A 43077-nucleotide genomic window follows, 5' to 3' on the forward strand; every position below is an offset into this window, starting at 1 on the left:
GACGCGAGACGCGAGACGCGAGACGCGAGACGCGAGACGCGAGACGCGAGACGCGAGACGCGAGACGCGAGACGCGAGACGCGAGACGCGAGACGCGCTTACGCCGCTGGGGCGGGCCTTCGGCCCGCCCCAGCGGCGTCGTATGCGTGCGGTCCGCGCGGGTCAGCGCCAGCGGCCCGGCTTGCGGCGGTCTCTGGCGTTCCAGCAGCCGGTGTGCCAGTGGCGGCGGTCGTCGCCGTCGCCGTGGTCGGACCAGGCGACCACGTGCGGGGTGCCTGGGGGGATCTCCATGTCGCAGCCGGGGCAGCGGTAGGCCTTCTCGGCGTTCGCGCCGGGAATGCGGCGGACCTGGACGGGACCGTCCGGGCCGTCGACGCGGCTGGCGTCCTGGGCACCGGAAGTCGGCCGCCTGGACTCGCTCTGGCGACGGTTCTTGCGCGGCATGGCTCGGGCGGTCTAGGACCGGGTGCCGTCGGGCTCGGGCGCCGCTTCGGCCGCGGCCTCGCGCGCGACCCGTTCGTTCAGTCGCCGGATGTGCTTGTTCATCCCTCGGATGAGGAAGATCGTCACGACGACGAGGAACACGGTGACGAACAGGCCGAACGGCCCGGCCATCGCCTGGTCGCGTTCCGGCCCGAACTCTTGTGCCAGGATCTCGATACCCACGGTGCAACCGTATCCGGTCGGCCCTAGCCCTCGTTCAGCGCCGGGAGCCTCCAGTCGACCGGCTCACCGCCCTGCTCGACCAGCAGCGCGTTGGCGCGGCTGAACGGCTTGGAGCCGAAGAACCCGCGGCGGGCGCTCAGCGGCGACGGGTGCGCCGACTCGATCGAGGGGATCGGGCCGAGGAGGTCCTTGAGCTTGCGCGCGTCGGCACCCCACAGGATCGCCACGGAAGCGCCGCCGCGTTCGGCGAGCGCGCGGATGGCCTGTTCGGTGACGGTCTCCCAGCCCTTGCCGCGGTGCGAGGCCGGGGTGCCGGGGGCCACGGAGAGGGACCGGTTGAGCAGGAGCACGCCTTGGGAGGACCAGGGGGTGAGGTCGCCGTTGGCCGGGAGCGGGAAGCCGAGGTCGTCGCGGTACTCGTTGAAGATGTTGACCAGGCTCTTGGGCAGGGGGCGCACGTCGGGTGCGACGGCGAAGGACAGGCCGATGGCGTGCCCGGGGGTGGGGTAGGGGTCCTGTCCGACGATGATGACCTTGACGTCGTCGAAGGGTTGCTGGAAAGCGCGGAGGATGTGCTCGGCGGCGGGCAGGTAGGTGCGCCCGGCGGCGACCTCGGCGCGCAGGAACTCGCCCATCTTGGCGACGTCGTCGGCCACGGGGGCGAGGGCCTTGGCCCAGCCGGGTTCCATCAGTTCATCGAGTGTCTTCTGCATGCCTCAGATGCTAGGACCCTGCACCGACACGAAGTAGCCCGCATCGCGCAGCGCCGCAACGATTTCGGTCGCGTGTTCGGAACCGCGGGTCTCGATGGAGAGGTCCACGGAGACCTCGCCGACCGACAATCGCGGGTCGGAGCGCTGGTGGTGGACGTCGACGATGTTGCCGCCGTAGGCGCCCACGAGCTGGAGCACCGAGGCGAGGGCGCCGGGGCGGTCGGCGCAGCGCAGGTTCGCGTGCATGAATCGCCCCGAAGCCCCGAGGCCGTGTTCGATGAGCCGCATGAGCAGCAGCGGGTCGATGTTGCCGCCGGAGAGGACCGCGACGGCGGGCCCTTCGAAGGCCACCGAGTAGTTCAGGAGCGCGGCGTAGGCGGTGGCTCCGGCGGGTTCGACCACGAGCTTGTTGCGTTCGAGGAGGGACAGGAGCGCACGGCTGATGTCCTCTTCGGTGACCGTGACGATCTCGTCGACGAGGGAGGCCACGTGCGCGAAGGGCACGTCGCCGGGGCGGCCGACGGCGATCCCGTCGGCGATGGTCTGCATCTTGTCGAGCTTCAGCGGCCGCCCGGCGGCGAGGGACTGCTGGTAGGAGGCCGCGCCTTCGGCCTGGACGCCGACGATGCGGATCGAGGGCTTGAGCTGCTTGGCGGCCGCGGCGATCCCGGCGATGAGCCCGCCGCCGCCGACCGAGGTGATGATCGTGGCGGTCTCGGGGAGCTGGTCGAGGATCTCCAGGGCGATGGTGCCTTGACCTGCGACGATGTCGCGGTGGTCGAAGGGGTGGATGAGGATCGCGCCGGTCTCGGCGGCGAAGCGGTGCGCCGATTCGAGCGCGTCGTCCACGGTGTGGCCGCCGAGGATGACCTCGGCGCCGTAGCCCTTGGTGGCCGCGACCTTCGGCAGCGGCGCCGATTCGGGCATGAAGACTGTGGAGCGGATGCCGAGGGTCGAGGCGGCGAGCGCGACCCCTTGGGCGTGGTTCCCGGCCGAGGCGGCCACGACGCCGTTGGCGCGTTCGGCCTCGCTCAGGCGCGAGACCCTCATGTAGGCGCCGCGGATCTTGAACGATCCGGCCCGTTGGAGGTTCTCGCATTTGAGGTGGACGCCGTCGAGCACGGGGTCGCGCGAGGGTTCGAGGGGGGTGCGGCGCACGACCCCGTCGAGTTCGGCCGCGGCTTCGCGGACGTCGGAAAGTGTCACCAGCTCCGTCACGCCTCGATCGTAGTGCCCGGTGCCCAGGGGCCGCCCGGGCGCACTCGTGCGCATTCGCGGGGGCTGAGTGGAGGCATGTCGCGCAATGGGATGAAAGCGGTTACTGTCGACCGTTTCGTCGACCTTGAACCCCGCTGGGCGGCACGAATTCGACTCCGAAACCGCAGGTGGCACCTAGTGTGAACCGGCGTTCACCTCATGCGACAGGGGGTGACCCCCGTTACCCAGTGGGACCGGAAGGATTAAGCTACGAACAGTCATCTCTTTACCGTGGCGAAGCCTTCGAGTCATGAATCGGCAACGACCCCTCCGCTTTCGCCGCAGCACCCGCCCGTCCCCTGAGCCCCCTGGAGTCAACGGTGACTGCTGTCACGCTGAAGAACGTCTCGAAGGTGTTCCCCGGCGAAACCCTGGCCGTGGACTCCCTGAGCATGGAAGTCAACCACGGCGAGTTCCTCGTGCTGCTCGGTCCGTCCGGCTGCGGGAAGTCCACCGTCCTGCGCATGGTCGCCGGGCTGGAGACCCCCTCGGACGGCGAGATCCTCCTCGACGGGGAGTACGCGAACGACCTGCCCCCGCGCGACCGCAACGCGGCCATGATCTTCCAGACCTTCGCGCTCTACCCGCACATGTCGGTGGGCGACAACATCGGGTTCCCGCTCAAGCTCGGCAAGAACAACAACGCCCAGTCCGTGCCCGAGGCCGTGGGCGACATGGCCGGGGCCCTCGGGATCTCCGACCTGGTCGACCGCAAGCCCAGCCAGCTCTCCGGCGGCCAGCAGCAGCGTGTGGCCATGGGCCGCGCCCTGGTGAGGCGCCCCAAGCTGTTCCTCATGGACGAGCCGCTGTCGAACCTCGACGTGGGCCTGCGCGCCGAGCTGCGCACCGAGATCTCCTCGCTGGTGCGCCGCCACGACGCCACCACCCTGTACGTCACCCACGACCAGACCGAGGCGCTCACGATGGCCGACCGCGTGGCCGTGATGCGCAAGGGCGTGCTCCAGGACGTGGGCACCCCCGACGAGGTCTACGAGCGGCCCGCGACCATGTACGTGGCGGCGTTCCTGGGCACCCCGAGGATGAACCTCCTCGAAGCGCGCGTCAACGTCTACCTCGATCGCTATGTGGCCCTTGACTTCGGCGAGCAGGAGCTGCGGCTGCCGTGGCACGACCTGCGCGGGAGGGCGGTCGCCCGGTACCACGGGGAGAACATCGTGGTCGGGATGCGGGCCGAGGCGCTCGCGCCGGTCGCCGACGGGCACCCCGGGCAGTCGATCCAGGGCCGCGTGCGGTTCTACGAGCACCACGGCCACGAGACGCTCGTGTTCCTCGACATCGGGGCCACCGCGGTGGTGCCCGACGGGATCGGCGACAAGCCCGACCTCGCGCGCGGCGGCTCCAAGCCGCGACGGCGCCTCGGCGGCCTGTTCTCCGGGTTCGGCCAGTCCCCCGTCGAACAGCGCGACACCGACACCGGGCCCATCCGCAAGCCCGCCGACCTGGTGTTCCGGCTCCCTCCGCACATCCCGGTCTCGGCCGGGCAGCCGATCACCGTGGCCGTCCACATGGACGCGCTGCACTACTTCGACAAGTACGGCAAGCGCATCGACGTCGGCTGGACGCAAAGGGCCTGACGAAGCGAAGCGCCGCGGGCCCCGAAGGACCCGCGGCGCCCGCTTCGCTTCCTAGCCGAGGAACTTCTCGGTGTCGACGATCTTGACCGAGAGCTCGGCGCCCTTCGGGGTCTTGTAGGAGACCGTGTCGCCCACCTTCGAACCCAGGATCGCCGCGCCCAGCGCCGAATCGGGGCTGTAGACGGTGAGGTCGGTGGTCGCGCCGATCTCGCGCGAGCCGAGGAGGAACTTCTCGGTGTCGTCGGGGTCGCCGTCGAAGGCGATGGTGACGACGGTGCCGATCTGGATCTCGTCGGAGTCCCTCGCCTCGCCGACCTTCGCGTTGCGCAGCAGGTCTTCGAGCTGGCGGATGCGGCCCTCCTGCTTGCCCTGCTCGTCGCGGGCCGCGTGGTAGCCACCGTTCTCCTTGAGGTCGCCCTCCTCGCGGCGGGCGTTGATCTCGGCGGCCATCACCGGACGGTGCGCGATGAGCTCGTCCAGCTCGCCCTTGAGGCGGTCGTAGGCCTCCTGGGTCAGCCAAGTGCCTTTATTAGCGTCGGTAGCCATGTTGTTCCAAATCCTCCGAATAGTGCGATCCGTGTTGTGAGGTCCTGCCTCGGTGCGAATGCGTGTGGGCGCGCCCCGGTCCCGGATAGCGAAAGGCCCGCCGACCGAAACGCGGTGCGACGGGCCGAGAGTCGATGTTCAGTCGGCCTGCCAACACCTCAGGACTTCGCCGGTATTGGGCTCGCCCTCCACCATGAGGGTGTAGGTCATCTCCAGGTGGGTGCGCTCGTCGACGGGGACGGCGACCTCGGCGTAGCCGATCTCGGCCCCGGCCAGGTCCCGCGAGCGCACGGCGCACGTGGCGCCCTCACCGGCGGGCTTGTACACCTCGAACGTGATGTCGACCTGCCCGGCGACCGAGTCGTCGTAGGCGAGCAGGCGCTCGGAGACCTCGCTCTTGCCGGAGTTGACGGTGAGCTGCCAGGCGGCGACCAGGCCCGCGGCGATCACGCCCGCCGTGAGCACGGCGGTGACCGCCGGGCGGTGGCGGCGCGGGGCGCGGCGGCGACCGTAGCGACCATCGGGAAAGGACACGCCGACCGTCTCCGGGGCGCGTTCATCCGTGGCCTGCGTCTCAGTCAAAGTGTCGCTTTCCGTTCGCGAGCAGCGGATTCACCACTGCGAGCCCGCGGTTCCGGGAAGAACCGGGAAGTAATGATTATCGAGTATCGTTGCACAGAATGCCAGAGCCGACAACCATCGCGGTGCGCGAGTCGGCCAGGCCCCCGGTCCCGCCGCAATCCGCCAGTGAGGTCGACCCACGTGACGAACCCAGACAACCTGCGCCTGATGTGCGTCCACGCGCATCCCGACGACGAGTCCAGCAAAGGCGCGGGCATGATGGCCCGCTATGTGCGCGAGGGCATCGAGGTCCTCGTCGTCACCTGCACCGGCGGTGAACGCGGCGACGTGCTCAACCCCAAGATGGACCGCCCCGAGATCCAGGAGAACCTCCCGCGCGTGCGCAGCGAGGAGATGGCCCGCGCCCGCGAGATCCTCGGCGTCGACCAGCACTGGCTCGGCTTCATCGACTCAGGGCTGCCCGACGGGTGGCTGCCCGAGTCGGGGATCGCCCTGCCCGAGGACGCGTTCTACGAGGTGCCCACCGAAGAGGCCGCCGCGCCGCTGGTGGAGATCATGCGCTCCTTCCGCCCGCACGTGGTGACCACGTACGACGAGGAGGGCGGCTACCCGCACCCCGACCACGTCAAGACCCACGAGGTCTCCGTCGCGGCCTTCGACGCCGCGGGCGACCCCGAGCGCTACCCCGGGCTCGGCGAGCCGTGGCAGCCGCTCAAGCTCTACTACAACCACGGCTTCGGCAAGGCCCGCATCGAGGCGCTGCACTACGCGATGATCGACGCCGGGCTCGAATCGCCGTACAAGGAGTGGATGGACGCGGGAGACTGGACGCGCGACAAGAGCGAGCGCGTCACCACCCGCGTCGAGTGCGCCGAGTACTTCGAGATCCGCGACCAGGCCCTCAAGGCCCACGCGACCCAGGTCGACCCCGACGGGTTCTGGTTCGCCGTGCCGCGCGAGATCCAAGAGAAGGCCTGGCCCACCGAGGACTACGAACTCGTGGAGTCGCGCGTCGAGACGCGGCTGCCCGAGGACGACTTGTTCGCCGGGCTCCGGTAACGCGAGTCCCAAGGGCCACAACCGACTCAAGCAGCACTCGTTCCACTCGCGACGGCCTCGGCGACGCCGGATCGTCTCAGTTCGCGCACCCTGAGTGAGGCGCGAACTGTCGGGCTCCCGACACCACCGTGTATTTCTCCGGAAAGTGCGGGAACCTTGCTGCAAGCGCGCTCCCGCGGGATACCGTGCCGGGATGACCGGGCCGCTCCCGACCCGGGGCACACGCGGAGGCGGGCGCTGAACGGAGGTGGACCACATGGTGAGTCGCGAAACTCAGGCGGCGCGGACGAAGTCGTTCGTCGGCAGTCTCCTCGTCGCCACGCCCACGTTGCAGGATCCCAACTTCGACCGCACGGTCGTCATCGGCGTCGGCCACGAATCGGACGGAGTGCTCGGCGTGGTCCTCAACCGCGCCACCGAACGGCAGGTGGGCCACTACCTCGACCAGTGGGCCGAGCTCGCCGGCGACCCGGCCGTGCTCTTCGAGGGCGGTCCGGTGCAGCCGGACGCCGCGATCGGGCTGGGCTGGCGCAAGGCGGACGCGCCGTTCTCCGAAGCGTTCCGGCCCGTCCTCGGGCGCCTGGGCACGCTCGACCTCTCGCGGGACCCCGACGAGGTCGCGCCGCTCCTGGAAGGCATGCGGGTGTTCACCGGGTACGCCGGATGGTCGCCGGGCCAATTGGAGTCGGAGATCGAGGCGGGCGCGTGGATGGTCTTCGACGCCCTTCCCGCAGACCCGTTCTCGGCCACCCCTGAGGAGCTGTGGGGCATGGTGTGGAAGCGGCAGGGCGGGATGCTCTCGGCCGTGGCGCACTACCCGGCCGACCCGATCTTGAACTGAAGTCCTCACGCGCCCGGCCGCCAGGCCATGAGGATGATCACGGCCGTGTAGAACACGAGGTTGAGACCGGAGAGCGCGAGCAGTCGACCGCGGTGCTGTTCGAGCATCTCGCCGTCCATGACCCCGTGCGCGTCCTGGAGTTCCTTGCCGGTGCGGGCCAGTACCCCTGGGATGACGGCAGTGCCGTTGACCACGGCCACCACGTAGAGGGTGGTGGCGATGACGACCCACGCGTCGGCGAACGAGTAGCGCTCGCTCGTGACCGTGGTGAGGACCCCGAACAGGGCCGCCACCAGCGTGAGCGCGTTGAAGGCCATGCAGCGGCGGCCCGCCTGGTGGACCCGGTCGCCATCCCGCTCGCGCAGGGCGCGCTCGCCGAGCCAGGGCATGAGCATGGCCGGGCCGACGGTGATCACCGCCAGCAGCACGTGCAGGACCGACAACAGAGTGTGCATACGGCGAGTTTACGGACAAACAGGACGATGATCCCGGGAATCGGGTTACGCGGTCAGCAGTGACTCGGCGGCCAGGGTGCGAGCGTAGAGGACGCGGCGGCCCACGCGGTGGCGCGAGACCAGCCCGGCCCGGTGCAGGAGCCCGAGCTGCTGGGAGACCCCGCCGGGGGTCAGGTCGCAGCGCCGGGCCAGGTCGATCGTCGCCGCGGGTTCGGCCAGCGCGGCCAGGAGCGCGGCGCGGGTCGGGCCGAGAACTCCGGCGAGACCGGCCGCGGCGGCGGGGCGGCTCGGGGACTGCCACAAGAGGCCAAGGCCACGGGGCGGGTAGCGGACGGTGGGCTGCCAGGGCGCGGCGACTACGGAGAAGACGCGTTCGCCACCGAAGACGGTGGGCACCAGCAGGAGTCCGCGGCCGCCGAGGACTTCGGCGACCTCGGCGAGGGGGTTGTCGATGCGGAGCGTCCCGGCCGGGTCCCAGGTGATCTGCGGGGCCAGGTCGGCGAAGAGCCGCTGCGCGCCGCCGTCGGCGAGCAGCCGGGAGCGGTGCAGCAGGTCCTGTTCGCAGAGGGTGCGGATGCGCGGCCACCAGGGCGCGAGCGCGGCGTCCCAGTAGCGGGCGATCTGGTCGGCGAGCTGGGCCATCCCGGCGTCGAGGTCGGCGCGGAACGCTTCGATCGCGGGCGTGGAGGGGAGCATGTCGAGGCCGGACCGGATGCGTTCGGGGGCGAGGCGGCGGGCGAGGGCCACTTCGGTGGCGAGGTCGGGGGTGGAGGTGGTGGGCGGCGGGGCCAGGAACGCGGGCAGGCCGCCGGTCGGGACCGGGACGAGGTCGTAGAGGAGTCGCAGGTCGAGGCCGTGCAGCCGGGCCGCGGCGCTGCGGGCCCAGCGGCGGTGGAGCACGTGCTCGCCGGGGGCCTTGAGGACCCGGATGCTGGCGGTGACCTCCCACAGAGGCGAGAGCGCGAAGCGGGTGTTGGCGAGATCGGCCACGGACAGCTGCAACTCGATCATGTCTTGAATTTAGCTCGGGCTGAATTCATTGTCGCCTGGATCGGGTGGGTCGGAAGCTCGGCGGATGACCACTCTCGCTTCCGTCGCCCGGTCGGACCGGCTGCGCGACAACCCGGACCTGCGGAACCTGTTCACGGCGGCCGCGGCCGCCAAGCTCGGCACCCATGTGGCCTACGTGGCGGTGCCGCTCATCGCCGTCCAGTCACTCGGCGCGGGTGCCGCGGAGGTCGGGGCGCTCGCGGCGCTGGCCACTGCCGCGCACCTGCTGTTCGGGCTGCCCGCCGGGGCCTGGATCGACCGCAGTCGCAAGCGGCCCTTGATGGTCGCCGCGGATCTGGCTCGGGCGGCGCTGCTGGTGAGCGTCCCGGTCGCGTGGTGGTTCGGGGCGTTGACGATGTGGCAGCTGTACGCGGTGGTGTTCCTCGCCGGGGTCGGGACCACGGTGTTCGACATCGCGCAGCAGTCGCTGCTCCCGGCGGTGGTCGACCGCGAGCGGATCACCGGCGCGAACGCGCGGCTCGTGGCGCTGGACTCGGGGCTGACGGTCGGCGGCCGGGGCCTGGCCGGGTTCTTGGTCTCGCTCGTCGGCGCGCCGTTCGCGGTGCTGGTCAACGCGGCGGGCTACGTGTGGTCGGCGGTGTTCGTGCGGCGAGTCGGGGCCGAACCGGCCCCGACCGGGACGCCCGGATCACTCGCGGCCGAGATCCGCGGGGGCCTGCGGCACGTGTGGGGCCGACCGGCGCTGCGGGCGCTGGCGATCGCGGGCGCGGTGAACAACTTCTCGATCCAGATGTTCCTGGCGATGCTGCCGCTGGTGTGGATCGCCTCGGGGCTTCCGGCGTACGGGCTCGGGCTCATGCTGTCGGCCGGTGGCGTGGGCATCCTTGCGGGAGCGACCTTGGCGCGGCGGTTGCGCTCGCGGCTGGGCACCGCGAACACGCTGTGGGCGGCGGGAGCGATCGCCGGTCCCCCGGCGCTGTGCCTCACGGCGGTCGGACTGGACTGGGGCACCTGGCTCGCGGCGGCCGCTTGGGTGCTGGTGGGCGCGGTGGTCGGCATGGCGAACGTGATCGGCGTCAGCCTGCGTCAGCAGGTCACCCCGGACGAGCTGCTCGGCCGCATGACCGCGGTGTTCCAATTCGTGTTCATGGGCGCAGTGGCCCTCGGAGCGGTGGCAGCAGCGCTGATCGGCGAGTTCGCCTCCCCACGAACGGCGATCGCGGTCGGAGCGATCGGCATGGCACTCCAATGGCTCATCCTGTTCGCGGCCAGGCGCTCGCTGAGCGAGCACGCGTAGCCGCGCTCGCGCGGTGGCGCGTGCCACCGCTCGACGAGCACGCGCGACGCGAGCCACTCCGCCTGTCGCGATCCGGCACGCTCGCACGCAAAACGCCGCGGGCCCCCTTTCGGGGGCCCGCGGCGTTGTTCGGTTTTGTCGTGGTGGAGCTGCAGGGAATCGAACCCTGGTCCTCCGCGGCCTCTGTGAGGCTTCTCCGGGTGCAGTCCGCTGTGCCTTTTATCGAGCCCCGCCGATCACGCGGACGAGTCGGTGGGACGGGCTCTAATCGCCGAAGATCTCAGACGACGTCCCAGCGATCAAGACGTCGGCCCAGCATCCTTAAATGATGCCGCGAACCCAGAGCGGATGCGCCCCTGGAGCGGCAACTACACCAGTCGCTTAGGCAGCGAGGGCGTAGTCAGTGCTTTTTGCGTTGGCACTTATTGGTTTCCAGCGTTGGTTTACGAGACGGCGCTGGCTTCCTCGACCCGCTTCCCTCACTTCAACATACGGAGTCGAAACCGATCAGCCCCTTGATGCGTCCCCGCCGGGGCCGAGGCCCGCGACGCGTCTGCGCGTTGAGTGAGTCTTTCACCCTGTTCAGTTGTGCTCGGTAATGCTACCCCGACACAACGACCGGGGGCCAGGCGATATTCCCTACCCGGCGCTGCCGCCGCGCTTGGCCGCGCGGCCCATGGCCTTCTCGATCTCGCGGTCGGACTCACGCTTGGCGATGGCCTGGCGCTTGTCGTAGTTCTTGCGGCCGCGCGCGAGCCCGAGCTCCATCTTGGCGTAGCCGTTCTGGAAGTACACCGAGAGCGGGACCAGCGTCAGGCCGGCCTCGTCGAGCTTGATCGCGAGCTTGGCGATCTCGCCGCGGTGCAGCAGGAGCTTGCGGATGCGCCGGGGCGGGTGGTTCGTCCACGTCCCGTAGTCGTACTCGGGGATGTGGAGGTTGTGGACGCGGGCCTCGCCGTTGTGGATCTCGGCGTAGGCGTCGACGATGTTGGCCTTGCCCTGGCGCAACGCCTTGACCTCGGTCCCCGAGAGGACCATGCCGGCCTCGTAGGTGTCCAGGATCTCGTAGTCGTGCCGGGCCTTGCGGTTGGTGGTCACGACCGAGCGCTCGGACCCCGAGTGCTTGACCTTCTCCTGCTGCTTCTTGGACACGGCCCAAGCTTAACGATCGAACACGCGTATGCGGAAGGCAATTTCGCCCGGCGCGAACTCACCGGCACAGGCAGGACGGGAGGTACCCGATCGGGTTGACGCGTTCGCCGTTGACGCGGACCTCGAAGTGGAGGTGCGGGCCGGTGCTGTCGCCGGTGCTGCCGACCGCGCCGATCGCCTCGTCGCGGTCGACGTGCTCGCCGTTGGAGACCCAGATGCTCGACTGGTGCGCGTAGCAGGAGGTGATGCCGCCGCCGTGGTTGATGCAGGTCAGCTGGCCGTAGCCGGAGTTCCAGCCGGCGTAGACCACGGTGCCGGAGTCGGCGGCGTAGATCGTCGAGCCCGAACCGGCCGCGAAGTCGGTGCCGCCGTGGAGGCGGGAGGTCCCGTATATCGGGTGGCGGCGCCAGCCGTAGTCGGAGGACTTCCAGCCGTCGACCGGGAGCACGAACCCCGAGCCGGAGCTGCCCGAGGACGAGCCGCCGGAGTTCCCGGAGTTGCCGCCCGAATTGCCGCCGGAGTTGCGGTTGTCGGCGGCGGCGCGGCGCAGTTCCTCGGCGAGGCGGTCGGACTCGGCTTCGAGGTCGTCGTACTGGGACTGGGCCTGGTCCTCGGCGCTGCGGGCGACTTCGAGGGCGGCGGCCTGGTCGGTGACGAGCTGCTGCACGGTGAGCTGCGCGGCCTGGGCCTCGGCGTAGCGGACCTCGGCGTCGGCGAGGGCCTGGGCGGCGGCGGCCTCGGCGGCGACCGCCTCGTCCTCGGCGACCGCGGCGGCGTTCTCGGCGTTGCCGGCCTCGCGGCGGGCGAGGGTGACCTCTTCGACCGCGGCGTTCTTGCCGTTCATGAGGAATTCGAGATAGGTGAGGCCGTCGACGGCCTGCTGCGGGTCGCCCGAGGCGAGGATCGCGTCCACGGTGAGCAGTTCGACCCCTTGGGCGGTGGCCGAGAACAGGGAGGCGCGGGCCTCGCGGGCCTCGTCCACGGCCTCGCGCGCGGCCTCGTACTCGGCTTCGGCGACCGCGAGGGCCTCGCGGGCGGCCTCGGCTTCCCTTTCGGCCTGGGCGGCCTGGGCGTCGGCGGCGGCCACACGGCCCTCGGCCACGTTCACCTCGTGCTCGGCGCCGGGGAGGAGGGCCTCGGTCTCGGCCAGCACTTGACCGGCGGCGCGGACCTCTGCCGAGGCGTCCTCGAGCTGGGCGGCCATCTCGGCCTTCTCGCGCTCGACCGCGTCCAGTTCGGATTGCGAAGCCCCGTAACCGGGACTGCTCGCGGTGCCTGCCAGGAGCAGGACCGCGAGCAGCCATCCGATTCGCCTCATAGGCCCCGAATTTAGTCCATCTGCGACGGATATTCGAGGAGTTCGCAACTTGCGCCACGAACGGGTGAGAAGAACCTTCGCTAGACCTTGATGTTGAACCGCAAGGTGATCCACGCGGTGATCGCGCTGATGACCGCCGAGATCCCGATGAGGATCGGCAACATCATCAGGACCGCCTGGGTACTGATCGGCGGCATCAGACTGAACAGACCCTCGAACTGGCCCTCGATGAGCAGGAACTTCCCGGCGATGATCACGCCGAAGGCGAGGATCGAGCCGATCACGGCGGCGAAGACCGCTTCGAGGACGAACGGGGCCTGCACGAACCAGTTCGGGGCCCCGACCAGCTTCATGATCGCCACTTCGCGGCGCCGCGAGTAGGCGGCGACCTGGATCGTGTTGGCCACCAGCAGGAGCGTCGCCGCACCCTGGACCGAGGCGATGACCAGCGTCAGCTTCTGGAGACCGCCCAGGATGTCGAAGACCTGCTGGAGGATCTCGCGCTGGTTGGTCACCTGGTAGACGCCGTCGCGCTCGGCGAACTCGGCGATGAGCTTCTTGGCGTCGTTGATGTCGTTCATCTCGACGCGCCACGCCGACGGCAGGACCTGCGCGTCGACGGAGTTGACCAGCTCGGGAGTGTCCTTGAACGTGTCCTTGAAGCGGTCGAAGGCCTCTTCCTTGGACTCGTAGACCGCCCGTTTGACGTAAGGGCTGGCCTTGAGGTCCTCGCCGATCTGGTCCGAGACGGCCTGGTCGACGTCGCGGTCGAGGTAGACCACCACTTCGAGGTTCGTCTGGTAGTACTCCTCGATCACGTCGACCTGGTTGTACAGCAGCAGGCCCGCGCCGAGCATCGTCAGCGAGACGGCCATGGTGATGATCATGGCGACGGTCATGGAGATGTTGCGCCACAGTCCGAGGAAGACCTCGGACATCACGTACTTCGCGCGCATGTGCTCTAGTTCTGCCTTCCGCTTAGCCGTAGACGCCGCGAGCCTGGTCGCGGACGATCTGGCCGTTCTCGATCTCGATGACGCGACGGCGCATCTGGTTCACGATGTTGGAGTCGTGGGTGACCATGAGGATGGTGGTACCCGTTCGGCTGATGCGGTCGAGGAGCCGCATGATCTCGATCGAGGTGTCGGGGTCGAGGTTACCGGTGGGCTCGTCGGCCAGCAGGAGCAGCGGGCGGTTGACGAACGCGCGGGCCACCGCGACGCGCTGCTGCTCGCCGCCGGAGAGCTCGTGCGGGTAGCGGTGCTCCTTGCCGCCCAGGCCCACGAGTTCGAGGACCTCGGGGACGACCCTGCGGGCGACCGAGCGCGGCTTGCCGATGACTTCGAGCGCGAACGCCACGTTCTCGGCGGCGGTGCGGTTCGGCAGCAGCCGGAAGTCCTGGAACACGCAGCCGATGCTGCGCCGGTAGGCCGGGACCTTCCAGCGGCGCAGCCGCGTCACGTCGGTGTCGCCGACGGAGATCTTGCCCTTGTCCGGGACTTCTTCGCGAAGCAGGAGCTTGATCATCGTGGACTTCCCCGCACCGGTCGGCCCGATGAAGAAGACGAACTCTCCCTTGTCGATGAAGACGTTCACGTCCTCCACCGACGGGCGGTTCGACCGGGGGTAGTGCTTGGTTACACCCTCAAGCTGAATCACGAGCCGGAGTCTATCCGCCGAATGCCGGGGCCGTTCCAGCGGCTCCAGTACAAGCGTGGCATATTCCACGGTTTCGGACCCATATGTCACGCCCGTTCGGGGGTAACGACGCGATTTCGCCCGAACGGGGGAAGCGGTCATGGTCAGGCGGCCCATGCGAGACGGCGAAGCGTCACAGGGCGGCCACGCACGGAAGCGCGACGAGCCGCCGCAGCGCCGCCCGCGGCCGCCGGAGCCCGGCGACCGCGTCGTCGAGCCGTGTCCCGCCGCCGCGGCGCTGCACGGATACCGCGCCACCGGATCGTGAGGATCTCGCGGGGGTTACGCCTGCTTCTCGCCGCTCTTGCGCCAGCGGATGCCCGCTTCCAGGAAGCCGTCGATGTTGCCGTCGTAGACGCCCTTGACGTCGGCGGTCTCGAAGCTGGTGCGCAGGTCCTTGACCATCTGGTAGGGGTGCTCGACGTAGGAGCGCATCTGGTCGCCCCACGAGGCCGTGGCCGAGCCGCGCAGCTCGTCGACCTTCGCGCGCTCCTCGTCGCGCTTGCGCTGGAGGAGCTTGGCCTTGAGGACGCCCATAGCGGTGGCCTTGTTCTGGAGCTGCGAGCGCTCGTTCTGGCACGAGACCACGATCCCGGTCGGAAGGTGGGTCAGGCGCACCGCCGAGTCGGTGGTGTTGACGCCCTGGCCGCCGGGGCCCGACGAACGGTAGACGTCCACGCGGATCTCGTCCTCGGGAATGTCCTCGATCTCGTCGGTCTGCTCCAGCGCGGGCACGACCTCGACCGCGGCGAAGCCGGTCTGGCGGCGGCCCTGGTTGTCGTACTTCGAGATGCGCACGACGCGGTGCGTGCCCTGCTCGACCGAGAGGTGCCCGTAGGCGTAAGGGCCGTTGACGGCGAACGTGGCCGAGCGGATGCCGGCCTCCTCTGCGTAGGAGATGTCGTACACCTCGGTGCCGAAGCCGTGGGCCTCGGACCAGCGCAGATACATGCGCATGAGCTGCTCGGCGAAGTCGCAGGCGTCGGCGCCGCCGGCGCCCGAGCGCACGGTCAGGACGCAGTCGCGCTCGTCGTACTCGCCCGAGAGCAGGGTGCGGACTTCGAGCTCGTCGACCGCCTTGCGGATCGAGTCGAGCTCGGCGGCGGCCTCGGCGGCCGCGCCCGGGTCGGACTCGTCGTCGGCGAGCTCGAAGAGCACCTCGACGTCGTCCATGCGCTCGTGGAGCGCGGCGAGCTTCTTGAGCTCGGCCTGCACATAGGAGAGCCGCGACGTGATCTTCTGGGCGTGATCGGAGTCGTCCCACAGCCCGGGGTCGGCGGCGGCGGCTTCAAGCTCGGACAACTCGCGCCGCAGCGCGGGGAGATCGAGCACGGCCTCGACGCTGCCGAGCGTCGCTTTCAGTTCACGGAGATCGGCGGAAACATCGACACTGGTCACAACAGATCAGGGTACGCCTGTATTCGCGCTCATACGAAACGGGACGCTGGACCTGTAAGGTCCGGCGTCCCGCTCCGTGCTTGATCGTCGTAACCCGGCTCGTCCGGGCGTTTCGTCTATCGCTTCTTCAGCCAGCTGAGGGCCGAGCGGTGGTATCCGATGGCGAATTCCATCGCGATCGCCGCGTTCGGGTCCTCGTCCGCGTAGTCCTTCGCGGCGGCACGGGCCTCTGCCAAGGCCTCCTGGTGCTGCTCGGTCGCGTCGGCGAACATCTCCTCGGCGGTGTCCTTGGAGAGGTAGTCGAGGAAGGCGGTGCGCAGCGCGACCGGGTCGCGCAGCTGGCCGATCCGGGCCGGCTCGTTGAGCCAGCGGGTGAACGCCCGCTTGCCATTGGCGCTGATCGTGTACGGCACCGAGGCTCGGGGCCCGGGCTTGCCGACGCGGACGAGTCCGCCTTCGGCCAGCGCCGGGAGTTCGCGGTAGACCTGCGAGCGCGTCATGGTCCAGTACGGACCGAGGCGACGGGTCGCCTCTGCCATGAGTTGTCCGCCGGTCATCGGTCCTTCGTGTAGCAAGCCCAGCAATGCTGCTGAGGTCGCGTTGAGTTCTTTTCCTGCCATGCCCGACAGGATGCCATGTGGAGCCGGTGATGACAAGTGGACAGCTCCAATGTGTCGATAGAGCGCGGCAATCGTCTATGGCATTGCGAGCTCGGGTTTCACTGTGAGCGTTGCGGATCGGTCGGAGCTGTGCTCGGGATTGCAACGCCTGTTCAGAGAATTCCAATCGTGTGATCCCCATCGCCCCCTTCGGAGCAGAGGACGGAGGGTTGTCTGTCGATCACGGATCATTATCGACTGTCGTGATCGATTTCAGTTGTCGGGCATGGGTGAGCCGATGAGATCGGATCCGGGGAGCTGTTGTTCGTCAGTGCCCTCTGTGGAGTTTCCGTTGGGGCCTTCCGGTTCGGACAAATCGCCCGAATCGCCCTCGGTGGCGGGGTCTTCCGTCTCGGGCGCTTGCACTGTGGTGGTCTCCTCGCCCGGGGAGGTGCTCTCGCCGTCGTCGGGTTCGGTTGTGGGCGAGGGCGACTGGGAGACTTCGGCGGTAGTGGCCTCTTCGGACGGATCGGCCATGTCGTCCTCCTTCGGGGTGTCCGTGCCCGTGAGGGCGATGACGACCGAGATCGCGGCGGCGATGAGGACGAGGGCGCACGCGACGCCGAGGACGATGAGGCCGCGGCTGCGGCGCGGGGGCGGGGCGTCGGATTCGGCGGCGAGCATCGCGCCGAGCTCGCTCTGGTCGAATTCGGCCGCGTGCGGGGTGACCGGGTCGTAGGTGAAGGTGGCCGTCGCGTCCCGTTCGCGCAGTTCGGGTTCGATGGGCGCGGTGGCTTGGCGCGAGAGGCGCGGGGCGAGGCGGCGCAGTTCGGCCGCGACGGCGTCGAGGTCGCCGCGGGCGCGCGGGTCGAGCGCGAGGAGCATCTCCACGACCTGCCACAGGTCGCGGTCGACCGCGGCGGGCTTGACGGGGATGCGGGCGAGGTGGCGTTCGACCACGTCGGTGATCGAGCCGCCCCGGTAGGCGCTGTGGCCGGTGAGGGCCTCGTAGAGGACCAGGCCGAGCGCGTAGTTGTCGACGCCGGTGCTGGCCGAGTCGCCGGAGGCCACTTCGGGGGCGATGTACTCGGGGGTGCCGTGGGAGGGCACGGTCTTGGAGGCGGCGGCGCGGGCGATGCCGAAGTCGATGAACTTAACGCCTTCGGTACCCGAGAGCATGAGGTTGCCGGGTTTGACGTCGGAGTGGCGGTAGCCGGCGCGGTGGATCGCGGCGAGGGTCTCGGCGGCGCTGGCGCAGCGCAGGGCGGCCTCGGCGGCGGGCAGGGGCCCGTGGACGCGGAGGTGTTCGCGCAAGTCGAGGCCGTCGATGTACTCCAGGATCACCGCGCACACGTCGTCAGTGACGATGAAGTCCTTGACCGAGACCACGCCGGGGTGGTCGATGGTGCGCAGGATGCCGGCCTCGGCGCCGAAGCTGTCGAAGATCTCGGTCTCGCCGCGCAGTTCGGGCCGCAGGACCTTGACGGCCACGCGCTCGCCGGTGACCTGGTCGAGCCCGCGCCATACGACGCCGACCGCGCCGCGGGCGATTTCCTGTTCGAGGACGTATCGGTCGGCCAGGACGTTCTGCATGGCTGCTCCCGAGATGGGTGGAAGGGCGGGTGGTCGCGAAGTCGGCCGAATCAACTGTAAAGGCGGCGTCCTCGCAGCTCAGCGGCGGGTTGGGAGGGTGGCACGAACTGGGGACACAGGTCGGGGGGCCGAGGGCGCTTCGACGGTCGCGTGCTGTGAGTGGCGGGCCACTACACTTGCGCCCATGTCCCTCGAACGGCCAAGCTTTGAACAGACAGGCGAAACCCGGTGCCGGGTCGGCGGTGGTCGCCGGTGACCGAACTTCGTTGGCGCTACGGCGCCGCCACCGACGTGGGCAAAGTCCGCGATCTCAATGAGGACTCCCATCTCGCGTCGCGGCGGCTGCTCGCGGTGGCCGACGGCGTGGGCGGCGCGGCCGCCGGCGAGGTCGCCAGCGGTGTCACGATCGCGGAGGTGACGCGGCTGGCCCGCCGCTCCCCCGTGGAGGCCCCCACCGAGCTCGGCGAGGTGGTCGAGTCCGCTCGCGACCGCATCCGGGCGGCGGTGGCCGAGAACCCCGAGTCCGAGGGCATGGCGACCACGCTCACGGGCCTGTGGCTCGGCGACGACGCGGTCGACATCGTCCACATCGGAGACTCGCGGGCGTACCAGGTGCGCGGCGAGGACTTCGTCCAAGTGACCGTTGACGACTCGTACGTGCAGCACCTCGTCGACGAAGGCGCGATCACTCCCGAGGAGGCCCACGACCACCCCTACAAGTCGGTGGTCACTCGGGTGCTCCAGGCCAATCCGGCCCCCGCGCACTTCGAGACCCGGCCCGCGCAGCTGGGCGACCGGTACATGCTGTGCTCGGACGGGTTGAGCGACGTGGTCGACGACGGGGTCATCGAGAACGTGCTGCGCGACTTCGCCGATCCCCAAGCGGCCGCTGACGAGTTGGTGCGCCTCGCGCTCGAAGGCGGGGGCCCCGACAACGTGACGGTGGTCGTGGGCGACGTGTCCGAGCAGCGCGGGCCCAGGCGGTGGCCGTGGATCGTGGGCGCGGCGGCGGCCCTGGTGATCGCGGCGGCACTCGTGCTGGCCCTGGTGCTCTGGAACTGATTCCCCCTCTTTACTCGTCCCCCATCGACTTTTCCTCTCAGACGGCGATGCCGTTGAAGGCCGCTTCGGTGCGGGCGGTGTAGTCGAAGAACGCGGCGTCGTCGGCGGTCACGTTCGCCAAGTGGCCGTGGAGTTCGTAGCCGATGATGCCCACCAGGCGGTTCCACGCGAGGATGAGCCTGGCGGTCTCCTCGACGCTGAACTCCATGCCCTCCAACATGACCCGCATCTCCGGTGTGATCGCCGAGGCGTCGCAGGCCGGGCCCGGCGGGGGGCTGAGGTCGCCTGAGCGTTTCGCGTCGGCGGTGATGCGCGCCAAGGTGAGCGGCATCCGCCCGGCCACTTCGGCGGTGATGTGCGGCGCGGCGTAGCCGGGGACCGGGGTGCCGAACAGCAGCGCGTACTCGTGGCGGTTGGCCAGCGACCACTCGCGGGTGGCCCGCCAGACCGCGAGCCACCGCTCGATCGGGGCCCGGCCGGGGTCGTCGGCGCCTTCGGCGGCCTCGCCGATCTCGGTGTAGGACTCCACCAGCAGAGCCGTGAGCAGGTCGTCCCGGCTCGCGAAGTAGCGGTAGATCGCCGAGGAGGCCATGCCGAGCTCACGCGCGACCGAACGCAGGGACAGGCCCGCGGCCCCAGCCTCGCCGAGCTGGCGGCGGGCCGTCGAAAGGATCTCCCTGGTCAGCTCGATGCGGGCGCGGGCTCGGGCGGTGCGCGGTGCGTTCATCGAGACAGTTTAACAAAAACGAGAGCACTGCTCTTGCTTCGACGAGGCGAGTGTGTAATCATTGTTCTCAACAGAGAGCACTGCTCTCGCAATGTACCCCTGAGGAGATCCCATGTCACCTGCCCAAGCCGCTCCCGACCCTCGTGCCCGTATGGGCGCCATCGCATTCGCGCTCGCCGGCGTGCTGTTCGTCGTCTACGAGGCCGCCGCCCCGCGCGCCGACCAGACCACCCTCGTAGGGGCCGAGTCCTGGACCACCGTCGGCTGGTCGGTCGCCCACATCGCCGCGATCGTGGCGCTCATCCTGATCCCGCTCGGCTACGGCGCGCTCCGAGGGTTCTTCGAAGGCACGCGAAACGAGAAGACCGCGTTCCTGGCCGCCACCACCGGCTACATCGGATCGGGCCTGACGATCTCGTACTACGGCGCCGAGGTCTACGGCCTCAAGGCGATCGGGGAGCGGGCCGTGGCCGACGGGGACGCGTCCATGACTGAGGTGGGCGAGGCGTTCCGCATGGACCCGACCGCGATGACCGTGTTCGCGATCGGCTTGGCGCTCATCGCGATCGCCGCGGTCCTCGCCGCCGTCGCGGTGTGGCGCTCGGGAACCCTGAACCGCTGGAGCGCCGTCCCGCTCGCGGTGCTCCTGGTGACGATGCTGCCGCAGTACTTCCTGCCGCACTCGGCCCGGATCGCCTGGGGCGCACTGGTCACCGTGGCCGCGCTGTGGCTCGCGGCCGAACTGTGGAAGGCCGCGAAGCCTTCGGTCCAGGAAGCCGAACTTCAGAACGCTTGAGACGCAACGCGACGGCCCCGCGATCACTCGATCGCGGGGCCGTCGCGTTCGTTCGTCCAGGTGGTGTTTGCGAGCTCGCGGCGAGTCGGTATCGGAGTCCATTCGTTCGCTCGGGAGACGGAAGGCCTTCCCGATACCGGTGTTGTATCGGGAAGGCCGACAACGAAGCGAGCGGGCGAATGGGCCCGATAGCGGCCGGCGGGGGCTCGCAAACACCGCCTAGGCGGAGAGGGCGATCCCGTCGAGGATGTCGTGCTCGGAGATGAGCACCGACTCGATCCCGCTGCGCTCCATGATGGTCCGCAGTACCAGAGCGCCGCCCACGATCACGTCGGCACGGCCCGGGTGCATCACCGGGATCGCCAGCCGCGAGGCGTGGTCGGCGGCCGCGAGGTCAGCGGCGACCTCGGCGACCTCGGCGTAGGTCAGGCGGGTGCCGTCGATCGCGTCCGGGTCGTAGGCCTTGAGGCCCAAGGCGATCGCCGCGATCGTGGTGGCCGTGCCCGCCACCGCGACGAGCTCGGAGGCTTCGCGGCCGGAGTCGGCGACCTTGAGCGCCTTGTCGGCGACCGCGGTGATGTCGGCGACCGCTGCATCCAATTCGGACTGACGTGGTGGGTCGCTGCGGAGGTGGCGCTCGGTCATGCGCACGCAGCCGACGTCCACCGAGATCGCGGCCAGGACCTCGCCCGCGGTGCCGCGCACGAACTCGGTCGAGCCGCCGCCGATGTCGACCAGGAGGCGCTGGCCGTCGAGCTCGGGCAGCGTCGCGGCCGCGCCGGTGAAGGACAGGCGGGCCTCCTCGTCGCCGGAGATGACCTCGGGGGCCTGGCCGAGGACCGATGCGACCATCGCGGAGAACTCGGTGGCGTTGGCCGCGTCGCGGCTCGCCGAAGTGGCGACCATGCGGATCGCCTCGGCGCCCAGCTCGCGGATCTGGGCGGTGTAGTCGGCCAGCGCGGCGCGGGTGCGTTCGAGGGCGGCCTCGGAAAGGCGGCCGGTCTGGTCCACGCCTTCGCCCAGGCGCACGACCTCCATGCGGCGCACCAGGTCGTGGAGGCGGCCTTCGGCGTCGAGGTCGGCGATGAGCAGGCGGATCGAGTTGGTGCCGCAGTCGATTCCGGCCACGCGTCGGGTGCTCATCGGGCCTGCTCCCGGGCGCTCGCGCAGCTGCCGTTCGCCCACCATTCGGGGAGGGCGTCGATGGCCTCGTCGCCGAAGGGGTCCACGCCGGGGCCTGCGGCGAGGGCGTGGCCCACGAGGGCGTGGAGGCATTTGACGCGGTCGGGCAGGCCTCCGGCGGAGACGCCGTCGATCTCGGGGACCTCGCCGAGCTTGGCGCGGCGGGCGAGGTAGTCCTCGTGGGCGCGGCGGTGCTGCGCGGCGAGTTCGGGGTCGGCGGCGAGACGCTCGTTCATGTCCTTCATGACCCCGCCGCCTTCGAGCCTGCCGATGGCCGAAGCGGCCTTGGGGCAGGTGAGGTAGTAGGTGGTCGGGAAGGGGCTGCCGTCGGGCAGGCGCGGCTCGGTCTCGATCACGGCGGGCTGGCCGCACGGGCAGCGCCAGGCCACGGCGTGCGCGCCGCGGATGGGGCGGCCGAGCTGGGCGGCGACGGCGGCCGCGTCGGCCTCGGTCACCGGTTCGGGGCTCTGGGGCCAGGCTTCGGGCTTCACAGGGCGGCCCTCTTCGGCTTCACGCGTCTACTCCTCGGTGTCCTGGTCGAGCTGGTCGGCGTCTTCAAAGGTAGCGGCCAGCTCGTCGTACCAGGGGAGGTCGACCTGCTCGGCGTCGTCCGCGCCACCGGTGTGCCTGGGGTCGTCCTCGTCGATGACGATCACGAGGTCCTCGCCGGGGGCCACGAGGAGGAGGCTGGAGCGGATCTGGGCCTCGACGTAGGCCGGGTCGTCCCACTTGAGGCGCTCGGCTTCGAGGGCCTCGATGCGCTCGGACTGCTCGGACTGCTCGGCTTCGAGGCGGTTGATCTCGACGCGCTGCTCGACATAGGTGCGCAGGGGGTAGGCGTAGGCGAGGGCCAGCGCGGAGAGGACGAGGGCGAGGACGGCGGCGCGGCGGGAGACCTTGCGGGCCGGGCGGTAGCGCACGCGTTTGACCTCGGCGCGGGCGGCGGTGCCGGTGGTGCGGCGGGCCGTGCGGGTGCGGCCGGGTCCGGTGGATCGCCCTCCGGGGCGGCTTGGTCGGCGGCTCGCGTTCACTGGGTCAGCCTAGTCGATCGGGGCGCGGCGAGGCCCCCGCGCCGGAGCACGGGGGCCTCGGAAGCGTGCTTTTACTTCCCGAACTTCGGGAAGGCCGAAGCACCGGCGTAGCGCGCGGCGTCGCCGAGGTCTTCCTCGATGCGCAGGAGCTGGTTGTACTTGGCGACGCGGTCCGAGCGGGCCGGGGCGCCGGACTTGATCTGGCCGCAGGCCAGGGCCACGGCGAGGTCGGCGATGGTGGTGTCCTCGGTCTCGCCGGAGCGGTGGCTCATCATGCAGCCGAAGCCGGCGCGGTGGGCCAGGTCGACGGCGTCGATGGTCTCGGTCAGCGTGCCGATCTGGTTGACCTTGACCAGCAGGCCGTTGGCGGCCTTCTCGTCGATGCCGCGGCGCAGGCGCTCGGGGTTGGTCACGAACAGGTCGTCGCCGACGATCTGGAGGCGCGAGCCGACGGCCTCGGTGAGCGCGGACCAGCCGGCCCAGTCGTCCTCGGCGAGGGGGTCCTCGATGGAGACGAACGGGAAGGCGGCTATGAGCTCCTCGTAGTAGGCGCTCATCTCCTCGCCGGTCTTCTTCTGGCCCTCGAAGAGGTAGGCGCCGTCGGTGAAGAACTCGGTGGCGGCCGCGTCCATCGCGAAGGCGATGTCGGTGCCGAGCTTGAAGCCGGCCTTCTCGATCGCCACGGAGATGAGGTCGAGCGCGGCGCGGTTGGAGTCGAGGTTGGGGGCGAAGCCGCCCTCGTCGCCGAGCCCGGTGGACAGGCCGCGCTCCTTGAGCACGGACTTGAGCGAGTGATAGGCCTCCGCGCCCCAGCGCAGGGCCTCCTTGAAGGTGGGCGCGCCGATCGGGGCGATCATGAACTCCTGGATGTCGACGTTGGAGTCCGCGTGGGAGCCGCCGTTGAGGATGTTCAGCATCGGCACCGGCAGCAGGTGCGCGTTCGGGCCGCCGATGTAGCGGTAGAGCGGCAGCTCGGCGGAGTCGGCGGCGGCCTTCGCGGCGGCGAGGGAGGCACCGAGGATCGCGTTCGCGCCGAAGGTGGACTTGTCCGGGGTGCCGTCGGCGTCGAGGAGGGCCTGGTCGACCAGGCGCTGCTCGGAGGCTTCGAGGCCGATCAGGGCGTCGCGGATCGGGCCGTTGACGTTGTCGACGGCCTTCTCGACGCCCTTGCCGAGGTAGCGGCCCTTGTCGCCGTCACGCAGCTCGATGGCCTCGAAGGCGCCGGTGGAGGCACCGGACGGGACGGCCGCCCGCTGCAGTGTGTCGTCGTCGAGCAGGATCTCCACTTCGACGGTGGGGTTGCCGCGGGAGTCGAGGATCTCCCTGGCCCGGATGTCTTCAATTGCAGCCACTGTCACTCCTGAGATAGCCGAATCTGACGATCGGCCCGATTACGGGGCCGTGTCCGAAGGATTTCGGCCGACCCGACACTGCGCCGGCCACAGCTCCCTAGGCTACGCCCCGCCCCATGTGGGGGTGCCCGCGAGCCGTGAAAATGGAATGGCGCCTACCCCGGCGGCTCGTGTTACATGATCGCTGGCCGGGGCGCTATATGGTGGAGCCCTACCGCAGATCAGACACCTGTGCTAGGCGTGCCCCCCGGAAGCCGCGATCCCGGCCTTCCCTGCGCCCCAGCACTATGGAAGTGGAGCCCCATGATCCCGAAGAACCCCCTGGTGCGTTGCCTGCGCCCGGGCGCCGTGCTCGCCTCGGCGGCGCTGCTGGCGCTCTCCGGCTGCAACGGAGGTGGCGGCGGGGAGGAGCCCGCCTCGAAGGACCAGGCCGCGCTCACTGAGCTCAGCGACCGGCTGGTGGCCGCCGAGAGCCACGCGTACACCGCGAAGTACCTGGTGGAGGGCTCGGACGACGAGGTGCTCGTGGCCGTCGACCCCGAGGCCGGGACCGCGGCCGTGGTGGTCGGCGACCGGCCGCAGCTGTGGCAGGGCGAGGGCGACGCGGAGCTGTCGGTGTGGCTGCGCCAGCAGCTCGAAGGCGTGCTCCCCGCCGAGTCGGAGGTGGCCTCGTGGCTCGCGGCCACGGCCGCCGACCCGTCGGCGACTTCGGTGTTCTCCGACACCACGCTCGCCGGAGAGCTGGCCGACTGCGTGGACGTCCAGGGCGCCGAGAGCTCCCCGGTCGGGTCGTACGAGGTGTGCGTGACCACGGTCGGCGTCATCGCCAGCATCACCGCGAAGGTCGACGACACCGCGTACACGACCAAGCTCGTCAACTACCACGACGGCGTCGACACGACCTGGCTCGACGAGATCACCGGCCGCGCGAGCACCGACAACCAGTGATTTCACCGCCGGCCCACAGGCCGGCGCGCTACAGTCGCTCGGCGGGCCGGGCCCGGCGCGAACGGGGGTTCACCTGAAAAGGTGTCAGCGCCGACCCGACCCGCCACACGCTTCCCCCGCAAACCCGTAGGCCAAATCACAACCCGGATCCCGCTTGCACCACCCCGGGACCATGTGTGTAAAGTTGTCGTCGTTGCCGCGGCACGCCGCAGCCACAACAACACAGGCTCCCGTCGTCCAGAGGCCTAGGACGCCGCCCTCTCAAGGCGGAAACGGCGGTTCGAATCCGCTCGGGAGTACAAGTAGATACGCAGCTCAGGGGCCAACTCCGGTTGGCCCCTGAGCTTATCATCTGTCCCTGAGGTAGCACGGGGGTAGCAGGCTTGCCCGCCATTTCCGGTCAGCGGACAGCGATCTCCCCCAGAATCTGGCCCTCCGGCTCGATCCCGTCAAGGATGCCAAGCAGCTCCCTTGCCCAAACTGGGTGCTGCACTCCTCGCAAGCCTCCTCTTCGAGCTGGGGCCGCCCTCCGTGAACGGCCCATCCCTGCAATTCCGGCGTTGGTCCTTCTTCTAAGCGATCACCGCTAGGGAAGCACCGCGGAGCAGGTGGGCCCACCCTGCTCGGATCACATAGGCCTTGTCGGCCGAGCCCCACCGTTGCCAGGGCTTGGGCTGCCCCACGCGGGACCTTGATCCGCTTGAGGACAGCGGGATGGCGAGTCGCTGCGGTGTTCGCCAGTGAGGATCATGGTGAGCACGATCTGGGCAGCGCCGACGGCTTGGGCTCGGGTATTGTCATTCCAAGACGATTACCCCTATCCATAGGTTGTAACAATATGCACATCCTCTCGGACAGTGTTCTTGCACATTTCATTCGCGAACTTCACGAAAAGGCGAAGTCGGACGAGGTTTCGGAAGACATATTCCAAGTAATGGAGCATATCGGTGAGTGGTCCCCGTATCGGGGAGGTCGAAAACTTCTGCAACTCCTGGCAGACGCGATCGAAACTGCCCGAATCAATAACGATAAGTTCCTGGTAGAAGCGCTCACCGATGCACTCAATTATGCCAACGGGAAAGCTCTTGAGTACGACCTTGAAATAAAGTATGACCTAAACCCATACAGAGATAAAGGCAATTTCGATATTGCAAGGATTATCGAACACATAGCTATGTACCCTGGAGTGCTCCTCAAAGAGGAGCTATACGAGTTCCTAAATGAAAATACACACGCTAGCCCTGAAGACACTCGACGTTTTATTTCCGAGCGCACTGCCAAGAACTTGAATTTTGTTCGCGCCAGACGAGCCGGGTATTACGGCGCCTTTCGCATGCGAACTCATGATTTTGCTTGGGTACAGGATGTCCTAGCCGATAGAATCGAACTGGTGGAATCCAATGACTCCGAAATAGAGTCAATGGCAGACGCGATTCTTCAACTCCCTGACCGAGACTTGATTCTGCAGGCAATCGAAGTACGAAAACGTCTGGACCAGATCACCGAACTAGAGCACATCGTCTCAAACCCAAATACGAAAGAAGAAAGCCTTCAACGCAAGATCCAGGGCATGCCCTGGATCTTCGGCGGAAGGTATGCCCGAATCGCTACTCGTCGTTTGCTCTGGCAAGGGACCCAGGTAGACCTTCCTCTAGTTCGAGCCGACGGCGTATTGCATGTTGTTGAGCTCAAGGTGGCAAATACCCAGATCGTGAAAAAATACCGATCAGGGATCGTACCAAACTCCAACGTAAATGATGCCATTAGTCAGGTGGAAAATTATCTGCGCACCTTGGATGAAGAGCGCAGTTACATCGTTGATACGTACGGCATTGATCCTCGTCGGGCTCGTGGCACCGTTATGATCGGACATCCAGATTATCAGGAAGACTTCGACGAAGCCGCGATAAATGAAGCCCTGCGTAACCGGACCTATATTGGCCGAGTCGATGTGATGACATATAAGGAGCTCATCGACAGCGCTCGTCGTTCGCTCGCACTCGACTCTAACTGAAGCAGCGTATTTGAATGACGCAAAGTAAGGCAAGTAGTCTTGCCCAACCTCTGAACACGGGAGTACCCATGCCAGATCCAGATGAATTGACATTGCAGATTGCACGAAGCCTAGAGGTCGACTGGCAGTATGTCGAGCACGTTGATGCGCAGAATAAAGATCGAATCAAGGAGGTTCGCTCAGCGGGTCGAAAGGCGGGACGGCTCCTTGGGTACAAGATCGTGACGACGCAGTCTGATCCGTCGAGGCGAGAGGATCGACGAGTAGTGGTGATCGTTGCAGTCGAGGAAGGTCCGAAGGAAGACGAAGAGCGGATCCTCAAACGCGGTCAAGCTCTAATGGAAGCTCACTGGAACTCCCAACGCAGCAACGACAGCTAGGGTCCGAAGCAAGTCATCCTCGGAATCTTGGTTTGTGGTTGCAAGGCTCTTGTTAAAGGAGCCTATCAGCGTTCAATTCTGCAATCTCACGGACCGCCTCGCGGAATCGCTCTTCCGCGTCTTCGCGCAGTTCATCATAATAAGACTCGTCTCGATTCTCGTCCTCGAAGTCATCCGAGTCGTCCGAGTCATCCGGCTCGAAAGTGCATTCCTCGAAAAGCTGGAAACAGCCGCTAATTCCCTGGAGAATATCTTCGAGTAGATCGAGCGAAGGCCGGAGCGGATCAATAGGGGTAATATCGATCGTTCGCAGAGCTTTCGCCGTCTCCGGATCGTCTTGTGCGTACTGTTTAACCTTGTCTTCAATATCCAGGAATTGAGCAACGATTCGATCGTACGATGGGACTTTCCCTTCGGCAACCTGCAATGCATCTCTAATTAGCAAGGTGACAATCTCTCGAGCCGAAGCACCTTCAGCCATCGGGCCGAGCACTCCGAGCAGCGTTGAAACAGGCAACGCAGTAATATTGTCAGCTTCAGCCGGCGCCATTTCCATTTCGACTCCGGCAGCTTCGCCAGCAACCTCAGCTGCCGCAGCAAGCCAATGAGCTGCAGCAACAGCGGCTGCAGTGGGCTCGACATCTGTGAATAGCTCAGCGGCATCAAGTGGATCACGAGCTAGTATCGAGTTCGCGTGGGCAACTTGAACCGGGGAAGCATCCTCTCGATTAAGGCCGACCGCTTGGACGGCCCTTCCCCGCAAGTCACCCTGCTCAGCGCTTACTACCGCCGCCAGCTCAGCTTCCGCTTCAGAAATAACATGTTCTGTTAGCGTGGCGTCGCCTATCGCGTGCAGCGTTCTTCCCAAACGATGCGGGGCTTCCTGCACCGGGTCGTAGCTGACAATAAGTAGGCCGTTCTCCGCAGGCAGATTTGGTTTTCTGATACTTGAAATGACCGTCTCGAATTCCTTTCGAGACATACTGCGCCGCCAACCTTCCGAGTTTGGCTCCATACTTTCGGCTGCACTAGCCGGATGTGTATAACAACGCCAAAGAACCCTCGACAAAGTGCTCAAATCATCCGCCACACAAAGCGCATCGTCATCAGAGACCGCTTCTGAAACTCGAGTAACTTTTTTCGCAGTCTTCCCAAGGCCGCTGTCCCAGACTGCGATGATCGTTCGATCTTCAGGGTCAACTGCATACTCAGTCATCCGGATCCGCTCCTGTCCATGCCTAAGATGTCTTCTCTCTAAGATCTGATTAAAGCCTGCCGCGCGGGCAGCCCTTTCACCGGCACCCGGAACTGCCCGGATGGGAGCCGGAATTTCAACTTCATGCGCGAGCCGGTAAGCCCCCAGCTGCACTATCCCAAGAGTCTGCCCAATGGTTCTCAGTTTGCAGACCGTCGTCACCGCTTCGTTCTTGTTCTGCGTCCAAGCCTCATCGCTAGGTTCAGCCAGTGTGCTGGCCGCCTCAGTCGTCGTTCTTGGCGTACAGATCACGGTAGAGGGCGGTCGAGTCGGTCGCGGCCGGAGACACGCCGCGGGTGTTTGCAACGGAGGCAGACACGGTCGCGTACTACAACGCGCGCGGGAACCCGCCCGGCAGTTGGCTCGGGTCCGGACTCGGTGGCCTCGATTTGAAACCCGGGGACCGGGTGGTCGAGGAGCAGCTGCGGTTCTTGTTCGGTGAGGGCATGCGCCCGGACGCGCAGCGGGTCATGGACGACTACATGGCCGCCAACGCCCACCGAGTGAGGAAGCCCGGTGACAAGGAGAAGATCGCCGCTGAGGCGGTGCGGGCGGCCCGTCTAGGGAGGGCGTTTCCGAAGTACCAGCACGGCGCTCTTGACTACACCGAGCGGTTCAATCGGCAGGTCGACAAGATCCTGATCGAGCACGGCCGGGAGCCGGCCGCGTCGGAACTACGCGAGGCGCGGAAGGTCGCGGCCCAGAAAAGCAAGCAAGCCGTGGCGGGGTATGACCTGGTTTTCGCGCCGGTGAAATCGGCGTCGATGCTGTGGGCGCTCCACGACTCGCAGCAAGTCCGCGCCCAGGTGAAATGGGCGGACGACGCCGCCGTGGCCGAGGCCCTGAAGTATTTGGAGGAGCACGCGGCGTTCACACGAGTCGGGGCCGGCGGCCCCGCCCAAGTCGACACGAAGGGGCTCGTGGCGGTCGCGTTCGATCACTTCGACAACCGAAACGGCGAGCCGCACCTCCATACCCACCTGGCGGTCGCGAACCGGGTGCAGGCTGCCGGGGACGGGAAGTGGCGGACCATCGACGGGCGCCCGCTCCACTTCATCACGGTGACCGCGGGGGCGGTCTATGACTCGGCGTTCCGTGCCGAACTCTCGAAGCGGCTCGGGGTCGAATGGCGGATGCGCACCGACACGCGAGCAAGCAAGGAACCGGTGTGGGAGATCGCCGGGGTCAAGGACGATTGGATCAAGTCCTTCGCCTCCCGCCGTGAAGGCATCATCGAGCGCTACAACGAACTCGTCGCCGACTACCGCGCCCAGCACGGGCGCACCCCCGACAAGGCAACCGAGCGGCAACTCGCTCGAACCGCGAACCTCGACACCCGCAACGTCAAGGACACTGCGAAGTCGCTGGGCGAGCTGAACGGGATCTGGCGCGGTCAGTTCACCGACCGGTTCGGCACCGACGCCCTCACCGAATTCCGGCGAGCCACAGGGAAGCCCCGATCCGTCTCCACGCTGGTCTCCAGGCTCGACCTACCCGCGCTCGCCGAACAAGTGACCGCGCGGGTGTCGGAGTACCGGGCGGTGTGGAACCGGTGGAACGTCGAAGCCGCCGCCCACCGCACCCTCGCCGAGCACGGCGTCACCCTCACCGACCACACCCATCGGAAGACGCTGATCGAGCAGATCACCGACACCGCATTGGGCGCGAGCATCAGCCTGGAAGCCCCAGCCGTCGTAACCGAACCGGCCGCGCTGCGCCGCAAAGACGGCGTCTCGGTCTTCACCCCGCACGGCGCGGCCCGCTACACCTCCGAGCAGATCATGAGGGCCGAAACCGAGCTCGTCCAAGCCGCCACCATCCCGGGAATCGTGGACGCGGTTCCCGCTGAACGAGCGAAGACGGCCCTCGAAGACTTCGAGCAGCGCGAGCAGCACACCCTGGACGCCGGGCAGCGGAAGCTGCTGGAGTCGTTCGCAACCGACACCCGTCAGATTGTCGCCGGGATCGGTCCGGCCGGGACCGGGAAGACCACCGCCATGCGCGCCCTCGCCCACGTCCTCGACACCGACGGCCGCCGCCTGGTCCCCCTCGCCGCCTCCGGAGCCGCCGCGGCGGTCCTCGCCGCCGAACTCGACCTCCCCGCTGAGAACGTCCACAAGTTCCTCTACGAACACCGTGAAGGCAAGTGGGCTGGCAATCTCGTTCAAGGCGGACCGGTCCCGGCAGGGTTCGAGCAGTTCCGCCTCCGCCCCGGCGACGTAGTCCTAATCGACGAGGCCGGCATGACCGGGACCCTCAACCTTGACCGGCTGCGCCAGATCACCGACCAGCACGGCGCGGCCCTGCGCCTGCTCGGCGACCACTACCAGTTCTCCGCCGTCGAATCCGGCGGCGCCCTCCGCCTCCTCGCTTCGGAGACCCCGACTGTCCTGCTCGACGAAGTCCACCGCTTCCACGACCCCGCCGAAGCCGCCGCCTCACTCCAACTCCGTGAAGGCGACAACACCGCTGTCGACTTCTACGCCGACAACGGCCGCCTCCACGCCGGGAACACCGAAGACCTGCGGGAGCGGGTCTACCAGGTGTGGCTCGCAGACACCCAGGGCGGCAAAGACTCGCTCATGATCGCCGGAACCAACAACGAGGTCACCGCGCTCTCCGCCCGCGCCCGCGAAGATCTTCTCACCGCAGGGAAGGTCGCGGCGGACGGCGTCACTCTCCATGACGGACACCATGCAGGGACCGGCGACCTTATCGTCACCCGCACCTCACGCCGGGACCTCGCCTGCCAGGGCGGCCAGTTCGTCAAGAACGGCGACACCTGGCTAGTGGAGACCCGCCGCGGCGACGATTCCCTGGAGATCCGGCACACCGGGCACGGCGGGCGCCTCGTTCTCCCCGCCTCGTATGTCGCCGAGTCGGTCGAACTCGGCTACGCCGTCACCAGCCACCGGTCCCAGGGCCGCACCGTCGACACCACCCACACGCTGATCGACCCGGAGCTGGCCGGACGCGAAAGCACCTACGTCCCCGCCACCCGAGGCAAAGAAGCCAACCACCTCTACTTCACCACCGACTTCCCCGAGGACCAGCCGCTCACCCCGGACCAGGAACGCTCCGAAGCCCAAGCGGCGTTCGTGCGCGTCCTCGACCGCGACGACGCCGAACGCTCCGCAACCGAGACCCTGCGCGACAACCTCGGCCGCGCCGGCACCATCGCCGACCTCGCCGAAAAACTCGCCTACACCGAAGAACTCCGCGAAGCCCGCTGGAACAACCCCGAACCGCCGAGCCACGATGTACTCGCCCTCGCACCCTGGATCAAGTACCTCCCCACCGGCGACAACCCAGACCCGAACAGTCTCACCGGATGCACCGACGCACTCGCCGACGCTGTCCACGAACGCACCCAACACCTTGCCGTCCAAGCCGTCCAAGGCAAGTTCCACTGGATCGATTACCTCGGCACCGAACCCGAAGACCCGACAGCGAAAACCATGTGGTGGCAGCGCGTCGCCACCGTCTGCGCCGCAACCGAACACACCGGAGGCGACCAGAACAATCCATGGGGCTGGACCCCGAAGACTCCTGACGAGCGCCGCATTCTCGACATCGCCGAGGTCGCCGCCCACCAAGCCCACGACCTCACCACCGGCGCACGCAACCCCGACCATATCCAGCACCCCGAAGTCGAAGTCCACCAAAGGCAACTCGCTCAACAACAGACATCACAGCCTGACCACGGCAGCTACGAGCTCACCCCGCCGGAGATCCCGCTGTACTCGAACGTCCAGGGCTCCATAGGGCCATGCCCCGCGTAGCCGCTCCGCAGGGGCGCGGATCGATCCGCGCCCCTTGACCGGCGCTTTCGCGCTCTTGTCGCACCCGTCGGGTAGATGTAGACATCTGCTAAGCCAGCCAGTCTCAATCTCCGGAAGGTACGAGGTACTGATGGGTGCCGACCGAAAGCAACTTCCAGTCGGCGACGATCGGGCACTTTTCCTTCTCAGCCAAGGACGCTGCTACGCGCCAAACTGCGCGGTTCCCGCGTTCCAGAAGGTCGACGGCCACTACAAGCCCCAACTCCGCCGCGCGCATATCCGCGCGCACAGCCCTGGTGGCCCACGTTACGACCCCAGGATGTCCCAGGAAGAACGAGACAGTTGGATAAACATCCTGCTCCTTTGCGACCGCCACCATGACGACGTGGACTCTAAAGCAAAGGCGTCCGACTTCCCCGTCGCGTTGCTGGTTCAGTGGAAGGAAGAGCGCGAACAGGGTCGCATCGGTGACGTCGCAAGGCTGCGCGGGATCTCAGACCTCGATCTCCAAGAGATGCTCCTACAACAGGTCGAAGGTGTTCTCAACTCGATCGACAAGCTCGAAGGCGTCAGCCGGGAAGTGATCGATGAAATCAAGAGCTTGGTCGAACGCCAGTTCGTAAGTCCTTCTCTTGACACCGACGCCATCGACCTTCTCTTCAACGCAGTCAGGTCACTCCATCAGATGAGCTTCTCGGATGATGTCTCACTTCTTTACCGTGCCACCGACAACCTCAAGCATATGGGTCTTGAGGATCAGGCGAACCTTCTACGAGGTGCCGCAAGTGAGCTCAAATCGCTCCAGGACCTTGACATCTACGCCTTCCAGCAGATTTTCAGAGATTTGGACCGCACAGCTGATCGAATTTCAGAGCAGGTCCGGGAGCTAGACAGGAGTGCCCAGACCCTGCAGGAAGCCGACGAGCAGATCATTGCAAGTCCTCCAACTAACCATCAGACCGGTTGGGCAGCAGACCTTCAGAGAGCCATGCCTCTTATCGCATGGATCTTCTTCACTGGAGTGGCAGCAGGCGGCATCTTGATCGGACTTCTGTGGGCCTGGCGTTCAGGAACATTGTGAAGTATCGCCTCTAAGCCGATCTTCAACTGCCTTCCGGTCTCGTCGCGATGAGTTTCCAAGGCTCTGCCATGCCGCACCACCAATCATCGAGTTTCATTCGACATCAACTGTCTTTCAAGGCGATCAACACCCGCATAGGACTTGAGCGCTGTCAGTGACGCGCCTGCCGAACTATCTCCGACGTCCCGCTAGGGCTCGGGGGTATCAGCAACTCGATCATCAATCACGATGGGAGGAATGTCTCTCCCGCCCTGGGCATCCAGATCTATGGAGTCGACCACCGACGCTGCCAAGTCGTAGACGCGGCGAGCGATGACCCGGTCCCCAACGAACGGAGCCACACCGAAGCTACCTCCATACCCCGCCTCTTCTGCCATTGAGAACAAGACCAAGACGAGCTGGGGACCCGACAGCCTCACACGCAACATGTCATTGCCTTCGTCGGACACACAGTCTTCGCTTGGAGTCCGCCATGAGGTGCGCAGCGAGGACTTGTCGACGACGAAGGCCCAGGTGTCCCTGTGGCAGACGAGTTCAACATTCGAGATCCCTGCCGCCTTCTCCAGGCGGTCTTCTCTCTGCTGGTCCCATCGATTCCGTGCTTCCGCGTCCCTGATCTTCTGCTCAGCACGCTCACGACGACGGCGCGCCTTGGCATCTCGCTCCGCGATCTCCTCCGGAGTAAGGGGTCCTCGTCTGAACCAACCCACGGGCACTACCTCCTGTGATGAATCGATCGCAGATCATGTTATGCGGCGCTTGCGGTAAGAATCAAGATGCAAAATACACCAGCAGCGCGGAAAGCATAGAGAGCCACTGCGAAGTTTCAAGAAGCCCCCTTCACCCCAGCCAATCCGATGCGAGGACCGCACTGCCCTCAATCCACTTAATCGTTAACTCTCACATCAGGAACATCGGTCGATAGCACGAGCACCATCAGAGAATGAATTCTGTCAGATAGTTGACTATCTAAGCGCTGATCCTCTCGGGAACCCCGATGCCCTAGCATCTAGGAGAGTCCAGGAAGCTGTTGCCATCTACGCGTCTTGGGAATATAGTGTGCTGATGAAAAGCGGATCCCATACTTCACCGCCTCCTCACCGCATCGTAATTACCTCTGCTTCCCATGGAGGCAATAGCGCCGAGTTGGAGGTGCTTCGCAAGGTCGCTGGATACGACCCTGACTCGAAAACGTGGGGCTCGTTCCTTAAGACTCGTCTGGATCAGGATGATGTTGAGGGACTTCAGGAGCTCTTTCGGGCTGCCTCAGCGTTCGGTTCGCGTGTCTTGATCGAGACCGCTGAACCTGCCGTAACTGACCGCACCGCCTGAGCAACCAACTCGAACCATGCACGGCAGGCTGGGGCACCTTTTAGGGCTCTCAGGCCCGTCACGGCGTTCGCAGAGAACGAAGGCCCTCTGGCCAGAGTCCCAGCGATTGAACGAACTCCGTCGCATCGGCGTGTTCCGTGAAGTCAAGGAGATTCCCGACTTTCTCTTTCAGGGCTTCACGAACCTCAGCGGGGCTAACGAAGAAAAACTCCTTTCGCGGGTTCGCCTGGTTCATCCTGCGATCAGCGAACTGCCTATGAAGTTCGTTTTCTAGCGTGACTGCATCCTCAGAGAAATATAGAGCGTGGACATCGAACCTGAAAGGAACGGAAGCGCCGCTCAGCTCGGCAATTCGCTCCTCTGGGTACAGTCTTCGCGTCAGGCCGATCTTGACGACGTTCTCGCCGAAAGCCCCTCGGTTAGAAATGACATATACGTATCCAGCACGAATATTCGCAGCCCGGAAGTCATTCTGCTCAATTGCAGCCTTGACCGTGGCGAGGCGCTGCTCCAAATCAGCGTCGACCTCGCCTCTTGAGCGGAGGGCGTCCAGCGCATTCTGCAGGTGCGCCTGCTCTTTATCGAGCCGAGCGCGTTCCTCCGCAAGCTCTCGTTCCACGCGAGCCTGCTCTCGAAGCTGCGCCCGCGCCTCACGCGCAGCCTCCTTTTCTTCCTGCTTCATCATGAGCCAGTCGGCAGTGAGCTCGATCTCCTCGATCCGAAGGGCATGGAACTCATCGCTGATCCGCATCTCCATGAGCGCACCCAGCTTAGCGATCGCGGTGCGTGATGACTCGAGTCGCCGTTTGGCGGTGACGACGTTTCCAAGCCGCAGCGATCGAATGCTGTTGTCTGCCTCGGCGTTGTAGGCCCGCAGCATCAACTTCGACAAATCGGCGGTCATTCGTCGACCCTTAGCCAACGAGTTGTCAAACGTGAACATATTCGATTTGACGATTGCATTTCCGGATTTCACAGTATCAGCAATCCGCGAATTGATATCCTTCAGGCGCTCTTGATAAGCCACCGAATTCTCCAGCGGATGGTGGTACCGATAAATGCTGACGTTCTGAAGAACTTGGTCGTCATCCAAGTTCACCGGCGAAGAATCTGCCGACTGCAGCCTGGAGATCTGCTCTCGCAGAGCTGCGTTCTCCCTCTCAAGGTTTCTGACCCGCGCTTCGCTGCTGACGCTTTCCGGCGGCTGTTCGGACTGCACGCCGCTCGTTGCAGATTCGGTCCTTCCCACCTCTTCATGGACCTGTTCGGTCTCAGGCTGATTCGCCTCGTCGGCGGTCACCCAGATCTGCCAGCCTTCTGGCGGCGTCGGCCACTTCGGATCTGGCGTCCATCCAAGTGGTGGCTTCCACCCCGGCGGCGGCTTCGGCCATCCGGGAGGCGGATTGAATACTGCGCCTTCGGGAATGCTCACGAGCCTCTGATTCCCTTGACCTTTGCGGCCACCAGGCCGAACGGGTTCCTTGAGACAGAGGCTCCGAGGTACTCAAGTGTCGCCGACGGCACGACTGCCTTCAAGTCAACTTCCAAGAACTTCTCTCGAGACGCGCCAACAGCAACGAACGGCAGGTACGTGTCCTTACCGGTCGCAGGATCCGCAGTCTCAGTCCCGATCTCCAGCGAGATGCTCTGAATCAAGCCTCGTCGGTCAGCTTCAAATACTTCGTGCAAGCTACGGAGCGCGACCTGCTGAACCACTTCGGCATATCGATCCTTGGAAGCCTTCTGCGACAACGGAGCCGACGTGATCTCGTCGCTCGCCTTCACATACCGATATGCCTTGATGGTGGGGATCTGACTGGGATCCGGTATCTGAACTCGCAACGAAAGCTCGGCAGTTTCACTGTTGAAGTCGAATTCGGAGTCGACTTCGAAGTTTTCCGGGTACACGGAGTTCGCGAGCACGATTCCGATGTACTGCTGGACTGCTTCTTCGGTGCCGTACCCGAGGTTGGCAATAAGTTCGTCTAGAGCCTTGTTGTGCTCCAGGACTTCCTTCTCTCGCTTAGCACACGCCTTATCGTACGCAGCTCGCTCCTTCGCGAGAGCATCCTTTCTGGCCTGCTCAGCGATCTGATATTGATCTATCTGAGCCTGGCGTCTTCTCGGAAGCTCTTGAAGCTCGAGCTGCCACCGTCGGTACGCCTCAGCAAATGCTGCTTCGGCCCTAATCGTCGCTTCCTCGAGCTTCTTCTTTCGGCCGAACAAACCCGTTGGCTTCTCGACTGGCATGCGCACCGGCTCAGGCGGATCTTGAATCGGGATCGGCTGAGGCAAGGGAGCGTCCAATCCCTTGGGATCGAACGGTGGATGCTGCACGGCTCTGCGAAGACGTTCAAGATCAACATAGTCGTCAACCTCAAGCGTTGCGGCGAGCAGATTGTCCAGCCTGTCATACTCTGCTTCCAGCGTGGCGTTCCGCTGGTTGACTTCAGCCTGCATAGCCTCCACGTGAGCCGCGGCGGCCTCGCGTTCCAGCCTCTTCCGCTCCGCCTCAGAAGCTCGCTGAGCAGCGAGTCTGGCGCGCTCCTCAGCGCGCCGGGCTTGCTCCGCTCGCCTAATTGCTGCATCTCTCTGCCTTTGCGCAGCCCGCTGGCGCTGCTCGGCCAGACGTGCCTGATGCTGCATCTCCGCGAAGAACCCTCTTCTGCGCCCCACGCATGCCTCCTAGAAACAGTTCGATGATTTTACGATAGAAGCATTTTCGTGTCCAGTAGCGACGTCGACCCCAATGCCCAGGAAACCAGACAAATTGCCCCAACAAATGCCGGATGGCGTCTGCCGGTGAATCTGGATTGATCAGCCCTGAGCCTTGCGAGCCATTTCGGCTTGGATTCGGCCCATCTCCTTGACCAGGGCTTCCATTGACATGTCCTCAAGGGGCGGGGCGGGCTCGGCCGCAAGTTGGCGTTGGGAGGGGATCTTGGTGGTGTCGTTGCGGATGTTCTGAAGGGCGTTCAGGGTCTTGTCGTCGTTGCCCTTGAGTTTGCGGACGTACTTGGCGGTGGTGACGATGCTCTTGTGGCCTACGCGGTCTCGGACGGATTCGAGGTCGGCTCCTCCGGCGAGGAGCCAGCTGATGTGGGTGGCTCGGAGGTCGTGGACTCGGATTCGGGACTTGATGCCGACAGCTTCGAGGGCGGGGTACCAGATGTGGCGGCGGAACCACCAGCCTGGGACGTGGCCTTCGGGGTTGAGGGCCTTCTTGGCGGGCTGCTTGGAGTCGTGGGTGTCGAGGCCGACCGCCCGGCGGGAGGCTCGGTATTGGGCGTAGGCGCCTCGGCAGTACTCGCAGCGGCACTTGGCGAGCTGGTAGGCGGTGGTGGTGCCGTGGTGGTACTGGCGGCCGGCGGCGTTGGGTGGGGTGAGGCCGAGGTCGTCGGGGTGCGGGATGAGTTTGGCGGGTTCTTCGGGCGGCTCGTAGGTGAAGAGGAGGTCGTCTCCGGACTTGCCGGTGATCTCCAGGTAGCGGTCGACCTTCTTCGCGAAAGGTTCGGAGACTTTGACTTCGAGGGGCTTCTTGCCTTTGGGGTAGGGCTTGACGCGGAAGGAGAGGCCGTCGGGGTCAAGGTTGGGGCGGACCTTGATGACGGCTCTGGAGACCTTGAAGGTGCGTTCGGTGGAGTGCCAGTCCTTGGCGCGGAGTTCGGTCAGCTCACCCCAGCGGAAGCCTGTCTCGATGTCGGTCTCGAGGAGCATCTGCATCTCGAAGTCGGCGATCTCGAGGAAGACGGCGTCGAACTCTTCGACCGTCAGGATTTCCTTCTCGGCCTCGGGGACGGGCGGGAGCTTGATGCCCTTGCAGGGGTGGAGGTAGATGAGGCCGTCGTTCAGGGCCGTCTTGAAGATGGCGCTGAGGGGGCTCATGGTCTTCTTGAGGTTCGCAGGGGAGACGCCTTGGTCCTTGCGCATCCAGGTGACCCATTCGCGGACGTCGGCGGGGTAGATCTGGTTCATGGGGAGGGGACCGAACCAGGGCTTCAGGTACTTCCGGATGCGGTATTCGTAGTCGTCGGCCGAGGACTGCTCGATCACGTGGTTGGGGAACCAGGTGTCGGTGACGTACTGCTCGAACTTGACGCGGCCGCCCTTGGCGTCGACGATGCGACCGTCGGCGATTCGGGCTTCCGCGGTCTGCCAGGCCTTGTCGGATTCTTTCTCGGTGGCGTAGGTGCCCTCGTAGACGGTCTCGCCGCGCATGTCGCGGAAGTAGGCTCTGTAGGTCGTCCGGCCCTTCTTGGAGAGGTGGGGAACGCTCCAGCCCATTGATATCTCCTATGTGGAACCCGTGGTGGCACCGTGGTAGCAGACGGGGGTGTCAGCCCTCGATGAAACCTGGTCGTTTCAGTCAGGAGTTGACAACTGAAACAAGCCATCTACCAGCAGGTTCACACAGGTTTAGGCCTGTGACCAGCGATCTGTCGAAACGACAGGGAAGCCCTCTCAAGGCGGAAACGGCGGTTCGAATCCGCTCGGGAGTACCAGTTTTTACAGCCTCGGCTTTTGCCGGGGCTGTTTTTTGTTGTGTGGGTTAGCGGGCGTCGAGGCGGGTGCGGGCCTTTTGTGGGGTGGCCGCGTGGTGGTCGAGATCGTTCCAGGGGTCGGGTTTTCGGGAGAGGCGGCGGTGGAGTTTTGCGGTGGTGAAGGTGTTGGGGGTGGCGCGGGTGAGTTCGGGCCAGTCGAGGGGAGTCGCGACCGGGGTGCCGGGGCGGGCGCGGAGGGAGTAGGGGGCGATGAAGGTCTGGGCGTGGCCGTTTCGGTTGACGTCCAGGAAGATGCGGTCGCCGCGGCGGTTCTTGCGGTGGGCCGTGGTGAGGCGGTCGGGGTCGTCGGCGGCGAGGCGGGCGGCAATGTCCGCGGCGATCGCGCGCACGAACGGGAAGTCCGCGGAGCGGTCGAGCGGGGCCAGGACGTGGAAGCCGCGGCCGCCGGTGGCCTGCACGAACGGGGTCAGGCCGATCTCGGTGAACAGGTCGCGGGCGCGGCGCGCGACCGAGCGGAGTTCGGCGACCTCGACGCCGTCCGGCGGGTCGATGTCGATCACGAGCCGGTCGGGATGGTCGAGGTCGTCGGCGGTCGCGGTCTGGATGTGGAACTCGATGACCGAGAGGTTCGCGAGGTACAAGAGCGTCGCGGCGTCCTCGCACACCACGTAGCGGTTGGAGCCCTCGCTGTGGCGGTGCGCGATCTCGACGGTGCGGATCCAGTCGGGGAAGTGGTCCCCGGCGTCCTTCTGGAAGAACCCGTCGCCGCCGATCCCGTGCGGGAAGCGGCGCAGCGTCAGGGGGCGGCCCGCCAGGTGCGGGAGCATCGCCTCGGCCACGGTCAGGTAGTGGACGAGCAGGTCGTCCTTGGTGAAGCCTTCGCCTGGATAGAGGACCTTGTCGAGGTGCGAGAGCGCGACGTCGTGCCCGTCGAGGTGGATCACGGGAGCCATGTCAGGCCTCCCGCACCACGTCGCGGGCGGGCTTGTCGGTGCGTTCGCCGAGGTAGCGCGGGTGGCGCAGGCGGCCGTCGGCGGTCCACTCGGTGAAGCCGACCTGGACGACCAGCTCGGGGCGGGCCCAGTGCGGGCTCGGTTCGGTGACTTCGTCCGCGAACGGGTTCTGGTCGGTAGCGATCGCGTCGAGGCGGGCTCGCAGGGTTCGGAGGGTGCGGTCGTCGTAGCCGGTGCCGACCTTCCCCGCGTAGCGCAGGGCGCCGTTCTCGTAGTGGCCCAACAGGAGCGCGCCGAAGCCGAGGCGCGAGCCCTGCGGGTCGGTGAAGCCGCCGACCACGAACTCCTGGCCCCGCAGGCATTTGAACTTGAGCCAGTCCTTGGAGCGCCCGGGCCGGTAGCGGGAATCGGCCCGCTTGGCGATCACGCCTTCCCAGCCGCGTTCGCAGGCCTGGGCGAAGTAGGCCTCGCCTTCGCCGTTGCGGTGGGCCGAGAACCGCAGCGGGTCCTCGAAGTCGAACGCGCGGCGCAGGAGGCGCTTGCGGTCGCGCAGAGGCATGCGGGTCAGGTCCTCCCCCGCGACCGAGAGGAGGTCGAACAGGTAGAAGCGGACCGCGACGCCGGTCGCGGCGATCTCGTCGGCGTCGGTCAGGTGCAGGCGCGATTGGAGGCGGTGGAAGCTGGTCTGGCTGCCGTCGAAGGCCACGATCTCGCCGTCGGCGATGAACTGGGGCCCGCCGAGGTCGGCGAGCGCGTCGATGAGCTCGGGGAAGCTCTGGTCGATGCGCCGCTCGGTGCGCGACCACAGCTGCGGCGCCTCGCCGTCGCGGGCGGCGATCGCGCGCATGCCGTCGAGTTTGCGCTCGAAGATCCAGTCAGGGTTCGAGAAGCGGCGCTCGGTGAGCGCGGCGAGCATCGGCTGCCGGAACAGGGCCCGGTTCATCACCTGAGCGTAGAGCCGAACATGAACAAAGATCACTCATTGCGTGTGATCAGTGACCGAGAGTGTCATGCTGAGGTCATGCCAGGGGCGATTTGGAACGGGTCGATCGGGTTCGGGCTGGTGAGCATCCCGGTCAAGCTGCACTCGGCGACGAGCAACCACGACCCGGCGCTGCACCAATACCACGCCGAGGACGGCGGGCGCATCCGCTACCGCAAGGTCTGCGAGATCGACGACGAGACCGTGCCGCCCGAGGACATCGTCAAGGGCGTCGAGGTCGGCGACGACGTGGTGCTCCTGAACGACGACGACCTCGCCGACCTCCCGGTGAGCTCCTCGAAGACCGCCGAGGTCGTCGAGTTCGTGCCCGACGAGCAGATCGACCCCATCCACTACGAGCGGTCCTACTACGCCGAGCCGGACAAGGCCGCGGGCAAGCCGTACGTGCTGCTGCGCCAGGCGCTCGCCGAATCGGGCAAGATCGCGATCGTGCGGATCACGCTGCGGCGCAGGGAGACGCTCGCCGCGTTGCGTCCCCGCGGCGAAGTGTTGACCTTGCACACGATGCTCTGGCCCGACGAGATCCGTGAGCCCGGGTTCAGCGGCGTCGGCGGCGAGGCGACCAAGCAGGAGCTGGCGATGGCGGGCACGCTCATCGAGTCGATGTCGGCCGACTTCGACCCCGACGAGTACAGCGACGCCTACCGCGAGGCCCTTGAGCAGCTCATCGCCGACAAGCAGGACGGGCGGGAGGCTCCGTCCAAGCAGCGCCGGGCCGAACCGAAGGCCAAGGTCATCAACCTGATGGACGCGCTCCAGAAGAGCGTCGACGCGAAGGAGTCCGGCCGCGGGCGGGGCGCGAAGCAGTCGGCCAAGAAGGCCACGGCGAAGAAGTCCGCCAAGAAGGCCACCGGCCGCAAGCGCGCGGCGAAGAAGACGACCGCGAAGAAGACCGCGGCCCGCAAACGAAAGAGCGCGTGAGCCACGGCGTGTCCCGTGGATACGGATCCGAAAACGCGCCCGCGGCCCGACAATGGGGGTATGGCGGCCGAATCGGGGGCGATCTTGCAGGAGCGGTATCCGCTGCCGGAATGGGTGGTCGACTCCCCGTTCAAGCAGGAACTGACCTTGGCGGTGGCCGACGCGATCGGCGCGGCGACCGAGCGCTGGCCGCTCTTCGAGGGCGAAGGGGCCCCGCTTGACTACGCCTCGTACGTGACGCGGGCGGTGCTCGGCGCGATCGCGCCGCTGCTCGAATGGCTCAACGAGAGCCCCACGGACGGCTACAGCTACCCGGGCGACCCGCTGGTCTCCTACATCTCGCAGCTGGCCTTGACGCGGCCCGGCGAGACACCGGACGCGGGCCGGTACCGCGAGCTGCTCGGGCTCTACAGCGAGTACCTGCGGGCCCGCGCGCTGCACTTCGACCCGGGCGGGAGGGCCGGTTGAGGGCATGGCTCGGCCGCGTCGGGGTACCCCAGGGGCGAGTAGAGGGGGAACCATGCCTGACATGCTGACGCTGACCGCCATCGCGGCGCTCGTGGACCCGTACGAACCGGGGCCGGGCGATCCGGTGCCCGGAGGCCCGCCCGATCCCGACCCGCTGAACCCGAACCCGGGCAACCCGCCGGACCCGAACGACCCGGACCCGACGCGGCCGCTCCCGGACGAACCGGTCCCGCCGCAGCCCAGGTGAACGGGGGTCGCTTCGCAGCAAGCCGGAGTGAAGGGGTTCGGCCCGCGCCTGTCGGGGCGGGGGCGCGGATCGCGGTGGCGGGGGCGTTAGAATCGCAGGTCGACACGCCGTCAGCCTCATTCATAAAGCCGCACAACGGGAATAGAATGCACCAAGAGACCGGAGACCGGAGACCGGAGACCGGAGACCGGAGACCGGAGACCGGAGACCGGAGACCGGAGACCGGAGACCGGAGACCGGAGACCGGAGACCGGAGACACG

At 66.6% G+C, this 43077-nt stretch carries 42 protein-coding genes, 1 tRNA gene and 1 other RNA gene; 15 read left to right on the forward strand and 29 right to left on the reverse strand.

Annotated elements, in window-relative coordinates; translation table 11 throughout:
- Nucleotides 1-162: 162 nt before the first annotated feature.
- From AB0B28_RS18630 to ilvA, 4 genes are read right to left on the reverse strand one after another with little or no spacing between them, the layout of a single operon-like run.
- The gene (locus AB0B28_RS18630) at nt 163-444 is read right to left on the reverse strand and encodes a hypothetical protein (protein ID WP_360122722.1); all 282 of its coding nucleotides are present in this window, start codon (nt 442-444) and stop codon (nt 163-165) included.
- A 12-nt stretch (nt 445-456) separates the two neighbouring features.
- Nucleotides 457-666 carry a hypothetical protein gene (locus AB0B28_RS18635; RefSeq protein WP_360122914.1) on the reverse strand — a complete coding sequence of 70 codons (210 nt, stop codon included), beginning with the start codon at nt 664-666 and terminating at the stop codon, nt 457-459.
- 23 nt (nt 667-689) lie between these two features.
- Nucleotides 690-1379 (reverse strand): uracil-DNA glycosylase, encoded by a 690-nt coding sequence (locus AB0B28_RS18640; protein ID WP_360122725.1) that lies wholly within the window; start codon nt 1377-1379, stop codon nt 690-692.
- Nucleotides 1380-1382: 3 nt separating this feature from the next.
- Nucleotides 1383-2597 (reverse strand): threonine ammonia-lyase, encoded by a 1215-nt coding sequence (gene ilvA / locus AB0B28_RS18645; protein ID WP_360122728.1) that lies wholly within the window; start codon nt 2595-2597, stop codon nt 1383-1385.
- A gap of 359 nt (nt 2598-2956) precedes the next feature.
- Between ilvA and AB0B28_RS18650 the strand changes: the two genes are divergently transcribed.
- Complete coding sequence (locus AB0B28_RS18650; protein WP_360122731.1) at nt 2957-4231, forward strand: ABC transporter ATP-binding protein; 1275 nt, start codon at nt 2957-2959, stop codon at nt 4229-4231.
- 51 nt (nt 4232-4282) lie between these two features.
- Here AB0B28_RS18650 and greA read toward each other — a convergent pair whose 3' ends face one another.
- On the reverse strand, nt 4283-4777 hold the full coding sequence (gene greA, locus AB0B28_RS18655) for a transcription elongation factor GreA (RefSeq protein ID WP_360122734.1): 495 nt from the start codon (nt 4775-4777) through the stop codon (nt 4283-4285).
- A 138-nt stretch (nt 4778-4915) separates the two neighbouring features.
- A complete protein-coding gene (locus tag AB0B28_RS18660) occupies nt 4916-5359 on the reverse strand; it encodes a DUF4307 domain-containing protein (protein ID WP_360122737.1) in 444 nt (147 codons plus the stop codon).
- A 207-nt stretch (nt 5360-5566) separates the two neighbouring features.
- On the opposite strand from AB0B28_RS18660, the gene mca reads away from it, so the two are divergent.
- Together mca and AB0B28_RS18670 are read left to right on the forward strand one after the other, a co-directional pair.
- Complete coding sequence (gene mca / locus AB0B28_RS18665; RefSeq protein ID WP_360122899.1) at nt 5567-6418, forward strand: mycothiol conjugate amidase Mca; 852 nt, start codon at nt 5567-5569, stop codon at nt 6416-6418.
- A gap of 256 nt (nt 6419-6674) precedes the next feature.
- Nucleotides 6675-7259: a YqgE/AlgH family protein gene (locus AB0B28_RS18670; protein WP_360122740.1), complete on the forward strand. Its 585-nt coding sequence runs from the start codon at nt 6675-6677 to the stop codon at nt 7257-7259.
- A 5-nt stretch (nt 7260-7264) separates the two neighbouring features.
- On the opposite strand, the gene AB0B28_RS18675 is transcribed toward AB0B28_RS18670, so the two are convergent.
- Nucleotides 7265-7714 carry a DUF2269 family protein gene (locus tag AB0B28_RS18675; protein ID WP_360122743.1) on the reverse strand — a complete coding sequence of 150 codons (450 nt, stop codon included), beginning with the start codon at nt 7712-7714 and terminating at the stop codon, nt 7265-7267.
- Between the two features lie 45 nt (nt 7715-7759).
- Nucleotides 7760-8725, reverse strand: a complete 966-nt coding sequence (locus tag AB0B28_RS18680) for a DUF5937 family protein (protein WP_360122746.1) — start codon at nt 8723-8725, stop codon at nt 7760-7762.
- Between the two features lie 64 nt (nt 8726-8789).
- On the opposite strand from AB0B28_RS18680, the gene AB0B28_RS18685 reads away from it, so the two are divergent.
- A complete protein-coding gene (locus AB0B28_RS18685) occupies nt 8790-10022 on the forward strand; it encodes an MFS transporter (protein WP_360122748.1) in 1233 nt (410 codons plus the stop codon).
- A 141-nt stretch (nt 10023-10163) separates the two neighbouring features.
- On the opposite strand, the gene ssrA is transcribed toward AB0B28_RS18685, so the two are convergent.
- From ssrA to AB0B28_RS18725, 8 genes are all read right to left on the reverse strand, one after another.
- Nucleotides 10164-10537, reverse strand: a transfer-messenger RNA (tmRNA) gene (gene ssrA, locus AB0B28_RS18690).
- Between the two features lie 124 nt (nt 10538-10661).
- Nucleotides 10662-11174, reverse strand: a complete 513-nt coding sequence (gene smpB / locus AB0B28_RS18695; RefSeq protein ID WP_360122751.1) for an SsrA-binding protein SmpB — start codon at nt 11172-11174, stop codon at nt 10662-10664.
- Between the two features lie 58 nt (nt 11175-11232).
- A complete protein-coding gene (locus AB0B28_RS18700; protein ID WP_360122754.1) occupies nt 11233-12492 on the reverse strand; it encodes a M23 family metallopeptidase in 1260 nt (419 codons plus the stop codon).
- 80 nt (nt 12493-12572) lie between these two features.
- Nucleotides 12573-13448, reverse strand: a complete 876-nt coding sequence (ftsX, locus tag AB0B28_RS18705) for a permease-like cell division protein FtsX (protein WP_360122757.1) — start codon at nt 13446-13448, stop codon at nt 12573-12575.
- A gap of 22 nt (nt 13449-13470) precedes the next feature.
- Nucleotides 13471-14151 (reverse strand): cell division ATP-binding protein FtsE, encoded by a 681-nt coding sequence (gene ftsE / locus AB0B28_RS18710; RefSeq protein ID WP_360122760.1) that lies wholly within the window; start codon nt 14149-14151, stop codon nt 13471-13473.
- Nucleotides 14152-14472: 321 nt separating this feature from the next.
- Nucleotides 14473-15588, reverse strand: coding sequence for a peptide chain release factor 2 (gene prfB / locus AB0B28_RS18715; RefSeq protein WP_360122763.1), 1116 nt, complete (start codon nt 15586-15588; stop codon nt 14473-14475).
- A 116-nt stretch (nt 15589-15704) separates the two neighbouring features.
- Nucleotides 15705-16208 carry a PadR family transcriptional regulator gene (locus AB0B28_RS18720; protein WP_030155315.1) on the reverse strand — a complete coding sequence of 168 codons (504 nt, stop codon included), beginning with the start codon at nt 16206-16208 and terminating at the stop codon, nt 15705-15707.
- A gap of 252 nt (nt 16209-16460) precedes the next feature.
- Nucleotides 16461-17780 carry a protein kinase gene (locus AB0B28_RS18725; RefSeq protein ID WP_360122766.1) on the reverse strand — a complete coding sequence of 440 codons (1320 nt, stop codon included), beginning with the start codon at nt 17778-17780 and terminating at the stop codon, nt 16461-16463.
- Nucleotides 17781-18032: 252 nt separating this feature from the next.
- On the opposite strand from AB0B28_RS18725, the gene AB0B28_RS18730 reads away from it, so the two are divergent.
- Complete coding sequence (locus tag AB0B28_RS18730; RefSeq protein WP_360122769.1) at nt 18033-18842, forward strand: protein phosphatase 2C domain-containing protein; 810 nt, start codon at nt 18033-18035, stop codon at nt 18840-18842.
- Nucleotides 18843-18879: 37 nt separating this feature from the next.
- On the opposite strand, the gene AB0B28_RS18735 is transcribed toward AB0B28_RS18730, so the two are convergent.
- Nucleotides 18880-19569, reverse strand: a complete 690-nt coding sequence (locus AB0B28_RS18735) for a TetR/AcrR family transcriptional regulator (protein WP_360122772.1) — start codon at nt 19567-19569, stop codon at nt 18880-18882.
- A 151-nt stretch (nt 19570-19720) separates the two neighbouring features.
- Between AB0B28_RS18735 and AB0B28_RS18740 the strand changes: the two genes are divergently transcribed.
- Nucleotides 19721-20365, forward strand: a complete 645-nt coding sequence (locus AB0B28_RS18740; protein WP_360122775.1) for a hypothetical protein — start codon at nt 19721-19723, stop codon at nt 20363-20365.
- Nucleotides 20366-20584: 219 nt separating this feature from the next.
- Here AB0B28_RS18740 and AB0B28_RS18745 read toward each other — a convergent pair whose 3' ends face one another.
- The 4 genes from AB0B28_RS18745 to eno all read right to left on the reverse strand — a co-directional run bounded on the left by AB0B28_RS18745 (nt 20585) and on the right by eno (nt 23930).
- Nucleotides 20585-21493 carry a Ppx/GppA phosphatase family protein gene (locus AB0B28_RS18745; RefSeq protein WP_360122902.1) on the reverse strand — a complete coding sequence of 303 codons (909 nt, stop codon included), beginning with the start codon at nt 21491-21493 and terminating at the stop codon, nt 20585-20587.
- A gap of 11 nt (nt 21494-21504) precedes the next feature.
- Complete coding sequence (locus tag AB0B28_RS18750; protein WP_360122778.1) at nt 21505-22038, reverse strand: DUF501 domain-containing protein; 534 nt, start codon at nt 22036-22038, stop codon at nt 21505-21507.
- A 27-nt stretch (nt 22039-22065) separates the two neighbouring features.
- On the reverse strand, nt 22066-22578 hold the full coding sequence (locus tag AB0B28_RS18755; RefSeq protein ID WP_360122781.1) for a septum formation initiator family protein: 513 nt from the start codon (nt 22576-22578) through the stop codon (nt 22066-22068).
- 71 nt (nt 22579-22649) lie between these two features.
- Nucleotides 22650-23930, reverse strand: a complete 1281-nt coding sequence (eno, locus tag AB0B28_RS18760; RefSeq protein WP_360122784.1) for a phosphopyruvate hydratase — start codon at nt 23928-23930, stop codon at nt 22650-22652.
- 303 nt (nt 23931-24233) lie between these two features.
- On the opposite strand from eno, the gene AB0B28_RS18765 reads away from it, so the two are divergent.
- The 4 genes from AB0B28_RS18765 to AB0B28_RS18780 all read left to right on the forward strand — a co-directional run bounded on the left by AB0B28_RS18765 (nt 24234) and on the right by AB0B28_RS18780 (nt 27272).
- Nucleotides 24234-24878, forward strand: coding sequence for a hypothetical protein (locus tag AB0B28_RS18765; RefSeq protein WP_360122787.1), 645 nt, complete (start codon nt 24234-24236; stop codon nt 24876-24878).
- A 226-nt stretch (nt 24879-25104) separates the two neighbouring features.
- Nucleotides 25105-25177: transfer RNA gene (locus AB0B28_RS18770), tRNA-Glu, on the forward strand.
- Nucleotides 25178-25608: 431 nt separating this feature from the next.
- On the forward strand, nt 25609-26892 hold the full coding sequence (locus AB0B28_RS18775; RefSeq protein WP_360122790.1) for a Shedu anti-phage system protein SduA domain-containing protein: 1284 nt from the start codon (nt 25609-25611) through the stop codon (nt 26890-26892).
- Nucleotides 26893-26960: 68 nt separating this feature from the next.
- Nucleotides 26961-27272, forward strand: a complete 312-nt coding sequence (locus tag AB0B28_RS18780) for a hypothetical protein (protein ID WP_360122793.1) — start codon at nt 26961-26963, stop codon at nt 27270-27272.
- 52 nt (nt 27273-27324) lie between these two features.
- Here AB0B28_RS18780 and AB0B28_RS18785 read toward each other — a convergent pair whose 3' ends face one another.
- A complete protein-coding gene (locus AB0B28_RS18785) occupies nt 27325-28488 on the reverse strand; it encodes a hypothetical protein (protein WP_360122796.1) in 1164 nt (387 codons plus the stop codon).
- Between the two features lie 335 nt (nt 28489-28823).
- On the opposite strand from AB0B28_RS18785, the gene mobF reads away from it, so the two are divergent.
- Complete coding sequence (gene mobF, locus AB0B28_RS18790; RefSeq protein ID WP_360122799.1) at nt 28824-32309, forward strand: MobF family relaxase; 3486 nt, start codon at nt 28824-28826, stop codon at nt 32307-32309.
- 103 nt (nt 32310-32412) lie between these two features.
- Here mobF and AB0B28_RS18795 read toward each other — a convergent pair whose 3' ends face one another.
- A complete protein-coding gene (locus AB0B28_RS18795) occupies nt 32413-32688 on the reverse strand; it encodes a hypothetical protein (RefSeq protein ID WP_360122802.1) in 276 nt (91 codons plus the stop codon).
- Nucleotides 32689-32694: 6 nt separating this feature from the next.
- Here AB0B28_RS18795 and AB0B28_RS18800 point away from each other — a divergent pair, with 6 nt between their 5' ends.
- Nucleotides 32695-33390, forward strand: coding sequence for a hypothetical protein (locus AB0B28_RS18800; protein WP_360122805.1), 696 nt, complete (start codon nt 32695-32697; stop codon nt 33388-33390).
- Nucleotides 33391-33578: 188 nt separating this feature from the next.
- On the opposite strand, the gene AB0B28_RS18805 is transcribed toward AB0B28_RS18800, so the two are convergent.
- The 6 genes from AB0B28_RS18805 to ligD (AB0B28_RS18830) form a co-directional block, all read right to left on the reverse strand.
- Complete coding sequence (locus tag AB0B28_RS18805; RefSeq protein ID WP_360122808.1) at nt 33579-34100, reverse strand: hypothetical protein; 522 nt, start codon at nt 34098-34100, stop codon at nt 33579-33581.
- Between the two features lie 680 nt (nt 34101-34780).
- Entirely contained in the window at nt 34781-36154 is a 1374-nt protein-coding gene (locus AB0B28_RS18810; RefSeq protein WP_360122811.1) for a DUF4041 domain-containing protein, read from the reverse strand.
- Nucleotides 36151-37398: a hypothetical protein gene (locus tag AB0B28_RS18815; protein ID WP_360122814.1), complete on the reverse strand. Its 1248-nt coding sequence runs from the start codon at nt 37396-37398 to the stop codon at nt 36151-36153. Before AB0B28_RS18815 ends, AB0B28_RS18810 begins: the two co-directional genes overlap by 4 nt.
- 141 nt (nt 37399-37539) lie before the next feature.
- Entirely contained in the window at nt 37540-39006 is a 1467-nt protein-coding gene (locus tag AB0B28_RS18820) for a tyrosine-type recombinase/integrase (protein ID WP_360122817.1), read from the reverse strand.
- A gap of 265 nt (nt 39007-39271) precedes the next feature.
- Nucleotides 39272-40177 carry a non-homologous end-joining DNA ligase gene (ligD, locus tag AB0B28_RS18825; RefSeq protein WP_360122819.1) on the reverse strand — a complete coding sequence of 302 codons (906 nt, stop codon included), beginning with the start codon at nt 40175-40177 and terminating at the stop codon, nt 39272-39274.
- A 1-nt stretch (nt 40178) separates the two neighbouring features.
- Nucleotides 40179-41120, reverse strand: coding sequence for a non-homologous end-joining DNA ligase (gene ligD / locus AB0B28_RS18830; RefSeq protein ID WP_360122822.1), 942 nt, complete (start codon nt 41118-41120; stop codon nt 40179-40181).
- A 78-nt stretch (nt 41121-41198) separates the two neighbouring features.
- On the opposite strand from ligD (AB0B28_RS18830), the gene AB0B28_RS18835 reads away from it, so the two are divergent.
- From AB0B28_RS18835 to AB0B28_RS18845, 3 genes are read left to right on the forward strand one after another with little or no spacing between them, the layout of a single operon-like run.
- Complete coding sequence (locus AB0B28_RS18835) at nt 41199-42101, forward strand: Ku protein (RefSeq protein WP_360122825.1); 903 nt, start codon at nt 41199-41201, stop codon at nt 42099-42101.
- 60 nt (nt 42102-42161) lie between these two features.
- Complete coding sequence (locus AB0B28_RS18840) at nt 42162-42569, forward strand: hypothetical protein (RefSeq protein ID WP_360122828.1); 408 nt, start codon at nt 42162-42164, stop codon at nt 42567-42569.
- Between the two features lie 52 nt (nt 42570-42621).
- On the forward strand, nt 42622-42816 hold the full coding sequence (locus AB0B28_RS18845; protein ID WP_360122831.1) for a hypothetical protein: 195 nt from the start codon (nt 42622-42624) through the stop codon (nt 42814-42816).
- The last annotated feature ends 261 nt before the right edge of the window (nt 42817-43077 follow it).

It is taken from the genome of Glycomyces sp. NPDC046736 (assembly GCF_040645615.1).
GTDB lineage: Bacteria > Actinomycetota > Actinomycetes > Mycobacteriales > Micromonosporaceae > Glycomyces.

Coding starts and splice junctions, on each gene's coding strand:
- AB0B28_RS18630 (WP_360122722.1), bottom strand. CDS start 444: ATGCCGCGCAAGAACCGTCGCCAGAGCGAGTCCAGGCGGCCGACTTCC.
- AB0B28_RS18640 (WP_360122725.1), bottom strand. CDS start 1,379: ATGCAGAAGACACTCGATGAACTGATGGAACCCGGCTGGGCCAAGGCC.
- greA (WP_360122734.1), bottom strand. CDS start 4,777: ATGGCTACCGACGCTAATAAAGGCACTTGGCTGACCCAGGAGGCCTAC.
- mca (WP_360122899.1), top strand. CDS start 5,567: ATGTGCGTCCACGCGCATCCCGACGACGAGTCCAGCAAAGGCGCGGGC.
- AB0B28_RS18670 (WP_360122740.1), top strand. CDS start 6,675: ATGGTGAGTCGCGAAACTCAGGCGGCGCGGACGAAGTCGTTCGTCGGC.
- AB0B28_RS18675 (WP_360122743.1), bottom strand. CDS start 7,714: ATGCACACTCTGTTGTCGGTCCTGCACGTGCTGCTGGCGGTGATCACC.
- AB0B28_RS18680 (WP_360122746.1), bottom strand. CDS start 8,725: ATGATCGAGTTGCAGCTGTCCGTGGCCGATCTCGCCAACACCCGCTTC.
- AB0B28_RS18685 (WP_360122748.1), top strand. CDS start 8,790: ATGACCACTCTCGCTTCCGTCGCCCGGTCGGACCGGCTGCGCGACAAC.
- AB0B28_RS18700 (WP_360122754.1), bottom strand. CDS start 12,492: ATGAGGCGAATCGGATGGCTGCTCGCGGTCCTGCTCCTGGCAGGCACC.
- ftsX (WP_360122757.1), bottom strand. CDS start 13,448: ATGCGCGCGAAGTACGTGATGTCCGAGGTCTTCCTCGGACTGTGGCGC.
- AB0B28_RS18720 (WP_030155315.1), bottom strand. CDS start 16,208: ATGGCAGGAAAAGAACTCAACGCGACCTCAGCAGCATTGCTGGGCTTG.
- AB0B28_RS18725 (WP_360122766.1), bottom strand. CDS start 17,780: ATGCAGAACGTCCTGGCCGACCGATACGTCCTCGAACAGGAAATCGCC.
- AB0B28_RS18735 (WP_360122772.1), bottom strand. CDS start 19,569: ATGAACGCACCGCGCACCGCCCGAGCCCGCGCCCGCATCGAGCTGACC.
- AB0B28_RS18740 (WP_360122775.1), top strand. CDS start 19,721: ATGGGCGCCATCGCATTCGCGCTCGCCGGCGTGCTGTTCGTCGTCTAC.
- AB0B28_RS18765 (WP_360122787.1), top strand. CDS start 24,234: ATGATCCCGAAGAACCCCCTGGTGCGTTGCCTGCGCCCGGGCGCCGTG.
- AB0B28_RS18780 (WP_360122793.1), top strand. CDS start 26,961: ATGCCAGATCCAGATGAATTGACATTGCAGATTGCACGAAGCCTAGAG.
- AB0B28_RS18785 (WP_360122796.1), bottom strand. CDS start 28,488: ATGACTGAGTATGCAGTTGACCCTGAAGATCGAACGATCATCGCAGTC.
- AB0B28_RS18795 (WP_360122802.1), bottom strand. CDS start 32,688: ATGGTGGCGGTCGCAAAGGAGCAGGATGTTTATCCAACTGTCTCGTTC.
- AB0B28_RS18820 (WP_360122817.1), bottom strand. CDS start 39,006: ATGGGCTGGAGCGTTCCCCACCTCTCCAAGAAGGGCCGGACGACCTAC.
- ligD (WP_360122819.1), bottom strand. CDS start 40,177: ATGGCTCCCGTGATCCACCTCGACGGGCACGACGTCGCGCTCTCGCAC.
- ligD (WP_360122822.1), bottom strand. CDS start 41,120: ATGAACCGGGCCCTGTTCCGGCAGCCGATGCTCGCCGCGCTCACCGAG.
- AB0B28_RS18835 (WP_360122825.1), top strand. CDS start 41,199: ATGCCAGGGGCGATTTGGAACGGGTCGATCGGGTTCGGGCTGGTGAGC.
- AB0B28_RS18840 (WP_360122828.1), top strand. CDS start 42,162: ATGGCGGCCGAATCGGGGGCGATCTTGCAGGAGCGGTATCCGCTGCCG.
- AB0B28_RS18845 (WP_360122831.1), top strand. CDS start 42,622: ATGCCTGACATGCTGACGCTGACCGCCATCGCGGCGCTCGTGGACCCG.